Origin of the sequence: Streptomyces sp. NPDC002809 (assembly GCF_040295435.1) — a bacterium.
GTDB lineage: Bacteria > Actinomycetota > Actinomycetes > Streptomycetales > Streptomycetaceae > Streptomyces.
The window spans coordinates 1-57,671 of the sequence record NZ_JBEOVJ010000042.1 but is presented as its reverse complement, the minus strand read 5'-3'; the positions used below and the strand labels follow the sequence as shown (position 1 = coordinate 57,671).

The following is a 57,671-nucleotide window of genomic DNA, read 5'->3' as shown; positions in this document are numbered from 1 at the left end:
CCGGATCGGCTACGTCTTCGAGGAGAGCCTCCTGCTCTCCGACACCGTGCGCGCCAACATCGCCTACGGAGTGCCGGACGCCACCGACGCGCAGATCCGCGCTGCGGCCCGGATCGCCTGCGCCGACGAGTTCATCGAACGGCTTCCCCGGGGGTACGACACCGTCGTCGGCGAACAGGGCTTCACCCTCTCCGGCGGCCAGCGCCAGCGCATGGCACTCGCCCGCGCCCTGATGGGCGGCCCGGCCGTCCTCGTCCTGGACGACGCCACCTCGGCCATCGACGCCCGGGTGGAGGCGGAGATCCACCACCGGCTCCGGGAGGACGACCGGCGCCGCACGACACTGATCGTCGCGCACCGCAGATCGACGCTCGACCTCGCCGACCGCGTCGCGATCCTCGACGGCGGCCGCGTCACCGACACCGGCACACCGGACGAACTCCTGTCCCGGTCCGCCCTGTTCCGCGAACTCCTGTCGACGGACGACAGCCCCGACGACAACACGTCCCCGGCCCCGGCCCCGGACACAGCCACCGGCTGCCCCACCCCGCACCTGTGGCTGCGTCCCGAGGGGAGCGGCGACGAACAGCTGGAGGGGACCGCGGTGCGGGCCGCCCAGGCGCTGGCCGAGGCCGCGGCCACCTCGGGCCCGGGACGCGCCGGCCCCGGTGGCGGGGTGCTCGGCTCGGCACCGCCGAGCCCCGAACTCATCGCCGGACTGGCCAGACTCCCGCTGCCCGCGGCCGACCCCCAGGTGCCCACCGACCGGGCCGTCGCCGCCGAGGCAGACTTCGGCCTCGCCGCCCTGCTCCGGCCCTTCCGGCTGCCCCTCCTCCTCGGCCTGCTGCTCGTCGCGCTCGATGCCGGCGCGCAGATCACCGTGCCGGTCCTCGTCCGCCACGGCGTCGACCGGGGCGTGGCCCACCACGCCGGGCACGTCCTGCTCGCCGCGGCAGCGGCCGCGGCCCTGGTGGTCGCCGCGAACTGGCTGATCGGAGTGGCCCAGGTCCGTACCACCGGACGCACCGGTGAACGGCTCCTCTACACCCTGCGGGTGAAGACGTTCGCCCAGCTCCAGCGGCTGGGCCTCGACTACTACGAGCGCGAGCTCGGCGGCCGGATCATGACCCGGATGACGACCGACGTCGACGCCCTGTCGAACTTCCTCCAGACCGGTCTGATCACTGCCGTGGTCAGTCTGCTGACGGTCGTCGGCGTCCTGGTCACCCTGCTGGTGATCGACGCGGAACTGGCCCTCGTCCTGCTCGCCGCGCTGCCGCTGCTGATCCTGGCCACCGTGGTCTTCCGCCACTACTCCGTCCCCGCCTATCGCGAGGCCCGGGAACGGATCAGCGCGGTCAACGCCTGCCTCCAGGAGAACGTCACCGCGATCCGTGTCACCCAGGCCTTCCGCCGCGAGGGCCGCAACGCCGCCGACTTCGCCGAACTCGCGTGGTCCTTCCGGGACTCCCGGCTGCGCGCCCAGCGCTACATGGGCACGTTCTTCCCGTTCGTCGAGTTCCTCGGCACACTCTCCTCGGCAGCCGTGCTCACCGCCGGCGCAGGACAGGTCCGCTCGGGCGAGCTGAGCGCGGGCACACTCATCGCGTTCCTCCTCTACGTCGAACTGTTCTTCTCACCGATCCAACAGCTCTCGCAGGTCTTCGACGGCTATCAGCAGGCCGTCGTCGGCCTCGGCCGGCTCCGCGGCCTGATGCGCACCCCCACGGGCACCCCGCCCGCGAAGGACGCCCGGCCGGTGCCGGCGTTGCGCGGAGAGGTGGAGTTCGACTCGGTCTCCTTCGGGTACGCGGGCGGCGGCGGCCAGGAGGTCCTGCACGGGGTCTCCCTGCGTATCGCACCGGGCGAGACCGTCGCCCTGGTCGGTGCGACCGGGGCGGGGAAGTCCACCGTCGTGAAGCTCCTCGCCCGCTTCTACGACCCCTCCTCCGGGGCGGTCCGGGTGGACGGGCACGATCTGCGCGAGCTCGACCTGCCCGGCTTCCGCCGACGGCTGGGAGTGGTCCCGCAGGAGGCACATCTGTTCAGCGGCACCGTCCGCGACGCCATCGCCTACGGACGCCCCGACGCCACCGACACCGAGGTGGAGCTGGCGGCGCGCGCGGTCGGGGCGCACGAGATGGTCGCCGGACTGCGGCTCGGCTACCTCCAGCCGGTGGGGGAGCGGGGCCGGAACCTCTCCGCCGGGCAGCGCCAGCTCATCGCCCTGGCCCGGGCCGAACTCGTCGACCCGGACGTCCTGTTGCTCGACGAGGCGACCGCCTCGCTCGACCTGGCCACCGAGCGCAGGGTGGCCGCGGCGACGGAGGTGCTGGCCCGCCGCCGTACCACCGTCGTCGTCGCCCACCGGCTCACCACGGCGGTCCGCGCCGACCGGGTGGTGGTACTCGATGCGGGAACCGTCGTCGAGACCGGCACCCACACCGAACTGCTCGCAGCCCACGGCCCGTACCGGCGGCTGTGGGACGCCTTCCGGGAGACCGGCCGGGCGACACCGGTCGACCACCTGAATGTCAGTGAACTCGTCAAGGAGAACGCACGATGACGGAGTACCGCGATTTCGGCCGCACGGGCGTCAAGGTCAGCCCCCTGTGCCTGGGCACCATGATGTTCGGAGCCCGGGGCAACCCGGACCACGACGACAGCATCCGGATCATCCACCAGGCCCTGGACTCCGGCATCAACTTCGTCGACACCGCCGACGTCTACTCCGCAGGTGAGTCGGAGACCATCGTTGGCAAGGCCCTGGCCGGTGGCCGCCGCGACGACGTCGTGCTCGCCACCAAGTTCCACGGCAGCCTCGGAACCGACCCCAATGAGCAGGGAAACTCCCGCCGTTGGATCATCCGGGAGGTGGAGAACAGTCTCCGCCGGCTCGGCACCGACTGGATCGACCTCTACCAGGTGCACCGCCCGGAGCCCGGCACCGACTTCGACGAGACCCTCGGCGCCCTCTCCGACCTGGTCCACCAGGGGAAGATCCGCTACATCGGCACGTCGACCTTCGAACCCTCCGCCATCGTCGAGGGCCAGTGGATCGCGGAGCGCCGCGGCCGCGAACGCGTCGTCGCCGAGCAGCCTCCGTACTCACTGCTGGCCCGCGGCATCGAGCGCGAGATGCTGCCCACGGCCCAGCGGTACGGTCTAGCGGTTCTCTCCTGGAGCCCCCTGGCAGGCGGCTGGCTCTCCGGCCGCTACCGCAAGGGCGCCGACCAGCCCGAATCCAGCCGGGCCGAGCGGCAGGCCGGCCGTTTCGACATCGCCTCCACGGAGAACACCGCCAAGCTCGACGCCGCCGAGGCGCTCGCCCAGCTGGCCGACGAGGCAGGGCTCACCCTCGTCCAACTGGCCCTCGCCTTCGTACTGGAGCACCCGGCGGTCACCTCCGCGATCATCGGCCCGCGGACCCTGGAGCAGCTGACGAGTCAGCTCGGCGCGGACCGGGTACGGCTGAGCCAGGACGTCCTCGACCGGATCGACAAGATCGTCCCGCCCGGTACCAACCTCTCGTCCCGTGACGCCGGTTACCACCCGGCAGAACTCACCGACCCGGCGCTGCGCCGCCGTTCGCGCCCGGTCGGACAGTTCAGGACACCGGCACGCGGTCCAGGAAGCCGCTGACCGAGCTGATCCGCCCGTCGTCGGCGAGAGTGATCACGTCCGAACCGGCGACGGGCGCCGAGCCGTCGGCCGCCGCCACCAGCTCCCAGCCGAAGCGGGCGAGGGCGTGGTGCCCGTCCACCGCCCCGGCCGGCCGGAACGCGAACCCGGGGAACTGCTGCTGAGCGCCGCTGATCGCGGCAGCCAGGGCCTCGTGTCCCCGCACGTCTGCCAGCGGGTCGGTGTACGTGGCGTCCTCGGTGAAGGCTGCGGCGACGGCCTTCTCCAGGTCCTCGGGGGTGGCGGCGTTCCAGGCGGCGAAGTAGCGCTGGACGGCGTCGTCGTAAGCGGTCATCGTGCGGTCCTCTCATCGGGCCCCGGCCGATGGGCCGGGAGCGCTGTGCTCGTGAGGAACACGATGTCCGACGGGGCGGAGCGGGTCGATTACCTCCGGGGTAAGCGAGGCCGGTGGCGGCCCCCGGCCTCGCTCACCGCCGGTGCTCGTCCAGGAAGCCCATGAGGGCGGTGTTGAGCTCCTCGGCGTGGGTCCAGCCGATGTTGTGCGGCCCGCCCGGGATCTCCACGAGGCGGCTGTCGCGGATGAGGTCCGGCAGTCTGCGGCCGGTCGAGTCGATCGGCAGGATGCGGTCCTGGTCGCCCTGCACGACGAGCGTGGGCACGTCGTTCTTCGGCAGGTCGTCACGGAAGTCCGTCAGCCACGTGGGTACGCACGCGAGTGTGGCGTGGGCCGCCGCGCCGGCCGCCACGGTCCACTGGGAGCGCAGTGCCTGGTCGCTGATCCGGGTGCCGCCGAGCACGTCGGTGTTGTTGAAGGCGTCGAGGAAGTCCGTCAGATAGGCGGGCCGGTCCGCCACGACGGCGCTCATGATGCCGTCGAAGACGCCCTGGTCGACGCCGGCCGGGTTGTCGTCCGTCTTCAGCAGGAACGGCGGGATCGGTGCCACCAGCACCGCCAGACCGACCCGGCGCGAGCCGTGGTTGCCGAGGTAGCGGGTGACCTCGCCGGTCCCCATGGAGAACCCGACCAGCACGGCGTCCCGGAGGTCGAGCTTCTCCATCACCGCGTTCAGGTCCGCCGCGAAGGTGTCGTAGTCGTAACCGTCCGTGGGCCGGTCGGACCGCCCGAAGCCACGCCGGTCGTAGGTGATGACGCGGTACCCGGCCGCGAGCAGGACCGGCAGCTGCTTCTCCCACGACGCACCGTTCAGCGGGAATCCGTGGATGAGGACGACGGGCCTGCCGGTCCCGTGGTCCTCGTAGTACAGCTCGATGCCGGCGGAGTTCTCCTGCCCGACGGTGACGTACGGCATGTGGCTCTCCCAGGTGGTGGAGTGATCCTGCGAATTTCCCGCGGTTTCCCGCAGGTCCTGCGGTCTTCTGAAGTGGCACGGCGTAGGGGGCGGGGGCGCAGCGGCGCCCGGTGTCGGGGAGCGAGGGTGTGAGGCGCTGCCGGTGGCGGTGAGGGGCGCGAGGCGCTGCCGTTCCCGGTGGCGGTGAGGGTGCGAGGTGCTGCGGTACCCGGCCGCGGCGGGGCCTCTCCCGCCTCTACATCCGGCCGTCCGGAATGACGTGCATGGCCGCCTCCTCGGCGGACGCCGCCGCCCCGTCGATCCCGACGTCCTCGCCCGCCATGCTGTCCGGTTCGTTCAGGTCCAGCTCCCGGGTGAGCCGGCCGGCGCGTACGTCCCCGACCTCCGAATCCCAGGGCTCGCCGTCCCCGTCGGACACGTCGCCCACGCCGTCTCCGGGCGGATCGCCGTTCTCGGGCAGCTCCCGGGCCAGCCGGCCGTCCAGCGTCTCCCCGCTGAGCTGCTCGGACCCGGTGGTGCCCCGGTCCTCCACGGCCCACGGGCGCTCGGGAGGCGAGTACCCCTCGTCCAGGACATCGGCGAGCTGCCGGTTGTCGAGGGTGTCCGCCGTGTCGAGCTGCTCGACGGGGTCGGCGGCCTCCGGCTGCTGGGGCTGGTACACATCGTCGCCCCGGTCGGCACCTTCCATGACGATTCCCTTTCCGATTCGGGGATCCCGGTCATGCCTGCCGTACGACGCGGGAGCAAGGGGGCATATCTACCCGATTGCCTTCAAACTTCCCATACCTCTTCAGGATAGGCGGCCAGGGCCTGGGCCCGCACCGTGCGGGCGTGCACGGTGCGGGGAGCGCCGGTGTGCGGGACCATGGAAGGTGCAGGCGGGAAACACGTACGCCCGCACAATCGGAGTCCCCCCGCGAGGGCCGGTCCGCACAGTCCGTCCGAAGGCCGTCCTGGAGAGGCCGTCATGGATTATCCGGAGAGCTATCAGCTGGTGTTTCAGTCGTCGGCCGTCGAGGACGACACGGTGATCGTCCGGCGGACCGCACAGTCCGGGGCGGGCGGATACCCGGTCTACGAGGACGAGACCGGTATCGTCCGCGCGGAGATCAGCGAGCGCGGAGAGGTGCGCATGCTCGCCAGCGGCGGGCACCAGCTCCTCGGCACGCCGCTGGTGGTGCCGGAACCGAGCGCCTGAGCCGCCGGGCTCCCCGCTCCCGCGGTGACCGCCCCGGGAGTATGGGGGCATGACCGAACCGCTTCCGCTCCCGCTCGCGGGCATCACCGTCGTCAGCCTGGAACAGGCCGTCGCGGCGCCCTTCGCCACCCGTCAGCTGGCCGACCTCGGCGCCCGCGTCATCAAGGTCGAGCGCCGCGGCGGCGGCGACTTCGCCCGCCGCTACGACACCACCGTGCACGGCCAGGCCAGCTATTTCGTCTGGCTCAACCGCTCCAAGGAATCTCTCACCCTGGACCTCAAAGAACCCGAGGGCCGCGAGATCCTCCATGAACTCATCGCCCGGGCCGATGTGTTCGTGCAGAATCTCGCCCCCGGTGCGGCGGACCGGATGGGCTTCGGCCCGGCCGCCCTCCAGGCCAGGTACCCCTCCCTCATCACCTGCACGGTCAGCGGCTACGGCACGAGCGGATCGTGGTCCGGACGCAAGGCGTACGACCTTCTGGTGCAGTGCCAGACCGGTCTGCTGTCGATCACGGGCTCGCCCGACGAACCGGCGCGCTCGGGCATCTCCGTCGCGGACATCGCCGGAGGCATGTACGCCTACAGCGGCATCCTGTCCGCCCTGTTCACCCGGGCCACCACCGGCCGGGCCCTCACGGTCGAGGTCTCCCTCTTCGACGCTCTCGCCGAGTGGATGAGCCAGCCCGCGTACTACACGCGCTACGGCGGTACCCAGCCGCCACGGATCGGCGCCCAGCACGCCACGATCGCACCGTACGGCCCCTTCACCGCCGCCGACGGGAAGGACGTGATGCTCTCCATCCAGAACGAGCGGGAGTGGGACGCCCTGTGCGTCACCGTGCTCGGTCTGCCCGCGCTCGTCGACGACCCCCGGTTCGCCACAGGCCCGGACCGGGTCGCCCACCGCGAGGAGCTCAACGCCATCGTCGCCGCACGGTTCGCGGACCTCGGCAGCGAGGACGCCATGGAGCTCCTGGACCGGGCGGCCATCGCCAACGCCGGCGTGAACTCCGTCGCGGAGTTCCTCGACCACCCCGCACTCACGGAGCGCGACCGCTGGCGCGACATCTCCGTGCCCGGCGCCCCCGGCCCCGTGCAGGCACTCCTGCCGCCGGTGGATCTCGGCGGGGTCGGTCCGCGGATGGACCCGGTCCCGGCGGCGGGCCGGGACACCGGGCGGATCCTCGCCGAGCTGGGCCGCAGTGCCCCGGAGATCGAGGGGCTGTGCGCCCGGGGCGTGGTGGAGGTCGCGGATCCATATCACGCAGACACGTCCGACCACATCGTGCCGACGCAGGACAATTCGTCTTGAGCCGTCCAACACTTGGTCGAAATTTTGCCCCTGGTGGGCTGCATCCGGGGGACACCAGGCACACTCGACCTGTAGGAATCTCGCCACGAAGAGGATCACGCATGATCACGTTGAAGAAGGAAGACGGCCCGGCGGATCTGGACGGGGTGACCCACCTGTCCATCGGGGTGTCATGGGACCCCACCGTCGGCGCCAGTGGCGGCCTGATGGGGAAGCTTCGCCAGAAGAAGGGCACCGACCTCGACCTGATCGCCATCGCGATGCAGGGCACGGAGCCCGTACGTCTGGCCGGCCTCGACTCCCTCGACCCGCTGGGCAACGGTTCGCTGGCTCACAGCGGCGACAACCAGACGGGGCACGGTGACGGTGACGACGAGACCGTGACCGTCGACTTCGCCCGGGTGCCGGGCAACATCACGTCCGTCGTCTTCATCGCCGCCGCGTACAAGAAGCACAGCTCCTTCCAGAGCGCGCGCAACATCAGCTTCAAGGTGTACGACGCGACGGGTGGCACCACGCAGCAGGTCGCGGACATCTGGCCGAGCCTGCTCAGCAACGACAACGGCTGCGCCGTGGCCAAGGCGTTCCGCGTCGGCGGGAGCTGGAAGCTTGAGGTGATCAACGAGACGGGGAAGATCAAGCAGGGCGACGAGCAGGCACTGATGCGCTTCGCGGTCAGCAAGTAGCCGGTAGCCGGTAGCGGGTAGCCGGCAGCAGGCCGCACGGCGCGAGCGCCCCGGCCCGACGTGTACGCGGCGTTCACTCGACCCGCCGCGTACGGGCCGGGGGCGCCGCGTTCCCGGAGGCCAGCGGTGATCGCGCCAGTTCCACGCAACCCACGGCGATCAGGCAGAGCGCCAGCAGCTCCGGGAGCAGCCACCAGCCGGTGCGCAGCTCCTCGCCGAACAGGGTCACCCCGTACAGGATGCTGATCAAGGCGTCACCCAGGGTCAGGCACGGCTGGACCGCGACGAGTGTGCCCGCCTGCAGTGCGTTCTGGAGGAGGAACAGCGCGCCGACGCCCGCCGCGGCGGTGGCGTAGAGCTGCCACGACGAGAAGAACGCGGCCGCCCCGCCGTCGTCGAGCCGGGCCATGGCGTCCTTCATCAGGGCGGCGGTGAGCGCGTACGCGCAGGCGGCGGCCAGGCCCAGCAGCGCCGCCCGGGGATTGCCACGGGTCGCCAGGGCGCCTCCGATCAGAGCCGCCTCGAACAGGCCCGTCAGGATCAGGGCCGGAACCCACGCCGCCCCGTGAACCGTGGCACTGCCCCCTTCCGGAGCGGCCGACGCCATGCCGAGGGCCAGACCGGACGTCACGGCGGCCACTCCGAACCACACCGGCCGCGGCAGCCTCACCCGCATCACGAAGCCGGCCATCAGGAGTGTCGCAGGCAGCTCGATGACGAAGATCGGCTGCACCACCGCGATCGGCCCGGTGGCCAGCGCCACGGCCTGGCACACGGCCGCGACGATCACCAGGCCGATGCCGGCCAACCATACTTTCTGGCGCAGCAGATGGCCGATCAGCGACAGGTGTATCGCCTTGCTGTCGGGGACGGTGAGGGCGGCGCGGCGCTGGAGGACGGAGGCCGTGCCGTTGCTGAGCGCGGTGAGGATGGCGAACAGGACGCTGATCACCGGTCCATGATGCGGGTGCCGGGCGTGCATTCCGGGGTCCCGCCGCCGGTCGGCATGGCGGAATACGTCATGTTCCCCAGCGGCTGCCTTCCTCCATCAGGACCGAACCTGACCGCATGGCCGCGTACGGTGCCGTTCATGGCCGTGAAGAAGAAGACCTCTGCCGCCGCCGTCCCGCCCGCCGTGCTCTCACCGCGGGCGCTGGGGCGCGCGACCCTGGAGCGCCAACTCCTGCTCCGCCGCGCCGAGATGAGCGCCGCGGACGCCGTGCGCCACCTCGTCGGCCTCCAGGCGCAGAACACCGGGCCGCCGTACTACCAGCTCCTCGCCCGGCTGGAGGGTTTCGAGCCCGCCGAGCTCGCCGAGCTGATGGAGTCGCGCGAGGTCGTCCGTATGGTCACCCTGCGCTCCACCATCCACACCCACACGGCCGAAGACGCCCTGACTCTGCGTCCGCTCGTGCAGGAGGCCCGCGACCGGGAGCTCAGGATCTTCCGCAAGGGGCTCGTGGGAGTGGACCTGGACCGGCTCCGCGACCTCAGCAGGGCGTACGTCGAGGAGGCGCCCCGTACCCCGAAGGAGATCCGCGAAAAGCTGCTCGTCGAGTGGCCCGACGCGGACCCGCAGGCGCTGAGCACGGCCGCCCGCTGTTTGCTGCCGCTCGTTCAGATCACCCCGCGCGGGGTGTGGGGAAAGAGCGGCCGGGTCGCACTGACCACCGCGGAGCACTGGCTCGGCAGGCCCTCCGAACCGGTGCCGGCGCCGGACGCCACCGTGCTGCGCTATCTCGCAGCCTTCGGACCCGCGTCCGTCAAGGACATGCAGTCGTGGGCCGGACTGACCCGGATGCGCGAGGTCTTCGAACGGCTCCGCCCGGAGCTGGTCACCTTCCGGGACGAGAACGGCATCGAACTCTTCGACCTGCCCGACGCCCCGCGCCCCGACGAGGACACCCCCGCCCCGCCGCGCTTCCTGCCCGAGTTCGACAACGTCCTGCTCGGCCACGCGGACCGGTCCCGCGTCATCCCGCCCCGTTTCAAGGGGCGCAACGGGGTGGGGAACCAGGCATACGGCAGCTTGCTGGTCGACGGATTCCTCGCCGCGATCTGGCGGCTGGAGGCAGGCGGGAGCGGTGCGCCGGCGACCGTCACCGTGCAGGAGCTGCGCCCGTTCACCGCGGCCGAGCGGGACGCCGTCACGGACGAGGCCGTGGCCGTACTCGCCGTGATGACGAAGGCGGCCACCGACGGCAACGGCCACGACGTCAGGTTCGCCTCGTTCATCGACTTCGACAGGTGAACGGGGCGCTCCCGGCAGCGACAAGGCTCGCGGCGCTCGTGCTGCGGTGCGGTGCCGTGCGGCCTGTCGGGCAGCCCGGACCGTGCCCGATCGGACGGGACCGTGCCGCGTCGGACCGGACCGTGCCGCGTCGGACCGGACCGGACCGGATCAGATCTGATCCGAACTGATCCGGACCGAAGTCCCCAGTCCGCGTTGCCCGTGACCCGGTGCCCGTGGACCCGTGGCCGTCGCGCCGAGGCCGGTCGTCGCGAAGCCGCACGCCCCGCCGGTCATCGACAGCCGTCGGGGCCGAGCGGGCGAACCGGCTCCGCGCCGACGAGGCGCGCCGAGCCTTCACAGCGCGCCCGGCACCGGAGCGCCGGCGACCGGCACCGAACCTACGGGAGCAGTCCGGCCCGCCGGGCCGCGACGACCGCCTCCAGCCGGGTATGCGCGCCCAGTTTCCGCATGGCCGAGCGCAGATAGCCCTTCACCGTCTCAGGCCGCAGCCCGAGCCGGTCCGCCGCCACCGCGTTCGTGGCACCCGAGGCGACGCAGGCGAGCACGTCCACCTCGCGCGGTGCCAGCTGGAACCCGCGCGCCGCGGGTGCCCGGGCACCCGTCGCCGCGGCGAGCCGCCCGCACACCGCGAGCAGTTCGTCGCGCAGCGCCGGGTCGACGACCTTCGGCGCGAGAGCTCGCAGCTCGCGGTGCGCCTCCCGGACGTCCTCCCACGCCCCGGGCACGGCCCGGGGGTCGGTGACCTCCTCCCGGGTCACGGCGAGCAACTGCTGCACCTCGTCCCGGACGGCCAGTGCCTGTTCCACGTCGCGGGCCGCCGAGGCCGCCGCGTCGAACGTACGGTCCCCGAGCGTGAGGGGCTCGCGCAGCGCCCCGTACAGCACCCCCCGCACCTTGCGGCGTACGACGACGGGCACGGCGACCACCGAGCGCAGACCCTCCGCGGCGACCGCCGTGTCGTACTCGTGGCTGATGTGGCGCGAGGAGTGGTAATCGGTCACCGCGCACGGCCGCGACAGGGCGATCGCCTTCCCGCCGAGACCGCTGCCGGCCGAGATCATGAGCCCGCGCAGGGCCGTGGTCTGCGCCCCGTTCAGCTCGGCGATCCTGGCGTGGCGGGTGTCGGAGAGCAGCCCGCCGAAGGCCACGGGCAGCCCGCTCGTCCGGCGCAGCCGCAGCAGCGCCGCTTGCATCTCGACCGCATCGACCGATTCCGGCACGCTGACGCCTCTCCGCCCGGCTCCGGGGAACACGGTGTTCCCCACAGCACCCCCGTTCGGGGGTGGTGAGACCTGGGTCACTGTTTACATGATGTCAGGAGCGTCCGGTGATCGGGGGGTGGGTGAAGGAGCGGGATGGGCGCGTGCAGCTGCAAGGCGGAGGATTGAGCCGTGGCGGAGCCACGGTGATCGACGACAACGCCGCAGATGCGCGTGACCGGCCCCGTGACGCCGCCCCCAACCGCCGGACACTCCAGGTGACCGGTCCGGTCCGCAACGAGGAGGACACATGTCGGCAACCAGTGCGACGGAGACGTTCCGGGCCGCCCGGGACTTTCTGCTTCGCCACCGCGAGGACTACACCGCGGCCTACGAGGGCTTCAGCTGGCCCCGGAGCGACCACTTCAACTGGGCGCTCGACTGGTTCGACGTCATCGCCGAGAACAACGACCGCACCGCCCTGCACATCGTGGAGGAGGACGGCGGACGCACCGAGATGTCCTTCGCCCGGATGTCCGCCCGCTCCAACCAGGCCGCGAACTGGCTGCGCGCCCAGGGCGTACGGGAGGGCGACCGCATCCTCGTCATGCTCGGCAACCAGGCCGAGCTGTGGGAGACCGCGCTCGCCGCGATGAAGCTGCGCGCCGTCGTCATCCCCGCGACGCCGCTGCTGGGCCCCGTCGACCTGCGCGACCGGGTCGAGCGCGGCCGGGTGCGACACGTCCTGGTCCGGGACGCCGACACCGGCAAGTTCGACGAGGTGCCCGGCGACTACACCCGGATCTCCGTGGGTGCCGACACCGAGGGCTGGATCTCCTACACCGGGGCCGACGAGCAGCCGGACACCTTCACGGCCGACCGGGAGACCGACGCCGACGAACCGCTGATGCTCTACTTCACCTCGGGCACCACCGCCAGCCCCAAACTCGTCGAGCACACCCATGTCTCCTACCCCGTGGGCCACTTGTCGACGATGTACTGGATCGGGCTCAAGCCCGGCGACGTCCACCTCAACATCTCCTCGCCCGGCTGGGCCAAGCACGCCTGGTCCAATCTCTTCGCCCCGTGGAGCGCCGAGGCGACCGTCTTCATCTTCAACTACACCCGCTTCGACGCCGGCCGGCTGATGGCCGAGATGGACCGCTCGGGCGTCACCAGCTTCTGCGCCCCGCCCACCGTCTGGCGCATGCTCATCCAGGCCGACCTCTCCCAGCTGACGACCCCGCCGCGCGAGGTCGTCGCGGCGGGCGAGCCGCTGAACCCCGAGGTCATCGAAACGGTCCGGCGCGCGTGGGGCGTCACCATCCGCGACGGCTTCGGCCAGACCGAGACCGCCGTCCAGGTCGCCAACACCCCCGGTCAGGTCCTGAAGGCAGGGTCGATGGGACGCCCGAGTCCCGGCTTCAAGGTCGTCCTCCTCGACCCGGTCAGCGGTGAACCCGGCGCGGTCGAGGGCGAGATCTCGCTCGACCTGTCCGGCCACCCGGTCGGCCTGATGACCGGCTACCACGGCGACCCGGACCGCACCGCCGAAGCCATGGCGGGCGGCTACTACCGCACCGGTGACATCGGTTCCCGCGACGCCGACGGCTACATCACGTACGTCGGCCGCGCCGACGACGTCTTCAAGGCCTCCGACTACAAGATCTCCCCGTTCGAGCTGGAGAGCGCCCTGCTGGAGCACGAGGCCGTCGCCGAGGCCGCGGTCGTGCCGGCACCCGACCCGGTGCGGCTCGCCGTCCCGAAGGCGTACGTCGTGCTCGCCGAGGGCTGGGAGCCCGGACCGGACACCGCCAAGGTGCTCTTCGCCCACTCCCGGGCGGTGCTCGCCCCGTACAAGCGCCTCCGCCGGCTGGAGTTCGCGGAGCTGCCGAAGACCGTCTCGGGGAAGATCCGCCGCATCGAGCTGCGCGAGCGCACCGCCCAGGGCACGGGGACGGAGTACAGCGAGGGGGACCTGACATGACGGAGCCTTCCTACGCCCACGGCACCGGCGCCACCCCCCTGCTCGGCGACACCATCGGACGCAATCTCGACCGGGCGATCGAGGCGTACCCGGACCGTGAGGCGCTCGTCGACGTACCGTCCGGGCGGCGCTGGACGTACGGCGAGTTCGGCGCGGCCGTCGACGAGCTGGCCCGTGCCCTGATGGCCTCCGGCGTGGCCCAGGGGGACCGGGTCGGCATCTGGGCGATCAACTGCCCGGAGTGGGTGCTCGTCCAGTACGCGACCGCCCGCATCGGCGCCGTCATGGTCAACATCAACCCCGCGTACCGGGCGCACGAGCTGGAGTACGTGCTGAAGCAGGCCGGGATCTCCCTCCTGGTCGCCTCGCTCGCGCACCGCACCAGCGACTACCGTGCCCTGGTCGCCGAGGTCCGGGCGGACTGCCCCGACCTGCGCGCCGTGCACTACATCGGCGACCGCTCGTGGGACGAGCTGCTCGCCGTCGCCGGATCGGTGACCGCAGGACAACTGGCGGCCCGTGAGGCCGGGTTGTCCTGCGACGACCCGATCAACATCCAGTACACCTCGGGCACCACCGGCTTCCCCAAGGGGGCCACCCTCTCCCACCACAACATCCTCAACAACGGCTACTTCGTGGGCGAGCTGGTCGCGTACACGGAACAGGACCGGGTCTGTCTGCCGGTGCCCTTCTACCACTGCTTCGGTATGGTCATGGGAAACCTCGGCATCACCTCGCACGGCGCCTGCATCGTGATCCCGGCCCCCGCGTTCGACCCCGCGGCCGTCCTCGCCGCCGTCCAGGACGAGCACTGCACCTCGCTGTACGGCGTCCCCACCATGTTCATCGCGGAACTGGACCTCCCCGATTTCGCCTCGTACGACCTCTCCTCGTTGCGTACCGGGATCATGGCCGGATCACCCTGCCCGGTCGAGGTGATGAAGCGGGTCGTCGCCGAGATGCACATGGACGAGGTGTCCATCTGTTACGGCATGACGGAGACCTCCCCGGTCTCCACCCAGACCCGCCGCGACGACGACCTGGAGCGCCGCACCGGCACGGTCGGCCGCGTCATGCCGCACATCGAGGTCAAGGTCGTCGATCCCGCGACCGGTGTGACGCTGGAGCGCGGTGTGTCGGGCGAGCTGTGCACCCGCGGCTACAGCGTGATGCTCGGCTACTGGGAGCAGCCCGAGCGGACCGCGGAGGCGATCGACGCGGGGCGCTGGATGCACACCGGGGACCTCGCGGTGATGCGCGAGGACGGCTACGTACAGATTGTCGGCCGGATCAAGGACGTGATCATCCGGGGCGGCGAGAACGTCTATCCGCGGGAGATCGAGGAGTTCCTCTACCGCCACCCCAAGGTCGCCGATGTGCAGGTGGTGGGTGTCGCCGACGCACGGTACGGCGAGGAGATCCTGGCCTGCGTCATTCCCGCCGACCCGGGCGACCCGCCGAGCCTGGAGGAGATCAGCGCCTTCTGTCACGAGCAGCTGGCGCACTACAAGGTCCCGCGACTGCTCCGGATCATGGAGGCCTTCCCGATGACGGTCAGCGGGAAGGTCCGGAAGATCGAACTGCGGGAGGACTACGGCAGGTAGGCGAAGGAACGAGCGCAGGGGACGGGCGCCGGGGCGCCGTCAGGCGGCTTCGATGATGTCGCCGGTGGCGTCCTGGGTCGCGGCCGCCCATTCGATCAGGAGTACCTCGTAGGCCGCGGACTCCACGGGGGACCAGTCCTGGCCGGCCCGCGCGTCCACGAGCGCGCGGATCGCCTCGTTCGCCTCGACGGCGGCGGGGTGGGACGGCTGTGCGGGAAGGGTGCTGCGCGACGGTGTCGAGGGTGTTGACGTCGTCGCGGGTGTCGCGGGTGTCGCGGGTGGAGAAAGCCGTGGAGTTAAGACCATGCGCACCACTCTAGGGCCCGTCACTGACAACAGACCGAACATCTGTGGCCCCTGGCTCGAACGTGACCGATAGCACTCACTGTGGCCGGACGGTTTCTGTGAGGTGCGGCACGTCGCGCCGCATGCAGACCCGCGGCCACCGGTCGAGGCCGTGTTCCGCCTCCTCGGCGCGAATCTTTCTCAGCCCGTCGGTGAGGTCGGACTCCGTCAGGACGCGGAAGCCGAGCCGGACGTAGTACGGCGCGTTCCACGGCACGTGGGAGAAGGTCGTCAGGGTCAGCGCCCGCAGGCCGCCGGTCGCCGCCCAGCCGGCGACGTGGTCGATCAGCGCGCCGCCCAGGCCGCGACGGGCCGCCGCCGGATGAACGGAGACCTGCTCGACATGGGCGGAGCCGTCGACCTCGTCGGCGATGAGATAGCCGAGGGGCCGGTCGTCGGGGCCCGTCGTCACCCAGGCGCGGCCGGCCCGGTGGTAGCCGTGCAGCAGCTCCAGGGGCGGAGGGTCGTCGTCGGCCACACGGGACATACCGAGGGTGCGGAAGGGTTCACCCGCGGCGCGCTCGATGGCCTGAAGAAGCGGAAGATCGGAGCGGCGGGCGAGACGGATACGCATGGTTCAGTATGGCGCGTGACGCCTGTCCGGGAGGTGGGGTGCCGGACTCAGGCGCCGGTGCTGAGCAGTTCGTCCGCCGGGCTGTTCACCGGTTGCGGGGTCCCGGTGAGGTCCATGACGAACAGCGGGATGCCCAGGCCGTCCGCGCGCTCCCTGGCGTCCGGCGCGTACCCCGCGAGCGAGAAGAACACGCTCGACACCGAGGTGCTGAGCGCGTTGAGCCACAGGCATTCGACGTCGCGCAGGGCGGTCGGCCTGGTGGTGGAGTCGACCTGGGCGATCAGTCCGGCCGCCCTCAGATCGATCCGGGACGCCGGGCGTTCGGCGGGCTGCACGACATCGCGGTAGCCCAGCCACTTCAGGTACAGCGCGGCGGCGCCGACCGCGTCACGTGCGGTACGGATCGTCAGCGGCCGGAAGGCGGGCCGCGGTTCCGGAGCCGTACGCGGCAGCGGTATGTGCGACGGCCGCACGGACCGGGAGGACGCGCCGCCCGCGCGGCCGGGAGCCGCCACCGGCCGGACCGGGACGCGCAGCACGGCCCCGCACGGGCAGCACAGCTCGGGCTGCGGCCACTGGTCGTGCCGGCCGCAGCTACGGCAGCGCACCGTCACCCAGTCGTCGTTCCAGGTGCGATGGGTGATCTGGGTGACGGGGGCGCCGCGCAGCAGGGGCGGGGTGGTCGGCGCGCCGCAGGGACACGGGTAGACAGGGGCGACGTACGCGTGGTCGCGACGGCAGGCCGGGCACCGTACCGGCACTGATTCCACCCTGGGACTCCTTCCGGCCACCGATTCCGGCCCACGGGCATGCGGCCGGCCCCTGAATACGGGCCGGCTCCGCTCCGTACCCCCATGCTCCACCAAGAGCGAGGCCCGGGGGAGGGACTTGGGGTACTTCGCGGGGCCCGTCCGTGCTTGTGGTGCCCCGCGCCCCCTCTCTTGACGGCTGTCCAGGTGCACTTTAGATTTGCTTCCGTATCGCAGAATCAAACTTCCGTAATACGGAATTGGTGCTCTCAGGTGGCGCGACAGAGCCCGACTCCACCCAGGTCCGAGCAGGAGCACTCAATGCCTCGAATGACCGCTGCCCGAGCGGCAGTTGAGATCCTCAAGCGCGAAGGTGTCAGCAACGCGTTCGGTGTGCCGGGCGCGGCGATCAACCCCTTCTACGCGGCCCTCAAGGCCTCCGGCGGGGTTCATCACACGCTCGCCCGCCACGTCGAGGGCGCCTCCCACATGGCGGAGGGCTACACCCGGGCCCGCCCGGGGAACATCGGCGTCTGCATCGGAACGTCGGGGCCGGCCGGCACCGACATGATCACCGGCCTCTACTCCGCCGTCGCGGACTCGATCCCGATCCTGTGCATCACCGGCCAGGCCCCGACCGCCGTGCTTCACAAGGAGGACTTCCAGGCGGTCGACATCGCGTCGATCGCGGGGCCGGTCACCAAGGCCGCCACCACCGTCCTGGAGGCCGCACAGGTCCCCGGCGTCTTCCAGCAGGCCTTCCACCTGATGCGCACCGGCCGTCCCGGCCCGGTCCTCATCGACCTGCCGATCGACGTGCAGCTCACCGAGATCGAGTTCGACCCCGAGCTGTACGAGCCGCTGCCGGTGCACAAGCCCGCCGCGAGCCGCAAGCAGATCGAGCGCGCGCTGGAGATGCTGAACGACTCCGAGCGACCGCTGCTCGTCGCGGGCGGCGGCATCATCAACGCAGACGCGTCGGAACTCCTGGTGGAGTTCGCCGAGCTGACCGGCGTCCCGGTCGTCCCGACCCTGATGGGCTGGGGCGTTCTCGCCGACGACCACGAGCTCAACGCCGGCATGGTGGGCCTCCAGACCTCGCACCGCTACGGCAACGCGAACTTCCTGGAGTCCGACTTCGTCCTCGGCATCGGCAACCGCTGGGCCAACCGGCACACCGGCAAGCTGGACGTCTACACCCGGGGCCGGAAGTTCGTCCACGTCGACATCGAGCCCACCCAGCTGGGCAGGATCTTCGCCCCCGACCTGGGCATCGCCTCCGACGCCAAGGCAGCGCTCGGGCTGTTCGTCGAGGTGGCACGCGAGCTGAAGGCGGCCGGCAAGCTGAAGGACCGCTCGGGGTGGGCGGCCTCCACGCAGGAGCGCCGGGCGCAGCTGCAGCGGCGTACGCACTTCGACAACGTGCCGCTGAAGCCGCAGCGGGTGTACGAGGAGATGAACCGGGCCTTCGGTCCGGAGACCCGGTACGTCACCACGATCGGCCTCTCCCAGATCGCGGGCGCGCAGCTGCTGCACGTCCACCGGCCACGCCACTGGATCAACTGCGGCCAGGCGGGCCCGCTCGGCTGGACCATCCCGGCCGCCCTGGGCGTCGCGACGGCCGACCCCGAGGGCTCTGTCGTCGCGCTCTCCGGCGACTACGACTTCCATTTCATGCTGGAAGAGCTCGCCGTCGGCGCGCAGCACCGCATCCCGTACGTGCACGTCCTGGTGAACAACTCCTATCTGGGGCTGATCCGCCAGGCACAGCGCAACTTCGACATCGACTTCCAGGTCAACCTGGAGTTCGAGAACATCAACTCGCCGGAGCTCGGCGCCTACGGCGTGGACCACGTCAAGGTCGTCGAGGGGCTGGGCTGCAAGGCGATCCGGGTCACCGAGCCGGACCGGTTGCTGCCGGCCTTCGAGGAGGCCAAGAAGCTGGCTGCGGAGTTCCGTGTGCCGGTGGTGGTCGAGGCGATCCTGGAGCGGATCACGAACATCTCGATGAGCGGTACGGACATCGCGTCGGTCAACGAGTTCGAGGACGTCGCGTCGGAGCCGGGCCACGCGCCGACGGCGATCCGCCCGTTCGTGCGGGCCTGACCCGTCGGCCCTGCGGCCCCCGCCTTCCCGCTGAACCGGGGGTGGGGGCCGCTTCGTTGTGCCCGGACGGGGTGTCCGCAATCGTCGGACGGGCTTGATCGCGCCGGGGCGCCCGCAGGGCGACCCTCAGGCCGTCGGGCGGGGCGACCCGGCCCGTCCGGCCCTTGGGGCCGGAACCGGGCAGCCCCGTGGGCCAGGCGCGCGAAAGGGCGTGAAGCACGGGACCGCAATCCGTACTTCACGCCCGGAAAAGGGGACTGTCAGGGGCCGCGGTGGGGGCGAAAGGGGCGCGGGCCCGGTTCCTTCAGGTCAGGAGACCGGACCGTCACCCACACCACCGCACTGGCATCGCACCACCGCCGCGGCCTCGTCCTGCCCGCGCCCCGCGCAACCCCTCATCCGGGCGGGCGCAACGATGCGAGCAGGGTCTGGGGGAGAGGGGCTCAGTCCTCGCGCAGGGCGCGGACGGCCTCCTCCACGCGCTTGCCGTACTCGGCATCCGCGGCGTGGAAGTGGGCGAGGTTCTTCTCGATCACGTCGTCCCGGGTGACCTGCGAGAGGCCGCCCGAGATGTTGGCGATCAGCCGGCCCTTCTCGTCGTCCGACATCAGCCGGTACAGCTCGCCCGCCTGGAAGAAGTCGTCGTCCTTGGTGTGGGCGGGCGCCTCGTGGGTGCCGGTCCAGCCCTGGACGGCGAGCGGGGCGGAGTGCGCCGCGTCCGTCTGGGCCGGGCCCGCGTACGAGTTGGGCTCGTAGTTCTTGTCGTGCCGCGCGCCGTTGCGCGTGGCGTGCAGCCCGTCGCGGCCGTAGTTGTCGACGACGGCCGTGCGCGGCGCGTTCACCGGAAGGTGGGTGTGGTTGACGCCCAGCCGGTAGCGGTGCGCGTCCGCGTAGGCGAACAGCCGGCCCTGGAGCATCTTGTCCGGGGACGGGCCGATGCCGGGCACGAAGTTGTTCGGGGAGAACGCGGCCTGCTCCACCTCGGCGAAGACGTTGTCCGGGTTGCGGTTCAGGACGAGCCGGCCCACCCGCTGGAGCGGGTAGTCGCTGTGCGGCCACACCTTGGTGAGGTCGAACGGGTTGAAGCGGTAGTCCGCGGCATCGGCGGCCGGCATGACCTGCACGTGCAGTGTCCAGGACGGGTTCACGCCGCGCTCGATGGCCTGGAGCAGGTCCGTCTGGTGGGAGTTGGCGTCCTTGCCGACGAGCTCGGAGGCCTGGTCGGCGGAGAGGGAGCGCACGCCCTGGTTCGTCTTGAAGTGGTACTTGACGAAGAAGGCCTCGCCCGCCGCGTTCGTCCACCGGTAGGTGTGCGAGCCGTAGCCGTTCATGTGGCGGTACGAGGCCGGGATGCCGCGGTCGCCCATCAGCCAGGTCACCTGGTGCGTGGCCTCGGGCGCGTGAGCCCAGAAGTCCCAGACGTTGTCCGGCTCCTGACGACCCGTGAACGGATCGCGCTTCTGCGAGTGGATGAAGTCGGGGAACTTGATCGGGTCCTTGATGAAGAACACCGGGGTGTTGTTGCCGACCAGGTCGTAATTGCCCTCGTCCGTATAGAACTTGAGGGCGAAGCCGCGCGGATCGCGCACCGCGTCCGCGCCGCCGAGCGAGTCGGCGACCGTCGAGAAGCGGATGAACGTCTCGGTGCGTCGGCCCACTTCGGAGAGGAAGTCCGCACGGGTGAAGCCGGTGACGTCGTCGGTCACCTCGAAGTAGCCGTACGCGCCGGAGCCCCGGGCATGCACCACGCGCTCCGGTATGCGCTCCCGGTTGAAGCGGGCGAGCTTCTCCAGGAGGTGACCGTCCTGGAGGAGGATCGGGCCACCGACACCGGCGGTGGCGGAGTTCTGGTTGTCGGCGACCGGGGCGCCGGACTCGGTCGTAAGCACGCGCTGCGTCATGGGATCGGGGCGACCTTCCGTACGGGAGCTGCTGAACTGCGACGGCCTGGGGGCTCCAGGAGCGTAAGTACGCCCCGATCCCGACGTCAACAGTTTGTTGAAATTCATGAGGGGGTGTGGGTGGGAGGTGTTCCGGACGGCGCCGGCGCCTGGGCGCGACAGGACAGGTGTCAGCGCCGACGCCGCCCGGAAGTCTGCGGGCCGGGGGATACGCACCCGGCGGGGTGGTTCCGGCCGGGCCCGGCGAGGGGCCGGCCGCTGCGGATCAGGCCCGGACGGGCTGACCGGAGAGGCGTTCGACCGAGCGCAGCAGTGCCGAGTGGTCCAGGCCGCCGTCCCCCTGCGCGCGCAGTGAGGCGACGAGCTGGGCGACGACACCGCCGACCGGCAGTGCGGCGCCGACGTTGCGGGCGGCGTCCGTGACGATGCCCATGTCCTTGTGGTGCAGGTCGATCCGGAATCCCGGAGCGAAGTCCCGGTTGAGGAAGTTGTCCTTCTTGCGGGTCAGTACGGTCGAGCCGGCCAGTCCGCCGTTGAGGACGTCCAGCGCGGCGGCCAGGTCGACCCCGGACTTCTCGAGGAAGACGACGGCCTCGGCGCAGGCCTGGATGTTGACCGCGACGATCAGCTGGTTGGCCGCCTTCACCGTCTGGCCGGAGCCGTGCGGACCGCAGAGCACGATGGTCCGGCCCAGGGCGTCGAGCACGGGCTTCGCGGCGTCGAAGTCCGCCTGCTCGCCGCCGACCATGATGGACAGCACGGCCTCGATGGCGCCGGCCTCCCCTCCGGAGACGGGGGCGTCCAGGACGCGGATGCCCTTCTCGGCGGCGTTCTTCGCGAGGTCCACGGAGGTCTGCGGGGTGATCGAGGACATGTCGATCAGCAGCGCGCCGCGCTTCGCGTTCTCCAGGATGCCCTCGGGGCCGTACGCGATCGCCTCGACCTGCGGGGAGGCGGGCACCATAGTGATGACCACGTCCGCGTCCCCGACCGCCTCGGCGATCGAGGACGCGCCGGTGCCGCCTGCCGCGGCCAGCCGGTCGACCTTGTCCTGCTCCAGGGTGTAACCGGTGACGTCGTAACCGGCCTTGACCAGGTTCTCGGACATGGGCGAACCCATGATGCCGAGCCCGATCCACGCGACCTTGGGGAGGTTGTTGCTCATGAGGGTGCCTTCCGATAGGCGTGTGTACGAGGGGGAGTCCGCCGTCCTCAGAGGGCGGCCCGCGCGGTGGCCGGGAGCCACTCGAAGGACTCCGCGTCCGTCCGGGCGCCCGGCTTGTACTCCAGGCCGACCCAGCCGTCGTAACCGGCCTTCGCCAGCTCGTCGAGGAGCTGCTCCAGCGGGAGCGAGCCGGTGCCGGGCGCGCCGCGCCCCGGGTTGTCCGCGATCTGGACGTGGCCCGTCCGGTCGGCGTACGCGGTGATGACCTGGCTGAGGTCCTCGCCGTTCATCGACAGGTGGTAGAGGTCCAGGAGGAACTTCGCGTTGCCGAGGCCCGTCGCCGCGTTGATCCTGTCGACGACCTCGATCCCGGCCGGTGCGCTGACCAGGGGGTAGCGCGGTGACTCCGGCTCGTTCAGGGTCTCGATCAGCAGGGCGGCCCCGATCCGGTCGGCCGCGCGGGCGGCGGTGACCAGGTTCTCCAGGGCGAGTTCGTCCTGTACGGCGGGGTCGACGCCGTCGACCCGGTTGCCGTAGAGCGCGTTGAGCGCCTTGCAGCCGACCGAGGCGGCGAAGCCGGCCGCCACCTCGATGTTGGCCCGGAAGCGGTCCGACTCCGTGCCGGGCACGGAGAGCGCGCCGCGGTCGGGGCCGGGGAGCTGTCCGGCGTAGAAGTTCAGCCCCACCAGCTGGGTGCCCGCGTCGTCGAGCGCCTTCTTCAGTGCGTCGAGTTCGGCCTGCGGAGGGGTGGGGGTCTCGGTCCACGGCCACCACAGCTCGACCGCAGTGAAGCCCGCCGCGGCGGCTGCCGCGGGTCGCTCCAGAAGCGGGAGTTCCGTGAAGAGGATCGAAAGGTTCACATCGAAGCGCTGGTCCGGGTAGCCCATGAGGGTTCGGCGCTCCTTCCGTATCGCGGAAGTTTGTTTCTGCTCAACGGAAGATTGCCCGGGAGGTGGGTGGGCTGTCAAGGGGGCGCCGGGGATTCGGGCCGGGCACGGGCGGTCGTGACCGGCCACGACCGGGTCCGGACATACGGAAGCGGGGCGGACACCGCAACGGCCGTCCGCCCCGCCTCCCTTCCCGTACCGCGTTATCCGGCCGGCACCGTGTCCTGGAACGCCGTCCCCGCCGTGCGGAACGCGCTCACCCGGGCACTGACCTGCGCCGGGGTGAGGACCTGGTCCTTCACGTGCAGGACGTAGTCCACCTGCTGGTCGTACGAGCGGGGCGTCGTGCTCGTCTGCCCGGCCAGATCGATCAGCCACTGGTTGAAGTTGATCGACATTCCCCGCTCCGGCAGGTACGCCGAGCCGTGCGTGCCGAACAGTTGGCCGTCGATGTAGTACGTGATGGCGCTGTCGTCGATCGTCACGACCAGGTCGTGCCAGCCCGCGTAGCTCTGCCGGGACTCGGTGTGCGCGTTGACCGCCTCCCAGGGGTCGGGCCGGTAGGTCTCCCACGAGGTCGTGTAGAGGATGTTGCCGCTCTCGCCCCAGCCGCCGTTCGGCAGGTACTCGAAGTCGTACTCCGCGTAGTCGTCCGCCATCGGCGCCTTGAGGTCGTTGATGGTGAAGAACGTCTGGACGAGATGGTCGCCGTCCGGCCCGGACACCGGAGCGTCGTTGAACTTCACCCGGGCCGCGTAGGTGCCGTTGCGGAACTTCATCGACCGGGTCAGGATCTCGGTCTGCTTCGTCGACTCACCGCTGCCCGCGGTCGACGTCTCCAGGTTCATCACCGAGTTTCCGCTCTCGGTGGCGAACGTGACGTTCTCCGGCGCCCAGGTGGCGCCGGGCACGCCCGGTCCCCCGGAGTTGGAGCGGACACTCCAGCCGTGCGCGGCGATCTGCGGATCGGTGTGCCCGCTGTAGTCGAAGTCGTCGAACAGCGTCGGCGCACCCTCCGGCGGGTCGGTCGGGTCCGGCGGGTCGGTCGGACCGGTCGGGTCGTCGCCCTCCGGGGCCTCGCCCCATACCGTGGCCCCGCCGAGCTGTGCGGTCACCCTCGACCAGTCGCCGTACGCAGTCCGGCCCGCGTCGAACGAGTAGTCGTCGCTCTGCAGCAGGGGCTGCCAGTTCGACCGGTGGAAGCGCAGCTGCATGTCCCCCGTATCGGCGCCCGGCGCGAGCGAACCGGCGCCCGCGGTGAATCCGATCTCCAGATAGCGGTCGGCGGTGGCGGTCGGGGACGCGAGCGTGCCGAACGTCCCGGTGATGTTCGCGCAGCCCTTCACCGCCCAGGAACAGGCGAACCGGTAGGCGTCGCCCGCCGCCTCGCCCTTGAAGTAGTAGCGGACCTTGACGGTGCTGAGCTGTACGGCTCCGCCGCCGGTGTTGCGTATCTTCAGCCAGGGTTCGCTCTGGTCGGCGGTGACTCCGGACGCGCTGGTGCGGTACTGCACGGCGAGCGGTCCGTCGGCGGCGCTCGCCGACGACGGGACGGCGGCCAGCGCCGTACAGCCCAGTGCCAGCGTGGCGGCGGCTGCAGCCGCCGCACGGATCCGGCTCTTCGCAATTGACTTCATGACACCTGTTCCTCTCCGGAACGGTCGTGGGGGAGTGGTTCCTGCCGAGGTGGCGCTGTTCCTGGGGAAGCGGTCTGGAGCGACCGGGGGTTCAGGGGGCGGTGGCGGACGCCGAGCGCGTCGAGCCGTGCCGTGTGCCGGCCGAGGCGGGACAGGAATCCGGGCCAGTCGCTGCGACCGCCCGACCAGGCGCGGTCCGCGAGGGCGCACAGCCGCGGATAGGTCAGATACTCGATCTGCTCCGGCGTGCTCGCGTACTCGGTCCACAACTGGGCCTGGGTGCCCAGTACCCGGGCCGCGTCCGCGGCGTCCCAGCCGTCCGGCACCGGCCGGTTGCCGTGGACGGCCCGCAGATCGACGGGCGGACCCGGCTGGGCGGCCGGTTCGCCGGGGTCCGCGGACTGGGCGTAGTCGAGGTACGTGGCCCGGTGGTGCGCGGTGACCACCTGATGGCCGCGGCGGGCGGCCGCCAGGGCGTGGGCCGGGTCGCGCCAGGTCATCACCGTGAAGTCGGGAGGGAGCTCGGTGCCCGTCTCGGCCCAGCCCACCGGGCGCCTGCCCCGCTCGGCCAGGAAGGACCCGATCCGGCCCATGAACCAGCCGTGCAGCGCCCGGGCGTCGGTCAGCCCCTCGGCGGCGGCCCGCGCCCGCGCCGCCGGACTCGACTCCCACTCGGTGGTCGGGCACTCCTCGCCGCCGATGTGGATGTACGGGGACGGGAAGACGTCCATGACCTCCTCAAGCACCGTCCGGCAGAAGTCGAAGACCTCCTCGTGGACGCCGAACACCGTGTCGCAGACGCCCCAGCGGGTCCACACGTCCAGCCGTCGCGACGGATCGTTGCCCAGCTCGGGGTAGGCGGCGAGGGCCGCGCGCACATGGCCCGGCATCTCGATCTCGGGCACCACGCGCACCCCGCGCGCCGCCGCGTAACGGACCAGGTCGCGCAGTTCCTGCCGGGTGTACGCCCCCGAGTGCGGAATCCCGTCGAAGGACTCGTCGCCTCGCCCCGGCGGCCCGGACATCGACTGCCTCCGGTGACCGCCGATCCCGGTCAGCCGCGGGTAGGCGGCGACGGGCATCCGCCAGCCCTGGTCGTCGGTGAGGTGGAGATGGAGCGTGTTGAGCTTGTGCAGCGCCATCAGGTCCACGTACCGGCGCAGATAGGAGACCGGCTGGAAGTGCCGGGCCACGTCGAGCATCGACCCGCGCCACGGGTGTGCGGGCACGTCGCTGATCTCGACACAGGGCAGCATCCACGGCGAGTCCCGCCGCGCCGTGCCCGACAGAGCCTCGGCCGGCAGTAGCTGACGGATCGTCTGGACGCCGCAGAGCAGGCCCGGGAGCCGCGCGGCCCGCAGCAGCAGCGCGTCCGGGCCGATGGTGAGCCCGTACCCCTCCTTGCCCAGGCCGCCCAGCTGCGGGTCGAGAGCCAGCACGATGCGGCCGGTGGCGGAGGGCGCCAGGGGCAGGCCCGTGGCAGGCGCGAGCAGGGTGCGCAGCAGGTCGGCGGCGCCCTCCGCGCCGGGGTAGGCCCGCACCGAGGTGTCCTGGTCGAGGGTGAACCGGCCGGGGCGGGCCGAGACCTTGCGGGGGCGGGGTACGAGGGACTGTTCCGGGCGTGGTGCGGGCACGGGGGTGGCCTCCGGGGTTGGGATCTCGGGCGTCAGCCCTTGACGGCGCCGGCCGCGAAGCCGGAGGTGACATGGCGCTGGAGCAGCAGGAAGACGACCAGCGCGGGCAGGGCGAAGAGGGTCGAGGCGGCCATGGTGGCGCCCCAGTCGGTGCCGAAGGTGTTCTGGAACGACGACAGCCAGACCGGCAGGGTGCGGCTGTCCTGGTGCTTGATGATCAGGAAGTTGGCGTACGCGAACTCGTTCCACGCGGTGATGAAGCCGAACAGTGACGTCGCCATCAGCCCCGGCGCGAGCAGCGGCAGCGCCACCCGCCGGAAGGCACCGGTCCGGGTGCACCCGTCGACCTGCGCGGCCTCCTCCAGCTCCGGCGGAATGGTGGCGATGAAGCCGCGCAGCACCACGATCGAGAACGGCAGCGTGACCATGAAGTAGACGAGGGTGAGCGTCGGCAGCCGGTCCAGCATGTCCGTGTCGCGGGAGATGATGTAGATCGGGATGATCAGCGACTCCCAGGGCGCCATCTGGGCGATGAAGACCATGAGCATGAACTGCCGGCGCCCCTTCCACCGCATCCTGGCCACCGCGTACGCCGAGCCGATGGCGACCAGCAGCGCCAGCAGGATCGAGCTGAGCGTCACCAGGACGCTGTTGCGCCAGAACAGCTCGAACCCGTCGGCCTGCACGGCCGTGCGGAAGTGTTCGAGCGTCCAGGTGTGCGGGAAGAGCTCCGGATCGGCGGTCTGGATGTCCCGCGACGGCTTGAACGCGGTCGAGACCATCCAGTAGACGGGGAACAGGCAGACCAGGACGGTCAGTACGGCGGCGGCGTTCAGCGGGATCCGCCGGATTCTCGGGCGCAGCAGGGTCATCGGTACTCGTCCTCCTGACGGAACATCTGGCGGAAGTAGAGGACGAGCACCCCGGACATCAGGACCACGGTGAGCATCGAGGCGGCCGAGCCCAGGTCGTAGCGCTGCCCGGCGAGTGCCTTCTGCACCGCATACACGGGCAGGATCGTCGTGGCGTCGCCGGGGCCCCCGCGGGTCATCACCCAGATCTGGACGAACGCCTTGAACGTCCAGATGACTTCGAGCGAGAAGACCAGCAGGAAGATGGGCCGGAGTATCGGGAAGGTGACCGAGCGGAAGATCCGGGAGCCGGACGCCCCGTCCAGCCGCGCGGACTCGTACAGCTCCGCCGGGACCGTGGTGAGCGCCGAGTAGACGGTGATCGCCGCGAACGGCACCGACTGCCAGACGATCAGCAGGACCAGGATCGAGAAGGCGGCGGTGCCGTGCGCGAACCACGGGTAGCGGTCGAAGGAGGAGAACCCGGCATCGGCCAGCAGCCGGTTGACGATGCCGAACTCGGAGTGGAACAGCCACTGGAAGACCGTGGTGGCCGCGACCACGGGCATGGCCCAGGCCAGTACCAGTGAACTGAGCACCACCGTGCGGCCGAACCGGCCCAGCCGCTCGGTCATCAGCGCGACCAGGGTCGCGATCACCATGATCAGGGCCACGTTGACCGCCATGAACAGGAAGGTGCGCCGGACCACCTCCCAGAAGCGCGGGTCGGACAGCAGCGCCCGGTAGTTCCGCAGTCCGACGAACTCCGCGTCGCCCATGATCAGCTGGCGCAGCCGGAAGTCCTGCATCGAGATGAGAACGGCCCGAAGGAGCGGGTAGAGCAGCAGGTAGAGCATGCCGCCGACGGCGGGTGCGATCAGGGCGTACGGCCAGAGGCCGCGTGGCTCCCCGGACCGCCGCCGGCGTGGCGGTCCTGCCGTGCCGGTCGCCGGGCGGCGCAGGCGGCTGGGGGGTGCGGTCCGTTCCCGGATGACCGGCACGGCACGCCTCCTCTCGGTGTGCTGGCTGATGGGCTGGAGGGATCAGGAAGCGGTGTTCATGGCCCGGGTGATGTCCTGCGAGGCCTTGGCGGCCTCCTTCGCCGGGTCACCGCCGGTGAGGACGGCCGCCATGTAGTCCTTGACCGGGTTCTCCGCCTCGACGGCCGCCCAGCCGGGCGTGTTGGGCGTCGCGTGCCCGTTCGCCGCCCCGGCCGCCATCGCCGCGGCTCCCGGATCGGCCGCCACGGCCGAGGCGAGCGTCGTCCGGTTCGGTACGTAGCTCATGGCCACGGCCAGCTTCTTCTGCCAGGCGTCACCGGTGAGTTCCTTGACGAAGGTCAGTGCGGCCTCCTGCTTCCCGGACGCCGTGGGAATCACCAGGTCGGACCCGCCGGTGAAGACGGCACCGGGGGTGTCCGCGCTCTTGCCCGGGATCGGGAAGAATCCGAGCTTTCCCTTCAGCTCCGGGTTCTTCTCCGTGACGACCTTGGCGCCGCCCGGGGTCGAGATGACCTGGGCCACCTTCCCCTGGGCCATCACATCGGCCTGCGGCGGATCGTCCTCGTCGGAGTCCTTCGGCCCCTTGCCGAGCGCCTGGAGCCGCTCGTAGAACTCCATTCCGCGCAGCGCCTCCGGGGTGTCCAGCGCGCCCTTCCACTTCCCGCCGGACTCGGTGGCGAGGTCGCCGCCCTCGTCCCAGACGAAGCCGGCCAGCGCGTACCACATCTGCCCCGGCAGATAGATGCCCTGCGTGCCCCCCTTGTTGAGCTTGCCGGTGGCCTCGATCCACTGCTCCCGCGTCTTGATCGCGGACGCGTCGACCCCCGCCTTCTCGAACAGGTCGGTGCGGTAGATGACGACGCGGTTGGCCGCGTAGTACGGGATGCCGTACTGCTTGCCCTCGTACGCCCCGGGCTCGGCGAGCCCCTTGAGCCAGTCCTTGCCGTTCAGCTCGTCGACCTTGTCGCTCAGGTCGAGCAGGCCGCCGCTCTGCGCGAACTGCGCGACCTGGGTGTTGCCGCTCTCGATCACGTCGGGTGCGTCGTTGCTGGCCAGCGCGGCGGTGGTCTTCTCACCGATGCCGTCCCACTCCTGGATCTGCACCCGGACCTTGATCGTGGGGTGTGCGGCCTCGAAGCCCTTCACGAACTCCTTCTGGAACTCGGCGGAGACGCTGTCGCGCATCAGCCACACGTCGATGTCCGTCCGCCCGTCGGCGGACGTGCCGGCCGAATCGGGGGAGGAGCCGCAGGCACTGAGAACGGCGGCCATCACGAGCGCGGACCCACCGGCAAGCAAGCGGTACTTCACGGTTCACCTCTGGGAGACAGGACCTGACCACCTGACCAGTGAAGCCCACTGGACAGCTCACCTCTTGATGGTGGATGAAGGTGGCATAGACCAATGGGACCGTCAACCCCCTTGGTGATTACGGGGTTTCGTGATCTCGCGGAATTGTGGGCCGAGACGTTTGACTGGAGAGCGGTTACACTTCCCCTGACCAGTAGCCGAGTTGGTTCCACTGGTTGCTCAACTGGTAAGTGAGGGAAAGGTTAGGAGGGGCAGCGCATGGAAGCCGACGCATCGGGGACGGTGCTCAAACGGGAACGGGCCCGCGACGCCGTACTGGAGCTGATCGAGTCGCGCCGCCCCGGCGACGCCATCCCCTCGGAGCGCGCCCTCTGCGCCACGCTCGGCGTCTCCCGGCCCACCCTGCGCGCGGCGATCGACGAGCTGGTGGCCGCCGGGCTCCTGGTGCGCGAGCACGGCCGCGGCATGTTCGTCGCCCCCGCGAAGATCACCCAGGAGCTGATCTCGGCGGACCTCGCGCTCTCGGTCCCCCGGGCAGCCGGAACCTGGTCGAGCCGCCTGCTGGAGTTCACCACCCTCCAGGCCGGCGCCCGGGTCGGCCGCAAGCTGCGCATGTCACCCGCGGCGGACATCGTCTACGTCGCCCGGCTGCGGCTGGTCGACGGCGCCCCGATAGCGATCGAGCACCTGCACATCAGGGCCGAGCTCGTCCCCGGCCTGTCCGCCGAGGAGCTGGAGAGCGGCGACCTGTACGAGCACCTGCGCGAGCGCCACGACGTGCACGTCCACGAAGCGGTGCAGGCCATCGAACCCACCGTGGTGACCCGGGCCGAGGCCCGGCTCCTGGACGTCCCGGAACTCTCCCCGGCCCTCCTCTTCGAGCGGCTGACCTCGGACACCACCGGCTCCCCCGTGGAGTACGTGCACTCGCTCTACCGCGGCGACCGCTACCGGATCGTCTCCCGTCTGGCACTCGGTCCGGCCGCCGCCGTGGAGCCCGTGGAGGGGGGACACCATCCGGGGATCCCGCCGGGGGACTTCGCCAGACGGGACCCGATCACGTCGTCCACCCGCGGCGACATCCAGTCCGGCGACTGACCCCGATGCCACTCGCCTCCCCACCGTTGCGCCCTGCGCAATGGCCGGTGCGACTCTTGTGCGGACCATCGGGGAAGGCCACTGGGGCTGACACATCCGACGCCACCAACCCCACGAGGTGCCTCGCATGACACCCCCCACCAGCCGCCGCACCGTCCTCGGCGCACTGCTGACGGGCGGCGCCCTCGCCGCCGCCCCCACGCTGCCCCGCCGCGAAACCCGCCCCGGCCCGGCGCCGCACCCCGCGCAGCACGGGCCGCGCCGGACCGGAACGCTCTGCCTGGGCACCTACACCTCGGCCAGCCCGGGCGGCACCGGCATCGGCGTCGCCTCGTACGACACGGCAACGGGCGGCATCACCTCCCGCACCGTCGTCACCGGCGTCGAGAACCCCTCGTACCTCGCGCCGCACCCCGACGGCCGCACGCTCTACGCCGTCGACGAGCAGGAGAACGGCGGCGTCACCGCCGTCGCGCTCGCAGGCGACGGCACCTTCCGGGTGCTGGGGACACGGGACACCGGCGGCGCCGGGCCGTGCCACCTCTCGGTGCACCCGGGCGGGCGGTGGCTCCTCAGCGCCAACTACACCTCCGGCAGCGTCGCCGTGCACCCGCTCGCCGCCGACGGATCGGTGGGGGAGCGCACGGACCTGGTCGCCCACACCACGCCCGCGCCCGGACCGGGCCAGGACGGCCCCCACGCCCACCAGGTCGTCACCGCCCCCGACGGCGGCCACGTCCTCGCCGTCGACCTGGGCAACGACACGGTGTACACCTACCGGCTCGACGAGACCCACGGCACCCTGGAGCAGCTCTCGTACGCCGCACTGCGCCCCGGCGCCGGGCCGCGGCACCTCACCTTCCACCCGGACGGCCGCCACGCCTACCTGGCGTGCGAGCTCGACAACACCGTCGTCGTCTGCGGCTACGACCCCGCCACCGGCGTCCTGACACCGGGCGCTCCGCAGCCCACCGGAACGGGCGAGGGCACCAGCTATCCCGCCCAGCTCCTGGTCACCGGTGACGGCCGCTTCGCCTACCTCGCCAACCGGGGCCACAACAGCCTCACCCGGTACGCCGTCGAGGGCGGCGGGGCCACGCTGCGCCTGCTGGACACGGTGCCGGTGGGAGGCGACTTCCCCCGGCACACCGCCTTCTCCCCGGACGGGACCCTGCTCTTCGCCGCCAACCAGCGGTCAGGCACCGTCACCTCCTTCCGGGTCGACGCGGAGACCGGCGCCCTGACCCCGGCGGGGACCCCGTTCGCGGCGCCGGCCGCGGTCTGCGTGCTGCCGCTGTAGACCGTGCGGGGCCGCGCCGGTCCGTTAGGGTCGTGCCCGAGCCGCGGGTCGCCCCGGACGCGGCGCGAGCATGAGGGAGACACAGTGCGCCTGAGAGTGGAGTTCACCACCGAGCCCTTCGATCTCGACGAGGCACCGGCCCACGCGGTCGTGGCCCGCGAGGTCATCCAGTCGGCCGAGCTGGACGCGGTGGACGTCGGCCCCTTCGGCAACACGGCGGAGGGCGGCGCCGACGAGGTGCTCACCGCGGTGGACTCCCTGCTGCGCAAGGCTCTGGCATCCGGTGCCACCCGGGTCTCGCTCCAGGTCAACGTCATCGGGGAGGACCCGAAGTGACCGGGCCCGCGGACCACCCCCTCGTCAGCGCCGTCAAGCCGCTCGTCGACGCCATGGGCGCCGAGCTGCTCGGACCCGAGCAGGCCGAGGCCGACGACGTCGTACTGGCCTGGGAGGGTGTCGACGTCATAGCCGTCCGGCTGCCGCAGCTCTCCGACTCGCTGGACCACATCCTGGCCGCGATGGAGCGCCGGCACGGCAAGCCGCTGGCCGAGCTGGACCGCAGGACCAAGCAGGAGGTCGTGCGGACCCTGGAGGCACGCGGTGCCTTTTCGGTGCGGCACGGCGTCGAGACGGTGGCGGGGGCCCTGGGGGTCAGCCGTTTCACCGTCTACAACTACCTGAACAGGGAAAACGGCGCCAAGGGTGAGTAGTTGGGCCATCGGCTGCAGGTAAACGGCACATGAACGCACGGGCCGTCGTCCGGATCATCGGGCGACGGCTTTTTACATGAACGGAATTTCAACAAAGTGTTGACGTGGTGTTGTGGAGGGCGTTAGCTATCCGCAGCCCGACCGACGCACAGCGAAAGACAGCCACGGAGGCTCCCGTGACTTCGAGCTCCACGCCGGGCCTCGCCCGGTTCAACACCCTGGCGGACGACGAGGCGGCCACCGCGCTGCACGAGGTCTGCGCCAGTGCGGCCTGGGGAAGAGCGATCCTCTCCCGTCGCCCGTACGCCACCGCAGAAGCCCTGTTCTCCGCGAGCGACACCGCCACGGCGGCACTCGGCGCGCAGGACCTGGCCGACGCCATGGCCGGTCATCCGCCGATCGGCCGCCCGAAGCCCGGGGACCCGACCTCCTCCCGTGAGCAGCGGGGGATGGCCGGCGCCACCGAGGAGCTCAAGACCGAGATGCTCGAACTCAACCTGGCCTACCAGGAGCGGTTCGGACACGTCTTCCTGATCTGTGCCACCGGAGCCACCGGTGAGCAGATGCGCGACGCGGTGAAGTCCCGGATCGGGAACACGCCCGAGCAGGAACGCGCCACCGTGCGCGCCGAACTGGGCAAGATCAACCGCATCCGCCTCACCCGTCTCGTCACGGAAGACTCGTAAGAGCTCGTTACAGAAGGAGAGTGAAGGTCTTGAGCACCTTCGCCACCGCATCGGTGTCCACCCACATCCTGGACACCAGCATCGGCCGCCCCGCCGCAGCAGTCCCCGTCTCGCTCGCCGCCCGCACGGGCGGCGACGCGCAGTGGGTGGCTCTCGGCGGATCCGTGACCGATGCGGACGGGCGCTGCAAGGACCTGCCGGCCCTGCCGGAAGGCACCACCCACGTACGGCTCGACTTCGAGACCGAGCCGTACTTCACCGCCAAGAAGCAAGCCGAGGCGCAGCAGGACGCCCCCCGCGCAAGGGACAGCGGCGCGTTCTTCCCGGAGGTGGCGATCACGTTCGCCGTCGCCCCGGGCGAGCACTATCACGTACCGCTGCTGCTCAACCCGTTCGGCTACTCCGTATACCGAGGGAGCTAGCAGGCACATGCCCACGATTCTCGGCCAGAACCAGTACGGCAAAGCAGAGAACCGCGTCGTCAGGATCACGCGGGACGGCGACACCCACCACATCAAGGACCTGAACGTCTCGGTCGCCCTCTCCGGCGACATGGACGACGTGCACTACTCCGGCTCCAACGCCAACGTCCTGCCCACGGACACCACCAAGAACACGGTGTTCGCGTTCGCCAAGGAGCACGGCATCGAGTCCGCCGAGCAGTTCGGCATCCACCTCGCCCGGCACTTCGTGACCTCGCAGGAGCCCATCAAGCTCGCCCGCATCCGCATCCAGGAGTACACCTGGGAGCGGATCGCCGGCTCGGACAGCAACTCCCGGTTCATCGGGTCGGACGAGGTCAACCACTCCTTCGCCCGCAAGGGACAGGAGCTGCGCACCACGCAGGTCACCTTCGACGGCGAGAAGTGGCAGGTCATCTCCGGTCTCAGGGACCTGACCGTGATGAACTCGACCAACTCCGAGTTCTGGGGCTACGTCAAGGACAAGTACACGACGCTCAAGGAGGCGTACGACCGCATCCTGTGCACCGACGTCGCCGCCGCCTGGCGCTACAACTGGACCAGCGACGCCGACCGGATGCCCCACTGGGAGAAGTCGTACGCGCAGGCCAGGAAGCACATCCTGCAGGCCTTCGCCGAGACGTACTCCCTCTCCCTCCAGCAGACCCTCTACCAGATGGGTTCGCGGGTCATCAACAGCCGCAGCGAGATCGACGAGATCCGCTTCTCGCTGCCGAACAACCATCACTTCCTGGTGGACCTGGAGCCGTTCGGCCTGAAGAACGACAACGAGGTCTACTTCGCGGCCGACCGCCCGTACGGGCTCATCGAGGCCACCGTGCTGCGCGACGGCGTCGAGCCGCAGATCCCGTTGGACATGACCAACCTCTGACGCGGCGGCGCGCCGGTTCCCGTCCGTCCACGTCGGACGGGACCGGCCGGCCCGACACGTCCACACCATCTCGGCACCCACAGCCGCACGGCTGTGGCACTCAAATCCTCCTGGGGTTCTGCCGTGCCCGCACCACTGACGAGAGAAGGAAGCACCATGGCAGCACCGGCAGCGTCCGACCGAGTGGAACGCATCGTCATCGAGAACTGCTCGATCGCGACCGTCGACGCCGACGACACCGAGTACGCCTCGGGCCATGTCGTCGTCGCGGGCAACCGCATCGAGTCCGTCGGCGCCGGCCGGGCACCGCAGGGCCTGGAGCACGTCGTCCGCAGGATCGACGGCATCGGGCACCTCGTCACGCCCGGTCTGATCAACACGCACCACCACTTCTACCAGTGGATCACCCGTGGCCTGGCCACCGATCACAACCTCTTCGACTGGCTGGTCGCGCTGTACCCGACCTGGGCGCGCATCGACGAGCCGATGGCCCGCACCGCCGCGCAGGGCTCGATCGCCATGATGGCCCGCGGCGGTGTCACCACCGCCATGGACCACCACTACGTCTACCCGAAGGGCTCCGGCGACCTGTCCGGCGCGATCATCGGTGCCGCCCGCGACATGGGCGTACGGTTCACACTCGCCCGCGGCTCCATGGACCGCAGCGAGAAGGACGGCGGACTGCCGCCGGACTTCGCAGTGGAGACCCTCGAAGGCGCACTCGCCGCCACCGAGGCGACCATCGACGCACACCACGACGCCTCCTTCGACGCGATGACCCGGATCGCCGTCGCACCCTGTTCCCCCTTCTCCGTGTCCACCGAACTGATGCGTGAGGGCGCCGGCCTGGCCCGCCGTCGCGGAGTACGGCTGCACACCCACGGCTCGGAGACCGTGGAGGAGGAGAAGTTCTGCCACGAGCTGTTCGGCATGGGCCCGACCGACTACTTCGAGTCGACCGGCTGGCTCGGAGCCGACGTGTGGATGGCGCACTGCGTCCACATGAACGACTCCGACATCGCCGCGTTCGCCCGCACCGGCACCGGCGTCGCGCACTGCCCGTCCTCCAACGCCCGCCTCGCCGCAGGAATCGCCCGGGTCCCCGACATGCTCGCCGCGGGCGTCCCGGTCGGCCTCGGCGTCGACGGCACCGCCTCCAACGAGTCCGGCGAACTCCACACCGAACTGCGCAACGCCCTCCTCATCAACCGCCTCGGCCCGCACCGCGAACGCGCCCTGAATGCCCGTCAGGCACTGCGCCTGGGTACGTACGGCGGCGCCCAGGTCCTCGGCCGCGCGGACCAGATCGGCTCCCTGGAGCCCGGCAAGCTCGCCGACCTGGTGCTCTGGAAGCTGGACACCCTGGCCCACGCCTCGATCGCCGACCCGGTGACGGCCCTGGTCTTCGGCGCAGCCGCCCCCGTCACCCTCTCGCTCGTCAACGGCAAGCCGGTCGTCGAGTCCAACCGCCTCGTCACCGCGGACGAGGACGCCATCGCCCGCGCCACCCGCGACGAGGCCCGCCGCCTCGCGCAGATCGCCGCCGGAGCCTGAGAGGCCACCGGCCGGCACCCCCTGTACAGGTCGGCCGAGGGGGACGGCCCTCGGCCGGCCGCCGTGGACCCGAGCGGGGTCCACGGCAACCGGTGCGGGAGACGCGCACCGAGACGTACGCGCCTCCCGCACCGGTGAACCAAGCTGCCCGCACCAGCTGCACGACCTGCCCCACCTGCACCTACGCACCACACGGGGCCCGGTCCGGCGGACACTTCCGGCACATGTCCCGGCGACCGGCCCCGGCACCACCTCCCTGATACCCACGTCGTCCCAGACGTGTACCCGACCGGAGGAACCGCCGTGGCAGCTACGCCCAGGTTTCGCAACGACGCAAGTGCAGCCCCCGCCCCCGACGGTGAGCCGGCAACGGCCCCGTCCGACCGGAAGCATCCGGTCGACGAGACGCTCCCCCCACTGAAGATGTTCACCAGCGGCCTCCAGCACGTGGCCGCGATGTACGCGGGCGTGGTGGCCCCGCCCATGATCGTGGGACCCGCCGTGGGCCTCACCGCCAAGGAGACCGCCTTCCTGATGGGGGCGAGCCTGTTCACCGCGGGGATAGCCACCCTGCTCCAGACGCTCGGCTTCTGGCGGATAGGCGCCCGGCTGCCGTTCGTCAACGGCGTCTCGTTCGCCGGGGTGACGCCGATGGTGGCGATCGGCAAGGACCGCGGACACGACGGCATAGCCGTGATCTTCGGCGCGATCATCGTCGCCGGCCTCCTCGGCTTCGTACTCGCCCCCTATTTCTGCAAACTGGTCCGCTTCTTCCCGCCCGTCGTCACCGGCACGGTCATCACCCTGATCGGCATCTCGCTGCTGCCGGTCGCCTTCAACTGGTCCCAGGGCGGCAACGCCACGGCCGACGACTACGGTTCCACCACCAACATCACGATGGCGGCGGTCACCCTGGTGATCGTTCTCGCCCTGCGGAAGCTGCTGCGCGGATTCCTCCAGCAGATCGCGATCCTGCTCGGCCTCGTCGTCGGCACCGTCATCGCGATCCCGGTCGGCATCACCGACTTCGGCGCCATCAAGGACGCCGATGTCGTCGGCTTCCCCACCCCGTTCCACTTCGGGGCACCGCAGTTCGAGATCGCGGCGATCGTCTCCATGTGCATCGTGATGCTGGTCTGCATGACCGAGTCGACCGCGGACATGCTGGCCCTCGGCAAGATCGTCGGCCGTCCGGCGGACGAGCGGACCATCGAGGGCGGTCTGCGCGCCGACACCCTGGGCAGTGCCGTCAGCCCGCTGTTCAACGGCTTCATGTGCAGCGCCTTCGCCCAGAACATCGGACTGGTCGCGATGACGAAGGTCCGCAGCCGCTTCGTCGTCGCCGCGGGCGGCGGCATCCTCATCCTGCTCGGCCTGTGCCCGGTGGCCGCGTCCGTCATCGCGCTGGTGCCGCTGCCGGTCCTGGGCGGCGCGGGCATAGTGCTCTTCGGCTCGGTCGCGGCGAGCGGCATCCAGACGCTGGCCACCGCCGCGCTGGAGAAGGGCGAGAACGCGCTGATCGTGGCGGCGGCCGTCGGCGTCGGGCTGATACCGATCGCGGCGCCGGAGTTCTACCACGCCTTCCCGAAGGACCTCCTGGTCGTCCTCGACTCGGGGATCTCGACCGGATGCGTCGTGGCGATCGTCCTCAACCTGGCCTTCAACCACCTGGGCCGGAAGCCGGACACCGAGGCCGAACCGGATGCCCTGGACCGCGAATCGGTCAACGCCCTGCCGGTGGCCGTGCACTGACGTTCCGTCAAAGTGCTGTGGCGCGTACGGTTCCGCCCTCGGGGGCGGCCGTACGCGCCACAGTCGACATCTGCCCGGGTGCGTCAGCCGATGTGGAAGCTGTCGCCGTACACCTTCCAGTCGAGCGGCGGATCCAGGTTCAGATTGCCTTCGTCCAGGAAGACCCGCTGAGCGGTGTCCACCCGGCTGGTGTCCGAGTGGGCCTCCTCCTGCTGCATGGCCCAGACCCGCGCGTCCAGGAAGGCGTTGAGGTAGGTGACCTCGTTGCCGCCCTGGGCCGGCGGCTTCGCCTTCGCGAGAGCGCGCTTGCGGATGGAGCCGAAGCTCGTGCTGTCGCCGCCGTCGCCGTGCATCACGATGGCGTCGTAGTAGGCGAACTGGCCGAGCGTGCCCAGCCCGTCGCTCCTGCCCCGGCCGACCGCCGGGTCGAAGTACACCCGGTCGCGCTCGTCGTTCTGTGCCTGCTGGAACGCCGGATCCCCGGCAGCCGTCTCCCAGGCCTCGCTGAAGCCGGGGTCGAGGCCCTCGTGCGAATCGGTGCCGTCCACGTCACGCAGGGCCGGCAGGTACTCCGCGAGGACGTTGTCCGGCTCCCGCTCGGTGTACAGCTCCACCAGGTCGAGCATGTCGCCGGTGCCGGAACAGAAGCCGATGATGCCCGCCGTGTAGCCGCGGCCGTCGTCGATGTCCTCGATGTAGCCGTACTGGCCCTTCCAGTCCAGTGAGGAGTTCTCGGCGCTGGAGACCAGCTGCATGGCGATGTCCTTCTTCGCCGGATCGTCGAGCCCGGTCGCGGCTGCCTCCTGTTGGTGAACCGCCGTGGGGGCGGAATCGGTGCCGGCGAAGGCCGTGGCGGGTATCGCCGTGAGGGTCAGGCCGAGCGCGACGAGTGCGACGCGCACGGATCGGTTGTTGCGACGTGCGGTGCGCTTGTGGGGAGCGTGCACCAGTCCTCCAGGGGAGTTCGTCGTTCCGATGGTTCTGTTAGGAAGCTTTCCTATCAGAGTCGAACGATGGTCGTACACCCCTTCGACGCCGGTGAGTTGGGCGAGTCCCGGAAGCGCGAAGGCCCCGCACCGGGCGCCGGGGCGGCCGGTGCGGGGCGGCGGAACTCCGGTTCAGCAGTCCAGATAGGCCACGTGGATCCAGACGCCGGTGGGTCCGCCCCACAGGTCACCCATCACCCAGTTGCCCTGCTGGCCGCGGTAGTCGAGGTTCTGTCCCCGGTTCACCTGGCCCAGGACGGGGTAGTCCGTCCCGGGTCCGCCGCGGAAGTTCACCCCGTTGTCGTTGACCGTGCAGACCTGGGCCGGTGCCGCCTTGACGCTGTGCGCGGCGGTCGTGCCCGGGGCGGCCTGGGCGGCGGGCGAGACGGCCAGGCCCAGACCGGCGGTCAGCACGGCCGCGGCCAGCAGAATCTTCTTCATCATGTCGCAAGCTCCTCGATGATCCGGCCCACGAGGCGTGTGCCGTCCGCTCGCCCCAACGGGCGGGCCGGCCCTGCGGACACGGCCGGGCGCGGACGGTCCCCCGGAAGTGAAAGCGCAGGTCACGCGTGGTGCGCACCGGCGCACACAGAACCTGGGGTCAACGCTTCGCGCGCCCGTCGATCATGGGTTTACGAGCCGTCCGGATCCTTGATCAGATAGCTGTCGTCGTACACCTTCCACCGCAGCGGTGTCTCCAGACCGAACCTGCCCTGGCGCACGAACACCCGCTGCGCCGTCTCGACCCGGCTGGTGTCGGTGTGCGAGGGCTCCTTGCGGATCGCCGCGACCCGGGCGTCGAGGAAGGCGTCGAGGTACGCAGCTTCGTCGCCCCCCTCCGCAGGGGAGGCGTCCGCGGCGAGGGCCTGGCGGCGGATCGTACGGAACCCGACGGTGCCCTCCGTGTCACCGGCCCCGTGCATCACATAGGCGTCGTAGTAGATGAACTGGCCCAGCGCGCCGAGCCCGTCCTCCTTCGCCTGACTGACCGCGGGGTCGAAGTACGACCGGTCCCGCTCGGTGTCCTGGGCCGCGCGGAACGCCGCGTCACCGCCGGCCGCGGCCCATGCCTCGGTGAACGGCCGGCCGAGACCCGTGTGTGCGTCGGTCCCCTCGACCTCCCGCAGGGCGGGCAGGAACCGTTCCAGCGGATTTCCGGGCCGGGCCTTCGCGTACCGCTCGACCACGTTTCGCATGTCGCCGGTCCCGGAGCAGAAGCCGATGATGCCCGCCGTGTACCCGCGCCCGTCGCCGATGTCCTGGATGTACGTGTACTGGGCCTTCCAGTCCAGGGTCGAGTTCTCGGCGCTGGAGACCAGCTGCATGGCGATGTCCTTCTTCGCCGGATCGTCGAGCCCGGCACCGGCGGCCCCCTTGCCGGACGAGGTGCCGGTCCCCGCCCCCGTGCAGCCGGTCAGCATGGCGACTGCCATGGCGAGGGCGGCGAGGGGGCTGACCAGGGAACGCGGGGTGAGCTTCACTGTCCCAGCCTGCCAGGCCGGGGGAGTGATCTTCCCTCATTCGGCTGTAGCGTCAGGGGTATGGATGATCAGTCTGTTGTGGATGTCGGCGGTGTACGTCTGGCGTACCGGACCTGGGGAGACCCGTTCGGCTCGCCCGTCGTGCTGCTGCACGATCTCGCCGATTCCGCCGCGAGCTGGGAGGCGGCCGGGAGCCTGCTCGGTCAGGAATGGCGGGTGTACGCCCTGGACCTGCGCGGCCACGGGGAGAGCGACTGGCCGGACGAGTACGACTTCGAGCTGATGCTCGACGACCTCTTCGGCTTCCTCGAGGCGTGCAGTCTCGACCGTGTCGGCCTGGTCGGCCACGGCATGGGCGGTGTCGTCGCGCATCTGTTCGCCCAGATGCACGCGGACCGGGTGGAGCGCCTGGTGCTGGTGGAGACCCCGCCGCCCTTCCCGGGGGCGGCCGGCCCCGACGTCCAGCCCGACGGGCCGGCCGACTACGACGAGGCCGTGCTCCCGGCCGTACGGAACCAGCTGGCCGACCCCGACCCGGCGTGGGAGGAGGGCCTCGGCGAGATCGTCGCCCCGACGCTCATGCTCGCCGGCGGCCCCGCCAGCACCATGCCGCAGGAGCGGCTGCAGGACATGGCGACGTTGATCCCGGACTGTCATCTGATCACCCTCGGTGGCGGCCACCAGGTGCACCGGGTCCACGCCGACCAGGTCGCTCAGCAGATCACGGAGTTCTTCACCAGCTGACGCGTGGCAGTGGCCCCCGGACTCAGCCCTCGGGCTGCCAGTCCGGGCGCCGCCCACTGCGGGCGACCGCCCGGTCCACCAGGGGTGCGTCGTCCGGGACCGGGACCGGCGGGCCGAACGGGGCGGTGTCCGGCGGGTTGTCCCCGAGGTCGGCCAGCAGTGCCATCGAGGTCCGCAGATGCGCCTCCTCGGCCCGGTACGGCTGCCCGGTCGACCTCGCCAGGTCCCAGCCGTGCAGCACCAGCTCGTTGAGCGCGACCATGCCGGCCACCTCACCCGGCAGGTCCACGCTGCCCGCCCGGGTCATGCCCTGCCAGGCGTCGGGGGAGCGCCAGGCCGCCACCATCTCGTCGAGGGCCACGGGCAGCGTGCTGCGCCACCCGTCCGCCAGCAGCCCCGACTCCACGGAGGGCGCCGTGTCGGTCGTCGCGCCCAGCTCCTTGCGCGCGGCATCGCGAAACGCCACGGCCAGTCCCTCGACGTGGGCGAGCAGCGCGCCCACCGTGACATCGGGGCACGGGGTCGGCCCGGCCAGTCGGGCGTCGTCGATGGCGTCGAGCATCCCGGCGATCTGCCGGGCCGCGGGTTCGAGGTCGAGGCGGGGTGCGGAGTTCGTCTGCGTATCCATACCTGTGCAGACTGCCCGGACACCCCGGACTCATCGCTCGGCGCACCACGTGTCCCCGCAGAATGATCCGGCCGGGCGGACCGGGTACCGCCGGACCGGCGATCGGATCGGTGGCGTGCGCGACGAGGCCCGCCCGGGCGCCGTCCGCGGCTCCCGGCGCGACGCCTCGTACGGGCGGCGCCTCGTACGCGCGGCGTCCGACGGCGTACCTCGGGTGGCGCAAACCGCGGTGCACACCGGCACATTGCGGAAGGTTCCGCTCCGTCCCCTTGTCGGCAGCCCCCACACCATGCGATACAGGTCTGGACCATTGCTGTCGGATGGAAGGCACCACCGTGCAACGCCCCCACGCAACAGCCGCGTTGGCCTGCTCCGCCGCCCTGCTCCTCGCCACGCTCACCGCCTGCGGATCGGAGGCCGAGGCGGACACCGGGAAACCGACCGCACCCCATGGGGTGACCGCCCAGGCGAGCAGCGCCACTTCCGCGCACGTGATGTGGGAGCCCGCCACGGACGACAGGGCCGTCACCGGCTACGAGGTCTACCGGCAGGGCAGGAAGGTCAAGTCCGTTCCGGCGGCCAAGGTGATGACCGACGTCGACGGGCTGACCGCCTCGACCGCCTACACGTTCACCGTCCGCGCCCGGGACGCCGCCGGGAATCTCTCCGCGCCGAGCACCGCCGCGGCCGTCACCACCCCCGCGCCGACCCCCGCCGACCACGAGGCCCCCACCCGGCCGGTGGAACTGCGCGGCAAGGCCGACGGCAGCAGGGCCGCGACCCTGTCCTGGGGCGGCTCCACGGACGATGTCGGCGTCACCTCGTACGACATCTACCAGGAGGGATCCCGCATCCACAGCGTGCCCGGCACGCGGACCACCGCCCGGCTGACCGGGCTGCGCCCCGGCACCGTCTACACCTTCACGGTCCGCGCCCGCGACGCGTCCGACACGTCGTCGTCCGACAGCAACACCTTCGACCTCACCACCGCGACCGCCCCCGGAGCGCCCGCCAGTACCGCCCCCACGGACCTGCGGATCACCAGCACTGCCCAGGGCGCGGAGTACGCCGTGGACCTCGACTGGAAGCAGCCGGAGACCGGCGGAGAGATACCCGCCTACCAGCTCTATCTGGACGGCCGGCTCACCACCACGATCGTCTGGGGCGGCGAACCGCCCGTGGGCCGGGCGAGCTACCGGCTCACCGTCGGCGAGCCCCGCGGCACCCGCCACTCGATGAAGATCCGCGCCAGACTCCCCGACGGGAAGTGGGGCGACTTCTCGGCGGCGCGCACCGTGGTGCTCGGCGGCTGACCGGTCACGGCGCGTGCGGCTATGCGGAGTCGCGGATCACCAGTGACGTCGGGAGTATCACTGCCGCGGTGTCCTCGCCGGCCATCTGGGTGAGCAGCATGCGGACCATCTCGGCGCTGATGCGGTCCCAGGGCTGGCGGATCGTGGTCAGTGCCGGACTGACGGCCGTGGCTGCGGGGGAGTCGTCGAAACCGCCGACCGCGATGTCGTCCGGGACGGTGCGGCCGGCCTGCTGGAGGGTGAAGATGACCCCCTGGGCCATGAGGTCGGATGCGACGAACACGGCATCCATGTCCGGTGCCCGGTCGAGGAGGCGGCGGGCCGCCTCCTCGCCGCCGGCGCGCCGGTAGTCGCCCTCCGCCACCAGCGCCGGATCGTAGGGCACGCCCGCGCTGTCGAGCACCTCGCGGTAGCCGGCCAGGCGCTCGGTGCCGCCCGGGGTGTCGAGCGGACCGGTGATCATGCCGATGCGGCGGCGGCCGGCCGTGAGGAGGTACCGGACCATCTCGCGGGCCCCGTCACGGTCGTCGGCCGCCACATAACTGACCTTGGATCCCAGCCCGAGCGGTTTGCCGCAGGCGACCAGGGGGATTCCGGCGTCGCGCAGCTCCACGGCCACCGGGTCGCCGCTGTGGCTGGAGACCAGCAGGACGCCGTCGACGTGGCCCGAGGTGATGTAGCGGGTCAGCCGGCGCCGGTCGTCCTTGGCGGAGGCGAGCATCAGCAGCAACGGGATGTCGTGCCGGGCGAGGTGCTCCGTGCAGCCGCGCAGCAGCACGTTGAAGTTGGGGTCCTCGAAGAACTTCTCCTGCGGCTCGGTCAGAAGGAAGGCCACCGAGTCCGAACGGCCGGTGCTCAGGCTGCGGGCATGCCGGTTGACCACGTACCCGGTCTTCTTGATGGCGGCCTCCACCGCCGTGCGGGCGGCGGGTGAGACGTAGTGGCCCCCGTTCAGGAAGCGGGAGACGGTTCCTCGCGAGATGCCCGCCTCACGTGCCACGTCGTGGATGGTGGGAGGCTTGCGTCGGTCGTTCGCGCTGGGGGTCATGTTCCTCGATTGTGCCGGGTGGTACGGACGGGCTCGGTGGCCGGGCCGGGCGGTCAGGCCTTGACCGAGCCGCTCAGCAGATCCAGCGACCAGTACCGCTGGATCACCAGGAAGAGTCCGATCAGCGGGAGGACCGCCAGCAGGCAGCCGGTGATGACCAGAGTGTAGAGCGCGGGCTGGGAGGCGCCCTGGGAGAGCAGGGTGTACAGCCCGAGCGTGAGCGGGAACTTCGTGTCGTCGGCCAGCATTACGTACGGGAGCAGGAAGTTGTTCCAGATTCCGACGAACTGGAAGAGGAAGACCGTGATCAGGCCGGGCATCATCATCGGCACGGCGATGCGGGAGAAGATCCGCCATTCGCTCGCCCCGTCCATGCGGGCGGCCTCGAGGAGCTCGCCGGGCACCGCGGCCGACGCGTAGATCCTCACCAGATAGACGCCGTACGGCGAGAGGATCGACGGCAGCAGCATCGACCAGTACGAGTCGGCCAGGCCCATCTTGGACAGCAGCAGGTACTGAGGGACGGTCAGGACGATGCCGGGCACCAGGACGCCCGCCAGGATCGTCTTGAACACGAACTCCCGCCCACGGAAGGCGAACCGGCCCAGCGCGTAGCCGCCCGCGGCCGAGACGGCCGCCGAGAGCAGGGCCCCGAGGCCGGCGTAGAAGGCGGAGTTCGCCATCCACTGCCAGTAGATGCCGTCGCGGTACGCGGTCAGGTCGCTCAGGTTGTCGAGGAAACCGCTGCCGGGGGCGAAGGTGAACGTGCTGAACAGCTCGTCCCGGCTCTTCGTCGCCGCCATGACCACCCAGATCACGGGGATCAGGCAGTACAGGGCCCCGAGCGCCAGGACGATCGTGGGAATCCAGGCGGTGCGCCGTGGGCCGCGGGAGGTCCGGTCCCCGGGCGTGCTGCTGAGGGTGAGGGCGGTCATGCCTGGTCCTCCCGGGTGAAGCGGTCGGAGACGCGCAGGAGAGTGAAGGAGAGCGCGAAGGTGGCCAGTGCGAGGACGACCGCGGTGGCGGAGGCCCCGTACATGTCGGCCTTGCCGAACGCGCTGTCGTAGATGGCCATCAGGGGGCTCCAGGTGTTGGGGACGCCGTTGGTGAGGGGCTGGAGCGTCTTGGGTTCGCTGAACACCTGGAGGGTGGCGATCACCGAGAAGAAGAAGGTGAGGACCAGGGAGGGCAGCACCATCGGGATCTTGATGCGCAGGGCGATCTGGAGGCTGGAGGCGCCGTCGAGACGGGCGGCCTCGTAGACCTCCTGGGGGATCGCGCGCAGTGCCGTGTAGATCACGATCATGTTGAAGCCCGTGCCGCCCCACACCGCGATGTTGGCGAAGGAGAAGTACAGGTTGGTTCCGTCGAACAGGTCCGGCGCCGTCACGCCGAACTTGTCGAGGACGTACACGAACGGGCTGACGGCTGGCAGGTAGAGGAAGCCCCACAGCAGTGCGGCGATGACGCCGGGCACCGCGTACGGCAGGAAGATCATGAGCCGGGAGAAGGGGCCGCCGCGGACCTTCTCGGTGTCGAGCATCAGGGCGAAGACCAGGGCGAGACCGAGCATGGTCGGGATGACGATCATGCCGTAGCCCAGAGCGCGCAGGACGCTGTGGCCGAATTCGGAGTTGTGGAGCACGGCGGTGTAGTTGGACAGCCCGCTCCAGACCTCGGAGCGGCTTCCGGAACCGAGGCCGAGGCCCTTGACCTGGACCTTGTGGAGGCTGAGCCAGATCGCGTAGCCGATGGGCACGATGGTGAAGACGGCGAACAGGACCAGCGTCGGCACCAGGAAGAAGTAGGGCGCGGTGCGGCCGGGGCGGCGGACGCGGCGGGGCGCGGCGGGCCCGGCCGCCCGGGGCGCGACCCGCGTACGGGTCGCGCCCCGGGACGGAGCGGTGGTCATGCCTCGGTCACCTCGAAGCCCTGCTTCTTCATGTCGGCGAAGGACTTGTCCTGCATGGCGTCGACCGCGGTGAGGAACTGCGCGCTCTTCCTCGCCTTGGTGGCCTTGCCGAAGCCGTCGTTGAAGGCGCCGTAGGCGGTCTGTACGTTCGGGCCCCAGGCGGACGCGGCGGTGGTCGCCGAGATCTCGGCGGCCGTGTCGTAGAAGTCCGCCTGGTTCGGGAAGAACGCGGGCGTGCTGAGCACCTCGCCGGACTGGCCCTTCGTGGCCGCCGGGTAGATGCCGGCCTCCTTGACCAGGGCGGCCAGCGCCTCCGGGTCGGTGTTCAGCCAGCGCGCGAACTCGGCGGCCGCCTCCGTGTGGTCGGAGTCCGTGGAGACACCGGTGGAGGAGCCGCCCCAACTGCCGGTGGCCTTGGCGCCCTCGCCCCACTGCGGCAACGGTGCCATGCGCCACTTGCCCTTGGTGTCGGGGGCCGAGCTGACCAGGACACCGGGCGCCCACACGGCGGAGACCCAGGCGAGGTGGGTGCCCGTGTTCAGTGCCTTGTTCCACGCCGGGGTGTACATCGGCTGGTTGTCGATCACGCCCTCCTGGACCAGCCCGCCCCAGAACTCGGCGACCTTCTTGGTGGCGGTGTCGTCGATGCCGACCGTCCACTTGCTGCCGTTCACCGTCCACCACTGGGCGCCGGCCTGCTGGGCGAGGCCCGCGAACAGGCCCGGGTCGTTGGAGGAGAAGGTGGTCAGGTAGGCGTCGGGGACGGCCTTCCTGGCGGCGCGCGCGGTCTCGGCGAACTCGTCCCAGGTCCCGGGGACCTTCAGGCCGTGCTCCTTGAACAGGTCCTCGCGGTAGTAGAACATCAGCGGCCCGGAGTCCTGCGGGATCGCGTAGAGCGCGTCGGTCCCGAGTGTGGTCATGGCCCATGTGCCCTCGGAGAACTCCGACTTGGCGTCCTTGGCGTACTTGGAGATGTCGGCGAGGACGTCGTTGGAGACCAGCGTCGGCAGGGCCTGGTACTCGACCTGGATCAGGTCGGGGGCGTTGCCTGCCTTCTTGGCGGTGATCAGCTTGGAGACGATCTCGCCGCCGCCGGCCTGCTTGGAGACGGTGACCGTGATGTCGGGGTTCTTCTTGTTCCAGATGGCCGCGACCTTCTCCATGCCGGGGGCCCACGACCAGTAGGTCAGCTCGACCGGGCCGCTGCTCTTGCCGGAGCCGTCGTCGGAAGGGCCGCAGGCGGCGAGGGTGCTGGTCAGCCCGAGGCTCAGGGCCCCGGCGAGCATCGTCCGCCTGCTGAGCTGGCGACGGTGGATCGACATCTTCTTCTCCCCTGACTGAGAACGAGCCGGCCTCGGAACGTCCCGCCCGTGCGGCAACCGCCGTGGGGGGACGGGGCTGCGGGCAGGTGACCGATGGGCTGTGCGCGAGGGCCGCGGGCTCTGTGATCGTGCACAGTAGAAAATTGTTTCGGTCTCTTGTCAATGGATGAAACCTGGGGTTACCTACTCGTTGCTCGGGTGTGTCCTTCCCGAAGAAGCCTGTGCACGCTCACAGAATCGCTGCATCACCTCGTCTAATTTGCTGGGAGTCAACGCATGTCCCCCTCCGCTCGACGCGCTCTTTCGCCACTCGCCTACGGGGGTGACTACAACCCCGAGCAGTGGCCACGGGAGGTGTGGGAGGAAGACATGCGACTGATGCGGGAGGCCGGTGTCACCCTCGTCTCCCTCGGCATCTTCAGCTGGGCCCGGATCGAGCCGCGGCCCGGCACCTACGACTGGGAGTGGCTCGACACGATCGTCGGCATGCTCCATGACGCCGGGATCCGGATCGACCTGGCCACCCCCACGGTGGTGCCGCCCGCCTGGTTCTACCGGGCGCACCCCGAGGCGCTGCCGGTCACCCGCGACGGCGCCCGCCTCGCCTTCGGTTCACGTGGCGCCATCTGCCACTCCAACGCCGACTACCGGGCCGCCGCCGCACAGATCACCACCAGGATCGCCGAGCGCTACGGCGACCACCCCGCCGTCGCCCTGTGGCACGTCCACAACGAGTACGGCGCCCCCGTCCTGACCTGCTACTGCGACAACTGCGCCGCCGCCTTCCGTGCCTGGCTGCAGGACCGCCACGGAAGTCTCGACGCACTCAACGAGGCCTGGGGCACCACCTTCTGGGGCCAGCTCTACGGTGACTGGGACGAGATCACTCCGCCCCGCACCACCCCCACCGTCTGCAATCCGGCGCAGCAGCTGGACTTCCAGCGCTTCGCCGACGCCCAGGCCCGCGCCAACTTCTGTGCCGAGCGCGACATCCTGCACCGCCTGTCACCCGGAGTGCCCGTCACCACCAACTTCATGGTCGCGCCCAGCCAGTGCGAGGGCGTCGACTACTGGGCCTGGGGCGCGGAGGTGGACCTGGTGTCCAACGACCACTACCTGGTCACCGACGGGCGCCGTACCCACGTCAACCTGGCCCTCACCGCGGACCTGACCCGTTCCGTCGCGGGCGGCGCCCCCTGGCTGATCCTCGAGCACTCCACCTCGGGCGTCAGCTGGCAGCAGCACAACCCGGCCAAGGCGCCCGGCGAAATGGCCCGCAACTCCCTCGGCCACGTCGCCCGCGGCTCCGAGGGCGCCATGTTCTTCCAGTGGCGGCAGTCCCGCAGCGGCGCGGAGAAGTTCCACTCGGCGATGCTGCCGCACGGCGGCACCGGCACCCGCGTCTGGCGGGAGGTGGCCGACCTGGGCCGCCGCGTCGGGGACCTGGCCGGCCTGCGCTCCACCCGGACCCGCGCGGACGTGGCCATGGTCTGGTCGTGGGAGTCCTGGTGGGCGCAGAAACTGGAGTGGCGTCCCAGCCAGGACCTGGACGCCCGGGAACGCCTCGACGCCTTCTACGAGGCGCTGTACGACCGGAACCTCACCGTCGACTTCTTCCCGCCGAGCGGACTGGGCGACCTGGACCCCGAGCGCTACCCGCTGCTCGTCGTCCCCCAGCTGTACGCGGCACCCGCCGGCATCGCCGCCGATCTGGAGCGGTACGTCTCACGCGGCGGCACCCTGCTGGTCTCCTTCTTCTCCGGCATCGTCGACGAGAACGACACCGTGCACCCCGGCCCCGTCCCGGGGGCGCTGCGCGACGTACTGGGCCTGACCGTCGAGGAGTTCGACGCCCTGCTGCCGGGCCGGAAGCTCACCGTCAGCGCTGGTCCGGACACGACGTTCGAGGCGGACCTCTGGTCCGAGTTCGTCGTCCCGAACGACCCGGACGGCTGCGAGACCGTCGCCACGTTCGCCGACGGCCGCGCCGCCGGACACCCCGCCCTCACCCGGCACGCGCTCGGCGACGGTGCCGCCTGGTACCTGGCCACCCGGCTGACTGGCGCGGACCTGGCGGCCGTGGTGGACCTGGCCGTGTCCGATGCGGGCATCGCCCCTGCCGGACTGCCCCACGACGTCGAACTCGTCGTACGCGAAGGCGAGTCGGGCACGTTCCGCTTCGCCATCAACCACACGGATGCCGAGGTCAAGGTGGTCCTGCCGGACGGGACCTGTGCCGCCGTCGCCGCCGGCGCGGTCGAGGTGTTCCGCGACCCGCGCTGAGGACCGGGCGGCCCCGCCCTCCTCTCCCCGCTTCCCGTTCTCCGTCATCTCAGCAGAGCCCGATTCACTGTGAAGGGACCTCGAAATGCGCAGACGCAGCCTTCTCGCCGCCGGAGCAGCCGGCGCCGCGGCGATGGCCGTACCCGCCCTGGGTGCCGCCCCCGCCTTCGCGACCGGTTCCCCGGGCCCGGCGCACCGCCGCCTGGAGATCCGTGGCCTGGACATCTCCTCGCTGCCCAAGAACGAGGATCTCGGCGCCGTCTACCGCCGTGCCGACGGCCGCCGCGCCGACCTGATCGACATCCTCGCCGACGCGGGCATCACCCACGCCCGGCTGAAGGTCTGGGTCAACCCGGCCGACGGCTACAACAACAAGGCGAGGATCCTCCCGCTGGCCCGCCGTCTGAAGCGGGCGGGCATCGCGATCTGGGCCGACTTCCACTACTCCGACACCTGGGCCGATCCCGCGCACCAGCCCAAGCCCGCCGCCTGGACCGGACTGGACGCGGCCGGCCTCACCCGTGCCGTCCACGAGCACACCGCCGACGTCCTCGGCGCGCTCAAGCGCCAGGGCACCCCCGCGGACCTGGTGCAGATCGGCAACGAGATCAACGGCGGCATGCTCTGGCCGGAAGGCGACTGGGAGCACTGGGACAACCTCGCCGCCTTCCTCAAGGCGGGTCTGCGCGCAGCGAAGGACACCACGCCGCGCATCCGTACGATCCTGCACCTGGCCAACGGCGGCGACAACGGCCTGTACCAGTGGTGGTTCGACAACGCCGTCTCGCGCGGCGTCGACTTCGACATCATCGGCCTCTCGTACTACCCCTTCTGGCACGGCCCGTTGGAGGGCGCCGCCGCGAACATGGCCGACATCACGGCCCGTTACGGCAAACCCTGTCTGATCGCCGAGACCGGATACCCGTTCACGCTGGACAGCGAGGACGCGACCAACGACATCATGAACAGCCCTGCCCAGCTCACCGACGGCTACCCCGCCACACCGGAGGGCCAGGCCGCCTGGATGCGGGCCGTCGCCGACCTCGCGGCCGCGGTCCCCGGCAAGCAGGGCCTCGGCTACTGCTACTGGGAAGGAGCCTGGACCTACCGCGCGGGCAGCGGCTGGAACGAACAGGACCCGGCATCGGGCAACGCCTGGGAGAACCTCGCGCTGTTCGACTTCGATGACAGGGAACTGCCCGCCCTGAAGGCCCTGGGACGCTACCGCGGCTGACCCGGCTGACCCGGTTGACCGGCTGACCCGGCAGGCGCGGCTGGCCCGGTTGGCCCGGCTGACCTGGCAGGCCCGGCTGACCCTGCCGTCCCTGCCTGACGGACCCGGCCCGACCGGGTCCGTCGGTCCTGTCGGTCCCGCCCGGCCCGTCTGATCCTGCCCCGGGCGGTCCGGCCGACCCGGCCGGCCACGCCGACCTCTTCGGCCGTACCCGGGAAGCCTGCCGGGACCCCCGCACCGCGTCGTCCGCACCCCGCACCCCCGCACCCTCGCACCCTCGCGCGCCCACCCCGCACCCCCGCACCGGAAGGAACCCCATGCGTCGTCGCGCTCTGCTCAAGGCCGCCGTTGCCACCGTGGCCGCCCCTGCCGTTCTCAGTGCCCTCGCGACCCCGGCCTCCGCCGCCACCGCCCTGTCGGTCCGCGGCATCGACATCTCGTCCCTGCCCAAGTCCGAGGCGCTGGGCGGGGTCTACTACTCGTCGAGCGGGACCCGGACCGACGCCGTGGCGCTCATGGCCACCGCCGGTGTCAGCCACGCCCGGCTGAAGGTCTGGGTCAACCCGGCCGACGGGTACAACAACAAGGCGAAGATCCTCCCGCTGGCCCTCAGGCTGAAGGCGAAGGGCATCAAGCTGCTCGTCGACTTCCACTACTCCGACACCTGGTGCGACCCGGCCAACCAGGCGAAGCCGGCCGCGTGGTCGTCGTACTCCGTCGCGCAGCTGTCCACGGCCGTCTACAACCACACCGCCGACGTCCTCGGTGCCCTCGTGGCCCAGGGCACCCCCGCGGACCTGGTGCAGATCGGCAACGAGATCAACGGCGGCATGCTCTGGCCGACCGGCGACTGGAACAACCTGGACAGCCTGGCCACGTTCCTCAAGTCCGGCATCAGCGCCGCCCGCGCCACCACCTCCGGCGTCCGCACGGTCCTGCACCTGTCCAACGGCGGCGACCAGAGCCTTTACCAGTGGTTCTTCGACGCCATGAAGGCACGCGGCGTGGCCTGGGACGTCATCGGCCTGTCCTTCTACCCGTACTGGCACGGCACCCTCGCCGAGCTCTCCGCCAACCTGGCGTTCGTCACCGCCCGGTACGGCACCCCCGCCCTCGTCGCCGAGACCGCCTACCCCTGGACCCTCACCGGCAAGGACGGCTTCGCCAACCTGGTCAGCACCTCCAGCCAGCTCACGTCCGGCTATCCGGCCTCGTCCGCCGGCCAGAACGCCTGGGTCAGGGCGGTCGCCGACACCGTCGCGGCCACCCCGAACGGCATGGGGCTCGGCTACGTCTACTGGGAGGGCTTCTGGACGGCCGTCACCGGCAACGGCTGGGACCCGACCGACCCGTCCTCCGGCAACAACTGGGAGAACCAGGCCCTGATCGACTACAGCAACAAGGCCCTGCCCGCGCTGTCCTCGATCGGCTCCTACCGGGCCTGAGCACCCCGAGGGCGCCTCCCCGACGAGGCGCCCTCCCTCGCCCTCCCGCCCTCTGGCCACCCCGCCCGCCCGTCAAGGAAGTTCATGTCCTTCTCCTACGTCGAAGACTTCGCCCCGGGTACCGGCACGCTCCCGCCGCGCGCCCACTACGCCGCCTCGGACGCGGCCCGTCTCTCGCTGAACGGTGAATGGCGGTTCCGGCTCTCTCCCACGGCGGATTCCGAGGACGAGTCGTTCGCCGTACCCGGACACGGGGCCGAGGACTGGGCGCGGATCACGGTGCCGGGTCACTGGGTCCTCCAGGGCGAGGACGGCGCGTACGGCCTGCCCGCCTACACCAACCACCTCTACCCCTTCCCGGTGGACCCGCCGCGGGTGCCCACCGGGAACCCGACCGGCGACCACCTGCACACCTTCGACCTGCCGGTGGGCTGGCCCCGGGACGGGGACGCGGTGCTCCGCTTCGACGGCGTGGAGTCGTGCGCCCGCGTCTGGCTCAACGGCGCACTCCTCGGCGACTTCAAGGGCAGCCGGCTGCCGCACGAGTTCACGGCCGGGCACCTGCTGAAACCGGCCGGGAACGTGCTGGCCGTCCGCGTCCATCAGTGGTCGTCCGGCTCGTACCTGGAGGACCAGGACCAGTGGTGGCTGCCGGGCATCTTCCGGGACGTGACGCTGCTGCACCGGCCGCCGGGCGCGGTCGGGGACTTCTTCGTCCACGCCTCGTACGACCACACGGCCGGAACCGGGACGCTGCGGGTGGACAGCGACGTCGCGGGGCGGGTGACGGTGCCGGAGCTCGGCGTCGACGCGGTGACGGGGGAGTCCGTGACCGTGTCCGTCGAGCCGTGGACGGCCGAGACGCCCCGGCTGTACGACGGTGTCCTGGCGGCCCCCGGCGAACAGGTCCCGCTGCGCATCGGATTCCGTACCGTGGCGGTCGAGGACGGGCTGATCAAGGTCAACGGACGCGCCGTCCTCTTCCGGGGCGTCAACCGGCACGAGTGGCATGCGCGGACGGGCCGCACCCTCGACCCGGAGACCATGCGCGAGGACGTGACGCTGATGAAGCGCCACAACATCAACGCCGTCCGTGCCTCCCACTACCCGCCGCACCCCGACTTCCTCGACCTGTGCGACGAACACGGTCTGTGGGTGATCGACGAGTGCGACCTGGAGACCCACGGCTTCGTCGAGCAGGACTGGCGCGACAACCCCGTCGACGACGACCGCTGGACCCCCGCGCTGCTGGACCGGGCCGCCCGCATGGTCGAGCGCGACAAGAACCACCCCTCGGTGATCATCTGGTCGCTCGGCAACGAGGCCGGCACCGGCCGCGGCCTGACCGCCATGGCGGAGCAGATCCGCGACCGCGACCCGGACCGCCCGATCCACTACGAGGGCGACCCGAGCTGCCGCGACACGGACCTGTACTCCCGGATGTACGCCACCCACGAAGAGGTCGAGCGCATCGGCCGCGGCCTGGACGGCGGCACGGACAAACGCCGCGGGCTCCCCTTCGTCCTGTGCGAGTACGCCCACGCGATGGGCAACGGACCGGGCGGACTGGCCGACTACCAAAGGCTGTTCGAGGCGTACCCCCGTAACCAGGGCGGCTTCGTCTGGGAGTGGATCGACCACGGCCTGCGGCACGCGACGTACGGCTACGCCTACGGCGGCGACTACGGCGAGGAGCTGCACGACGGGAACTTCGTCTGCGACGGGCTGCTCTTCCCCGACCGCACCCCGTCCCCCGGCCTGGCCGAGTTCAAGGCGGTGATCGCCCCGGTCCGGATCGAAGGCCCCGCCGAGGGACGTGACTCCGTACGGATCTCCAACCTCTACGACTTCCGCGGCCTTTCGCACCTGGCCTTCGAATGGTCCTACCGGGTCGACGGGAAGAAGACGGCCGGCGGCCCGCTCCCGGTACCGGCGCTGGCCCCAGGAGCGAGCGCCGAAGTGACCCTCCCGCCGCGGCCCGCGCCGGGCGCCGCGGCAGGCGAGCAGATCTGGACCGTGCGGGCCCTGGAGGACGGCCACGAGGTGGCGTCCGGCCAGGTGACGGCCGTGGCCCGCGGCCCGCTGCCGCCGGTGCACGGTGCCCGCCCGCGGCGGGACACCCGCCGGATCACGCTCGGCCCGGCCACGTTCGACGCCCGCACTGGCGGCCTGCTCACGATCGGGGGGATCGAGCTGCGGTCCGGCCCCCGTCTGGACGTGTGGCGCGCCCCGACGGACAACGACAACGGTGCGGACTGGCAGCCCCGCCTCCAGTACGGGCAGCACTGGCGCAGGCTGGGGCTGCACCGGATGCACCACCGCCTGGATGCGGTGGAGGTGACGGACGAGGCGCTGACCGTACGCACCCGGGTCGCGCCGGCCGCCCGTGACCTCGGCCTGGCCACGGTCCACCGGTGGACCTCGGACGGCGACCGGCTCCGCCTGACGGTGCACGTCACCCCCGAGGGCGACTGGCAGGTGCCGCTGCCGCGGCTCGGGGTACGTCTCGGCCTGCCCGGCTCGGCGCACGCGGTGCGCTGGTACGGCGGCGGCCCGGGCGAGGCGTACCCGGACAGCCGGGCGGCCTCCCGGCTCGCGCGCCGGGACAGCGACGTGGACGCGTTGCAGACGCCGTACGTCCGGCCGCAGGAGAACGGCGCCCGAGCCGACGTGCGCTGGGCCGAGATCGGTGGCCTGCGGATCGAGGGCGAGCCGGAGTTCTGGTTCTCCGCGCGCCGCTGGACCAGCGAGCAGCTGGACGCGGCCCGGCACCTCAGCGACCTGGTGCCGGGCGACACGGTGTGGGTCCACCTGGACCACGGCCTGACGGGTGTCGGATCGCAGGCCTGCGGCCCCGGCCCGTTGCCGCAGGACCTGTTGCGGGCGGAACCGGCACAGTTCTCCCTCACGTTCCGGGAGCTGTGACCGCGGGTCCGGGAGGTCCGGACGGGCACCGCGGGCGCCGATAAATGGTCTGTACCTATTGACGAGTTGGTCCAGACCAATTAGTTTCCCCTGTGCTCCATGGCACCAAGTGCACCCGCTCCCCCCGAGGACCGCCTCACCGGTCCCAGTCCCCAGGGAGAACCATGTTCGAGCACATGCCCCTCAGACGGAGAACGGCGACTGCACTGCTCGCCGTTCTCGCCCTCCTCCTCGCCCTGCTGTCCCTCCAGACCGGCCCCGCGCACGCGGCGGGCAAGCTGACAGCGACCTTCACCTCGGCCGACAACGGCCCGTGGTGGAAGGGGACTTACATCCTGCGCAACGACACCGACACGGCCGTCACCGGCTGGAGCCTTGAATTCGACCTGCCCGCCGGCGTCGCGATCAGCTCCTCGTACAACGGCACCGTCACCACCCAGGGCAGCCACCTCACCGCGGTCAACGCCCACTACAACGGCACGGTCGCCGCACACGGCACCACCGAGCCGTACAGCTTCTGGTTCGTCGCCACCGGCCCGATCACGGCGCCGACCGGCTGCCGGATCAACGGCGACAAGTGCGACGGCTCCGCGGACGCCCCGCCCGGCGCGCCCGGCGGGCTGAAGCGTACGGACGTCACCGCCCGCACCGCCTCACTGGCCTGGACGGCCGCCGCCGCGGGGGACTTCCCCGTCGCCTCGTACGACATCCTGGCCGGCGGCAAGGTGGTGGGATCGGCCACCGCGACGACCTCCGCCACGGTCACCGGCCTCACCCCCGCCACCGCGTACTCCTTCACCGTCCGGGCCAAGGACACCCGGGGCAACACCTCCGCCGAGAGCGCCCCGCTGGCCGTCACCACCGTCGACCCGGCCACCGACACCTCCCCGCCGACGGCCCCCGGTGCCCTGCGCGCCACCGCGACCGACTCCTCGTCCGTCACGCTGGCCTGGACCGCCGCGACGGACAACCAGCGGGTCGCCGCGTACGACCTCTACCGCGGCTCCGCCCTGGCCACCACGGTCTCCGGCACCACGACCACCGCCACCATCGGCGGCCTGTCGCCCTCGACGTCGTACACCTTCACGGTCAAGGCCCGTGACGCGGCCGACAACGCCTCGCCCGCGAGCAACACCCTCACGGTGAAGACCGACGACATCGTCGGTGCGGGCAACTACGCGAAGGTCGGCTACTTCGTCCAGTGGGGGATCTACGGCCGCCAGTACTTCGTCAAGAACCTCCACGACTCCGGCGCCGCCGGAAAGCTCGACATCGTCAACTACGCCTTCGCCAACATCGACCCCAACAACCTCACCTGCCTGAACGGCGTCACCAAGGGCACCACGGCCGACCCGCAGGACCCCGAGCAGGGCACCGGCGCCGGTGACGCGGACGCCGACTACACCCGCCCGTTCAGCGCAGCCCAGTCCGTGGACGGGGTGGCGGACGACGGCTGGGGCAAACTGCGCGGCAACTTCAACCAGTTGAAGAAGCTGAAGAAGCTGCACCCGAACCTCAAGATCGTGGTCTCGCTCGGCGGCTGGACCTACTCGAAGTACTTCTCCGACGTCGCCGCCACCGACGCCGCCCGCAAGAAGTTCGTCTCCTCCTGCATCGACATGTACATCAAGGGCAACCTGCCCGAGTACGGCGGAGCCGGCGGCCCCGGCACCGCGGCAGGCATCTTCGACGGCTTCGACATCGACTGGGAGTGGCCGGGCACCGGCACCGGACACCCGGGCAACCACTACTCCCCGGACGACAAGGGCAACCTCACCCTGCTGCTCGCCGAGTTCCGCAAGCAGCTGGACGCGCTCGGCGGCGGACACCGCCTCCTCACCGCCTTCACCCCTGCCGACCCGCAGAAGATCGGTGAGGGCTGGGAACTGGGCAAGGTCTTCGACTCCCTCGACGTGGCCAACGTCCAGGGCTACGACTTCCACGGCTCAGGCAGCGACAACTCCTGGGAACCGAACCGCACCGGCCACCAGGCCAACCTCTACACGGACGCGCAGGACCCGTACGACTTCCACTTCAGTGCGGACGCCGCCATCAAGGCGTACACGGACGCGGGCGTCGAACCCCGCAAGCTGACGCTCGGCATCCCGTTCTACGGGCGCGGCTGGCAGAGCGTCACCGACGGCGGGGCGGCGGGCGAATGGCAGCCCGCGGGCGGCGCGGCCCCTGGCCAGTTCGCCGAGGAGGCCGGGACCCGGGGCTACTCCAACCTCATCGGCGCGTACCCGACGATGACGGTCCACCACGACGAACAGTCGGTGTCCACGTACGGCTACACCGGCAACCAGTGGTGGTCCTTCGACGACACCTGGTCCATCGGCAAGAAGACGGCCTATGTGAAGGACAAGGGTCTGCTCGGCGTCATGGTCTGGGAGATGTCCGGGGACACACCGCAGGGCACGCTGATGGGTGCGCTCGACACCGGGCTCAAGTAGCGCCACCGGTAACGGACCGGCCGGCGACGATGGGCACCGGGACCCGTTCGTCGCCGTACTTCGTCCGTACGCCCTCCATGCCGAGCGA

At 70.8% G+C, this 57,671-nt stretch carries 49 protein-coding genes (1 of these 49 running past the window's edge); 25 read left to right on the top strand and 24 right to left on the bottom strand.

Going from position 1 to position 57,671, the window contains the following annotated elements; genetic code table 11:
• Together ABT025_RS23780 and ABT025_RS23775 are read left to right on the top strand one after the other, a co-directional pair.
• Window positions 1–2,566: the 3' portion of an ABC transporter ATP-binding protein gene (locus tag ABT025_RS23780; RefSeq protein WP_350997921.1), read on the top strand. Its footprint begins 1,265 nt before the window's first position; 2,566 of the gene's 3,831 nt are visible here — the last part of the coding sequence; its start codon lies beyond the left edge, outside the window; it ends in the stop codon at window positions 2,564–2,566.
• A complete protein-coding gene (locus tag ABT025_RS23775; protein WP_350997919.1) occupies window positions 2,563–3,642 on the top strand; it encodes an aldo/keto reductase in 1,080 nt (359 codons plus the stop codon). The genes ABT025_RS23780 and ABT025_RS23775 overlap by 4 nt, the downstream gene beginning before the upstream one ends.
• On the opposite strand, the gene ABT025_RS23770 is transcribed toward ABT025_RS23775, so the two are convergent.
• The 3 genes from ABT025_RS23770 to ABT025_RS23760 all read right to left on the bottom strand — a co-directional run bounded on the left by ABT025_RS23770 (window position 3,608) and on the right by ABT025_RS23760 (window position 5,640).
• Window positions 3,608–3,976, bottom strand: a complete 369-nt coding sequence (locus tag ABT025_RS23770; RefSeq protein WP_350997916.1) for a nuclear transport factor 2 family protein — start codon at window positions 3,974–3,976, stop codon at window positions 3,608–3,610. The two genes, ABT025_RS23775 and ABT025_RS23770, sit on opposite strands and share 35 nt — an antisense overlap.
• Before the next feature lie 133 nt (window positions 3,977–4,109).
• Complete coding sequence (locus ABT025_RS23765; protein ID WP_350997913.1) at window positions 4,110–4,952, bottom strand: alpha/beta fold hydrolase; 843 nt, start codon at window positions 4,950–4,952, stop codon at window positions 4,110–4,112.
• A gap of 235 nt (window positions 4,953–5,187) precedes the next feature.
• A complete protein-coding gene (locus tag ABT025_RS23760; protein ID WP_350997910.1) occupies window positions 5,188–5,640 on the bottom strand; it encodes a DUF5709 domain-containing protein in 453 nt (150 codons plus the stop codon).
• Window positions 5,641–5,919: 279 nt separating this feature from the next.
• Between ABT025_RS23760 and ABT025_RS23755 the strand changes: the two genes are divergently transcribed.
• The 3 genes from ABT025_RS23755 to ABT025_RS23745 all read left to right on the top strand — a co-directional run bounded on the left by ABT025_RS23755 (window position 5,920) and on the right by ABT025_RS23745 (window position 8,151).
• Complete coding sequence (locus ABT025_RS23755; protein ID WP_350997907.1) at window positions 5,920–6,150, top strand: DUF6296 family protein; 231 nt, start codon at window positions 5,920–5,922, stop codon at window positions 6,148–6,150.
• A gap of 49 nt (window positions 6,151–6,199) precedes the next feature.
• Entirely contained in the window at window positions 6,200–7,465 is a 1,266-nt protein-coding gene (locus tag ABT025_RS23750) for a CaiB/BaiF CoA transferase family protein (RefSeq protein ID WP_350997904.1), read from the top strand.
• 101 nt (window positions 7,466–7,566) lie between these two features.
• The gene (locus ABT025_RS23745) at window positions 7,567–8,151 is read left to right on the top strand and encodes a TerD family protein (RefSeq protein ID WP_350997901.1); all 585 of its coding nucleotides are present in this window, start codon (window positions 7,567–7,569) and stop codon (window positions 8,149–8,151) included.
• Window positions 8,152–8,224: 73 nt separating this feature from the next.
• On the opposite strand, the gene ABT025_RS23740 is transcribed toward ABT025_RS23745, so the two are convergent.
• Window positions 8,225–9,103 carry a DMT family transporter gene (locus ABT025_RS23740; protein ID WP_350997898.1) on the bottom strand — a complete coding sequence of 293 codons (879 nt, stop codon included), beginning with the start codon at window positions 9,101–9,103 and terminating at the stop codon, window positions 8,225–8,227.
• A 138-nt stretch (window positions 9,104–9,241) separates the two neighbouring features.
• Between ABT025_RS23740 and ABT025_RS23735 the strand changes: the two genes are divergently transcribed.
• Window positions 9,242–10,402 carry a winged helix DNA-binding domain-containing protein gene (locus tag ABT025_RS23735; protein WP_350997895.1) on the top strand — a complete coding sequence of 387 codons (1,161 nt, stop codon included), beginning with the start codon at window positions 9,242–9,244 and terminating at the stop codon, window positions 10,400–10,402.
• Between the two features lie 380 nt (window positions 10,403–10,782).
• Here ABT025_RS23735 and ABT025_RS23730 read toward each other — a convergent pair whose 3' ends face one another.
• Window positions 10,783–11,625 (bottom strand): response regulator transcription factor, encoded by an 843-nt coding sequence (locus ABT025_RS23730; RefSeq protein ID WP_350997892.1) that lies wholly within the window; start codon window positions 11,623–11,625, stop codon window positions 10,783–10,785.
• Window positions 11,626–11,914: 289 nt separating this feature from the next.
• On the opposite strand from ABT025_RS23730, the gene ABT025_RS23725 reads away from it, so the two are divergent.
• Entirely contained in the window at window positions 11,915–13,591 is a 1,677-nt protein-coding gene (locus tag ABT025_RS23725; RefSeq protein WP_350997889.1) for an AMP-binding protein, read from the top strand.
• Entirely contained in the window at window positions 13,588–15,195 is a 1,608-nt protein-coding gene (locus ABT025_RS23720) for an AMP-binding protein (RefSeq protein ID WP_350997887.1), read from the top strand. Before ABT025_RS23725 ends, ABT025_RS23720 begins: the two co-directional genes overlap by 4 nt.
• 39 nt (window positions 15,196–15,234) lie before the next feature.
• Here ABT025_RS23720 and ABT025_RS23715 read toward each other — a convergent pair whose 3' ends face one another.
• The 3 genes from ABT025_RS23715 to ABT025_RS23705 form a co-directional block, all read right to left on the bottom strand.
• Window positions 15,235–15,501 carry a hypothetical protein gene (locus ABT025_RS23715; RefSeq protein WP_350997884.1) on the bottom strand — a complete coding sequence of 89 codons (267 nt, stop codon included), beginning with the start codon at window positions 15,499–15,501 and terminating at the stop codon, window positions 15,235–15,237.
• Between the two features lie 76 nt (window positions 15,502–15,577).
• On the bottom strand, window positions 15,578–16,114 hold the full coding sequence (locus tag ABT025_RS23710; RefSeq protein ID WP_350997881.1) for a GNAT family N-acetyltransferase: 537 nt from the start codon (window positions 16,112–16,114) through the stop codon (window positions 15,578–15,580).
• A 47-nt stretch (window positions 16,115–16,161) separates the two neighbouring features.
• Window positions 16,162–16,884, bottom strand: coding sequence for a hypothetical protein (locus ABT025_RS23705; RefSeq protein ID WP_350997878.1), 723 nt, complete (start codon window positions 16,882–16,884; stop codon window positions 16,162–16,164).
• Window positions 16,885–17,193: 309 nt separating this feature from the next.
• Here ABT025_RS23705 and gcl point away from each other — a divergent pair, with 309 nt between their 5' ends.
• Entirely contained in the window at window positions 17,194–18,969 is a 1,776-nt protein-coding gene (gcl, locus tag ABT025_RS23700; RefSeq protein WP_350997875.1) for a glyoxylate carboligase, read from the top strand.
• A gap of 443 nt (window positions 18,970–19,412) precedes the next feature.
• Here gcl and ABT025_RS23695 read toward each other — a convergent pair whose 3' ends face one another.
• The 8 genes from ABT025_RS23695 to ABT025_RS23660 all read right to left on the bottom strand — a co-directional run bounded on the left by ABT025_RS23695 (window position 19,413) and on the right by ABT025_RS23660 (window position 29,356).
• A complete protein-coding gene (locus ABT025_RS23695) occupies window positions 19,413–20,870 on the bottom strand; it encodes a catalase (RefSeq protein WP_350997872.1) in 1,458 nt (485 codons plus the stop codon).
• Window positions 20,871–21,135: 265 nt separating this feature from the next.
• Entirely contained in the window at window positions 21,136–22,035 is a 900-nt protein-coding gene (locus tag ABT025_RS23690) for a 2-hydroxy-3-oxopropionate reductase (RefSeq protein ID WP_350997869.1), read from the bottom strand.
• A gap of 47 nt (window positions 22,036–22,082) precedes the next feature.
• A complete protein-coding gene (locus tag ABT025_RS23685) occupies window positions 22,083–22,922 on the bottom strand; it encodes a TIM barrel protein (RefSeq protein ID WP_350997866.1) in 840 nt (279 codons plus the stop codon).
• Window positions 22,923–23,125: 203 nt separating this feature from the next.
• The gene (locus tag ABT025_RS23680; protein ID WP_350997864.1) at window positions 23,126–24,559 is read right to left on the bottom strand and encodes a cellulose binding domain-containing protein; all 1,434 of its coding nucleotides are present in this window, start codon (window positions 24,557–24,559) and stop codon (window positions 23,126–23,128) included.
• Window positions 24,556–26,193, bottom strand: a complete 1,638-nt coding sequence (locus ABT025_RS23675; protein WP_350997862.1) for a beta-N-acetylhexosaminidase — start codon at window positions 26,191–26,193, stop codon at window positions 24,556–24,558. Before ABT025_RS23675 ends, ABT025_RS23680 begins: the two co-directional genes overlap by 4 nt.
• 32 nt (window positions 26,194–26,225) lie before the next feature.
• Window positions 26,226–27,065, bottom strand: a complete 840-nt coding sequence (locus tag ABT025_RS23670; RefSeq protein ID WP_350997859.1) for a carbohydrate ABC transporter permease — start codon at window positions 27,063–27,065, stop codon at window positions 26,226–26,228.
• Window positions 27,062–28,045, bottom strand: coding sequence for a carbohydrate ABC transporter permease (locus ABT025_RS23665; RefSeq protein ID WP_350997856.1), 984 nt, complete (start codon window positions 28,043–28,045; stop codon window positions 27,062–27,064). Before ABT025_RS23665 ends, ABT025_RS23670 begins: the two co-directional genes overlap by 4 nt.
• A gap of 42 nt (window positions 28,046–28,087) precedes the next feature.
• Entirely contained in the window at window positions 28,088–29,356 is a 1,269-nt protein-coding gene (locus tag ABT025_RS23660; RefSeq protein WP_350997853.1) for an extracellular solute-binding protein, read from the bottom strand.
• Between the two features lie 258 nt (window positions 29,357–29,614).
• Here ABT025_RS23660 and ABT025_RS23655 point away from each other — a divergent pair, with 258 nt between their 5' ends.
• From ABT025_RS23655 to ABT025_RS23615, 9 genes are all read left to right on the top strand, one after another.
• Complete coding sequence (locus tag ABT025_RS23655) at window positions 29,615–30,454, top strand: GntR family transcriptional regulator (RefSeq protein WP_350997851.1); 840 nt, start codon at window positions 29,615–29,617, stop codon at window positions 30,452–30,454.
• A gap of 127 nt (window positions 30,455–30,581) precedes the next feature.
• Complete coding sequence (locus tag ABT025_RS23650) at window positions 30,582–31,754, top strand: lactonase family protein (RefSeq protein ID WP_350997848.1); 1,173 nt, start codon at window positions 30,582–30,584, stop codon at window positions 31,752–31,754.
• Between the two features lie 84 nt (window positions 31,755–31,838).
• A complete protein-coding gene (locus ABT025_RS23645) occupies window positions 31,839–32,090 on the top strand; it encodes a YkoF family thiamine-binding protein (protein WP_266784485.1) in 252 nt (83 codons plus the stop codon).
• The gene (locus tag ABT025_RS23640; RefSeq protein WP_350997845.1) at window positions 32,087–32,464 is read left to right on the top strand and encodes a helix-turn-helix domain-containing protein; all 378 of its coding nucleotides are present in this window, start codon (window positions 32,087–32,089) and stop codon (window positions 32,462–32,464) included. The genes ABT025_RS23645 and ABT025_RS23640 overlap by 4 nt, the downstream gene beginning before the upstream one ends.
• Window positions 32,465–32,640: 176 nt before the next feature.
• Window positions 32,641–33,150, top strand: a complete 510-nt coding sequence (uraD, locus tag ABT025_RS23635; protein WP_350997843.1) for a 2-oxo-4-hydroxy-4-carboxy-5-ureidoimidazoline decarboxylase — start codon at window positions 32,641–32,643, stop codon at window positions 33,148–33,150.
• A 29-nt stretch (window positions 33,151–33,179) separates the two neighbouring features.
• Window positions 33,180–33,572, top strand: coding sequence for a hydroxyisourate hydrolase (gene uraH, locus ABT025_RS23630; protein WP_350997840.1), 393 nt, complete (start codon window positions 33,180–33,182; stop codon window positions 33,570–33,572).
• Between the two features lie 7 nt (window positions 33,573–33,579).
• Window positions 33,580–34,503, top strand: coding sequence for a factor-independent urate hydroxylase (pucL, locus tag ABT025_RS23625; RefSeq protein WP_350997837.1), 924 nt, complete (start codon window positions 33,580–33,582; stop codon window positions 34,501–34,503).
• Window positions 34,504–34,659: 156 nt separating this feature from the next.
• Entirely contained in the window at window positions 34,660–36,057 is a 1,398-nt protein-coding gene (locus ABT025_RS23620) for an 8-oxoguanine deaminase (RefSeq protein WP_350997834.1), read from the top strand.
• Between the two features lie 303 nt (window positions 36,058–36,360).
• Window positions 36,361–37,809 carry a nucleobase:cation symporter-2 family protein gene (locus tag ABT025_RS23615; RefSeq protein WP_502972009.1) on the top strand — a complete coding sequence of 483 codons (1,449 nt, stop codon included), beginning with the start codon at window positions 36,361–36,363 and terminating at the stop codon, window positions 37,807–37,809.
• 83 nt (window positions 37,810–37,892) lie between these two features.
• Here ABT025_RS23615 and ABT025_RS23610 read toward each other — a convergent pair whose 3' ends face one another.
• From ABT025_RS23610 to ABT025_RS23600, 3 genes are all read right to left on the bottom strand, one after another.
• Window positions 37,893–38,756 (bottom strand): chitosanase, encoded by an 864-nt coding sequence (locus ABT025_RS23610; protein WP_350997831.1) that lies wholly within the window; start codon window positions 38,754–38,756, stop codon window positions 37,893–37,895.
• Window positions 38,757–38,927: 171 nt separating this feature from the next.
• Window positions 38,928–39,239 (bottom strand): SH3 domain-containing protein, encoded by a 312-nt coding sequence (locus tag ABT025_RS23605; protein WP_350997828.1) that lies wholly within the window; start codon window positions 39,237–39,239, stop codon window positions 38,928–38,930.
• A 188-nt stretch (window positions 39,240–39,427) separates the two neighbouring features.
• Window positions 39,428–40,276: a chitosanase gene (locus ABT025_RS23600; protein WP_350997825.1), complete on the bottom strand. Its 849-nt coding sequence runs from the start codon at window positions 40,274–40,276 to the stop codon at window positions 39,428–39,430.
• 60 nt (window positions 40,277–40,336) lie between these two features.
• Between ABT025_RS23600 and ABT025_RS23595 the strand changes: the two genes are divergently transcribed.
• A complete protein-coding gene (locus tag ABT025_RS23595) occupies window positions 40,337–41,020 on the top strand; it encodes an alpha/beta fold hydrolase (protein WP_350997822.1) in 684 nt (227 codons plus the stop codon).
• Between the two features lie 22 nt (window positions 41,021–41,042).
• Here ABT025_RS23595 and ABT025_RS23590 read toward each other — a convergent pair whose 3' ends face one another.
• The gene (locus ABT025_RS23590) at window positions 41,043–41,648 is read right to left on the bottom strand and encodes a TIGR03086 family metal-binding protein (protein WP_350997819.1); all 606 of its coding nucleotides are present in this window, start codon (window positions 41,646–41,648) and stop codon (window positions 41,043–41,045) included.
• A 320-nt stretch (window positions 41,649–41,968) separates the two neighbouring features.
• Here ABT025_RS23590 and ABT025_RS23585 point away from each other — a divergent pair, with 320 nt between their 5' ends.
• Window positions 41,969–42,961, top strand: a complete 993-nt coding sequence (locus ABT025_RS23585; RefSeq protein ID WP_350997816.1) for a fibronectin type III domain-containing protein — start codon at window positions 41,969–41,971, stop codon at window positions 42,959–42,961.
• A gap of 19 nt (window positions 42,962–42,980) precedes the next feature.
• Here ABT025_RS23585 and ABT025_RS23580 read toward each other — a convergent pair whose 3' ends face one another.
• Genes ABT025_RS23580 through ABT025_RS23565 form a run of 4 tightly spaced genes read right to left on the bottom strand, consistent with a single transcriptional unit; the run spans window position 42,981 to window position 47,243 of the window.
• Complete coding sequence (locus ABT025_RS23580; protein ID WP_350997813.1) at window positions 42,981–44,009, bottom strand: LacI family DNA-binding transcriptional regulator; 1,029 nt, start codon at window positions 44,007–44,009, stop codon at window positions 42,981–42,983.
• A gap of 53 nt (window positions 44,010–44,062) precedes the next feature.
• Window positions 44,063–44,944, bottom strand: a complete 882-nt coding sequence (locus ABT025_RS23575) for a carbohydrate ABC transporter permease (protein ID WP_350997810.1) — start codon at window positions 44,942–44,944, stop codon at window positions 44,063–44,065.
• Window positions 44,941–45,921, bottom strand: coding sequence for a carbohydrate ABC transporter permease (locus ABT025_RS23570; RefSeq protein ID WP_350997807.1), 981 nt, complete (start codon window positions 45,919–45,921; stop codon window positions 44,941–44,943). The genes ABT025_RS23575 and ABT025_RS23570 overlap by 4 nt, the downstream gene beginning before the upstream one ends.
• The gene (locus ABT025_RS23565; protein WP_350997804.1) at window positions 45,918–47,243 is read right to left on the bottom strand and encodes an ABC transporter substrate-binding protein; all 1,326 of its coding nucleotides are present in this window, start codon (window positions 47,241–47,243) and stop codon (window positions 45,918–45,920) included. The genes ABT025_RS23570 and ABT025_RS23565 overlap by 4 nt, the downstream gene beginning before the upstream one ends.
• 276 nt (window positions 47,244–47,519) lie before the next feature.
• Between ABT025_RS23565 and ABT025_RS23560 the strand changes: the two genes are divergently transcribed.
• The 5 genes from ABT025_RS23560 to ABT025_RS23540 all read left to right on the top strand — a co-directional run bounded on the left by ABT025_RS23560 (window position 47,520) and on the right by ABT025_RS23540 (window position 57,583).
• Window positions 47,520–49,526 (top strand): beta-galactosidase, encoded by a 2,007-nt coding sequence (locus tag ABT025_RS23560; RefSeq protein ID WP_350997801.1) that lies wholly within the window; start codon window positions 47,520–47,522, stop codon window positions 49,524–49,526.
• 85 nt (window positions 49,527–49,611) lie between these two features.
• Window positions 49,612–50,760: a glycoside hydrolase family 53 protein gene (locus tag ABT025_RS23555; protein WP_350997798.1), complete on the top strand. Its 1,149-nt coding sequence runs from the start codon at window positions 49,612–49,614 to the stop codon at window positions 50,758–50,760.
• Between the two features lie 317 nt (window positions 50,761–51,077).
• Window positions 51,078–52,205 carry a glycoside hydrolase family 53 protein gene (locus tag ABT025_RS23550; protein WP_350997795.1) on the top strand — a complete coding sequence of 376 codons (1,128 nt, stop codon included), beginning with the start codon at window positions 51,078–51,080 and terminating at the stop codon, window positions 52,203–52,205.
• 84 nt (window positions 52,206–52,289) lie between these two features.
• A complete protein-coding gene (locus ABT025_RS23545; RefSeq protein WP_350997792.1) occupies window positions 52,290–55,130 on the top strand; it encodes a glycoside hydrolase family 2 TIM barrel-domain containing protein in 2,841 nt (946 codons plus the stop codon).
• A gap of 164 nt (window positions 55,131–55,294) precedes the next feature.
• Complete coding sequence (locus ABT025_RS23540; protein WP_350997789.1) at window positions 55,295–57,583, top strand: glycosyl hydrolase family 18 protein; 2,289 nt, start codon at window positions 55,295–55,297, stop codon at window positions 57,581–57,583.
• Window positions 57,584–57,671: the final 88 nt, after the last annotated feature.

Coding starts and splice junctions, on each gene's coding strand:
- ABT025_RS23775 (WP_350997919.1), top strand. CDS start 2,563: ATGACGGAGTACCGCGATTTCGGCCGCACGGGCGTCAAGGTCAGCCCC.
- ABT025_RS23770 (WP_350997916.1), bottom strand. CDS start 3,976: ATGACCGCTTACGACGACGCCGTCCAGCGCTACTTCGCCGCCTGGAAC.
- ABT025_RS23765 (WP_350997913.1), bottom strand. CDS start 4,952: ATGCCGTACGTCACCGTCGGGCAGGAGAACTCCGCCGGCATCGAGCTG.
- ABT025_RS23760 (WP_350997910.1), bottom strand. CDS start 5,640: ATGGAAGGTGCCGACCGGGGCGACGATGTGTACCAGCCCCAGCAGCCG.
- ABT025_RS23755 (WP_350997907.1), top strand. CDS start 5,920: ATGGATTATCCGGAGAGCTATCAGCTGGTGTTTCAGTCGTCGGCCGTC.
- ABT025_RS23750 (WP_350997904.1), top strand. CDS start 6,200: ATGACCGAACCGCTTCCGCTCCCGCTCGCGGGCATCACCGTCGTCAGC.
- ABT025_RS23745 (WP_350997901.1), top strand. CDS start 7,567: ATGATCACGTTGAAGAAGGAAGACGGCCCGGCGGATCTGGACGGGGTG.
- ABT025_RS23735 (WP_350997895.1), top strand. CDS start 9,242: ATGGCCGTGAAGAAGAAGACCTCTGCCGCCGCCGTCCCGCCCGCCGTG.
- ABT025_RS23725 (WP_350997889.1), top strand. CDS start 11,915: ATGTCGGCAACCAGTGCGACGGAGACGTTCCGGGCCGCCCGGGACTTT.
- ABT025_RS23720 (WP_350997887.1), top strand. CDS start 13,588: ATGACGGAGCCTTCCTACGCCCACGGCACCGGCGCCACCCCCCTGCTC.
- ABT025_RS23715 (WP_350997884.1), bottom strand. CDS start 15,501: ATGGTCTTAACTCCACGGCTTTCTCCACCCGCGACACCCGCGACACCC.
- ABT025_RS23710 (WP_350997881.1), bottom strand. CDS start 16,114: ATGCGTATCCGTCTCGCCCGCCGCTCCGATCTTCCGCTTCTTCAGGCC.
- gcl (WP_350997875.1), top strand. CDS start 17,194: ATGACCGCTGCCCGAGCGGCAGTTGAGATCCTCAAGCGCGAAGGTGTC.
- ABT025_RS23695 (WP_350997872.1), bottom strand. CDS start 20,870: ATGACGCAGCGCGTGCTTACGACCGAGTCCGGCGCCCCGGTCGCCGAC.
- ABT025_RS23690 (WP_350997869.1), bottom strand. CDS start 22,035: ATGAGCAACAACCTCCCCAAGGTCGCGTGGATCGGGCTCGGCATCATG.
- ABT025_RS23685 (WP_350997866.1), bottom strand. CDS start 22,922: ATGGGCTACCCGGACCAGCGCTTCGATGTGAACCTTTCGATCCTCTTC.
- ABT025_RS23680 (WP_350997864.1), bottom strand. CDS start 24,559: ATGAAGTCAATTGCGAAGAGCCGGATCCGTGCGGCGGCTGCAGCCGCC.
- ABT025_RS23670 (WP_350997859.1), bottom strand. CDS start 27,065: ATGACCCTGCTGCGCCCGAGAATCCGGCGGATCCCGCTGAACGCCGCC.
- ABT025_RS23655 (WP_350997851.1), top strand. CDS start 29,615: ATGGAAGCCGACGCATCGGGGACGGTGCTCAAACGGGAACGGGCCCGC.
- ABT025_RS23650 (WP_350997848.1), top strand. CDS start 30,582: ATGACACCCCCCACCAGCCGCCGCACCGTCCTCGGCGCACTGCTGACG.
- pucL (WP_350997837.1), top strand. CDS start 33,580: ATGCCCACGATTCTCGGCCAGAACCAGTACGGCAAAGCAGAGAACCGC.
- ABT025_RS23620 (WP_350997834.1), top strand. CDS start 34,660: ATGGCAGCACCGGCAGCGTCCGACCGAGTGGAACGCATCGTCATCGAG.
- ABT025_RS23605 (WP_350997828.1), bottom strand. CDS start 39,239: ATGATGAAGAAGATTCTGCTGGCCGCGGCCGTGCTGACCGCCGGTCTG.
- ABT025_RS23595 (WP_350997822.1), top strand. CDS start 40,337: ATGGATGATCAGTCTGTTGTGGATGTCGGCGGTGTACGTCTGGCGTAC.
- ABT025_RS23590 (WP_350997819.1), bottom strand. CDS start 41,648: ATGGATACGCAGACGAACTCCGCACCCCGCCTCGACCTCGAACCCGCG.
- ABT025_RS23585 (WP_350997816.1), top strand. CDS start 41,969: ATGGAAGGCACCACCGTGCAACGCCCCCACGCAACAGCCGCGTTGGCC.
- ABT025_RS23580 (WP_350997813.1), bottom strand. CDS start 44,009: ATGACCCCCAGCGCGAACGACCGACGCAAGCCTCCCACCATCCACGAC.
- ABT025_RS23575 (WP_350997810.1), bottom strand. CDS start 44,944: ATGACCGCCCTCACCCTCAGCAGCACGCCCGGGGACCGGACCTCCCGC.
- ABT025_RS23570 (WP_350997807.1), bottom strand. CDS start 45,921: ATGACCACCGCTCCGTCCCGGGGCGCGACCCGTACGCGGGTCGCGCCC.
- ABT025_RS23565 (WP_350997804.1), bottom strand. CDS start 47,243: ATGTCGATCCACCGTCGCCAGCTCAGCAGGCGGACGATGCTCGCCGGG.
- ABT025_RS23560 (WP_350997801.1), top strand. CDS start 47,520: ATGTCCCCCTCCGCTCGACGCGCTCTTTCGCCACTCGCCTACGGGGGT.
- ABT025_RS23555 (WP_350997798.1), top strand. CDS start 49,612: ATGCGCAGACGCAGCCTTCTCGCCGCCGGAGCAGCCGGCGCCGCGGCG.
- ABT025_RS23550 (WP_350997795.1), top strand. CDS start 51,078: ATGCGTCGTCGCGCTCTGCTCAAGGCCGCCGTTGCCACCGTGGCCGCC.
- ABT025_RS23545 (WP_350997792.1), top strand. CDS start 52,290: ATGTCCTTCTCCTACGTCGAAGACTTCGCCCCGGGTACCGGCACGCTC.
- ABT025_RS23540 (WP_350997789.1), top strand. CDS start 55,295: ATGTTCGAGCACATGCCCCTCAGACGGAGAACGGCGACTGCACTGCTC.